We start from the raw sequence: 56344 nt of genomic DNA on the forward strand, positions 1-56344 counted from the left end.
TAATCAGCGCAAGCTGCTCGGTTCTTTACCATTGTACGTCTGAATTAGCTGCTGATGACGCGGTTGAAACACCGTCAGATTTGGCAAAACAATGCGTTAACACGCAAAGAAAAAGGGTGCCCATCATGGGCACCCTTTTTCATTAGCGGCTTGCTAACGACGTTAAGCGCTTTGTTTAACGTCTTTTTTGAGCTCACTTTGTTTGCTGTCATTGGCATCGCTTGGTTGTGGAAGCGAGGGCAGTGATTTAGCGAGCATATCGACACTATGTCGGTAGTAGAGCTGGCTCTTGTTGTGTTCACCAAGGCTTGCATAGAGGCGAGCAAGCTCGGCACATACTTCACCGCTGGGGCGTTGACGTTGACTGGCTTCAAAGTACTCCAGTGCTTTTTCCCACTTACCAGTACGCAGCGATAGGCGGCCACAGGTCAGCAATAGTTCGGGGTCGTTGGGGCGTTCTTGCAGCCATTTTTCCGCTTTTGCTAGCTGGCGCGCAGCGTCTACGTTTAGTAGGCCGTAGCGTTTTACTAAGCGCGCATCCCAGTGGTTGTCCAGTGAGTGATTAAGCAAACGCTCAGCAATAGGCTCTTCGTTGGCCTGTAAAAGCGCCTCGGTATAGAGCACGATTAGCTCGGTATTGCCGCGGAGATAGTCCGGCATATCGGCCCATAGCCCGCGTACACGCTCGATATTCGTGGGGTTTTTGGCCTCAAAAATAATCAATTCACGGTATGCTTTGAATTCCAGTTGCTCACGCTCTTGCTGAGTGATCAGCTTTTGCGCTGCCAAACGGGGTATTAATTGGCGTAAGCCTTCCCAGTCGTTAACGCTTAGGTGCACTTGCTTAAGAAGCTTGAGGACTTGCGGGTGGTTGGGCAGCTTCTTATCTAGGCGATTCAGAATGGCCAGCGCCTCTTCAGGCTGCTGACGATCAATCATCAGTTGAGCTTGCATCAGACCAATCGCCGTATCAGCCCCTTCGGTAGTGAGCTGAGCCTGATTTAAATGCTCCTGAGACATTTCATGGTGACCTTGGTAATGCGCCGCCAGTGCCGCAGAGAGATAGTTCACAAGAGGTGTGCTGGAATCGTCAGCCGCTCGCACCAGCGTTTTCTCGGCTTTTTTCCAACGGCCTTCGGTTAAGGCAACCAAGCCGCGCACGGTGCGTTTCATGGCACGACGATTGCGGGCACGGCTATTCCAGGTGCGAAAACGTCCGACCGGGCGAATAATGCCGCTGAGCAGGCGTAATGCAAAGTGCAAAACGATGAAGGCACCCAGTAGCAGCACCAAGCCGAACCAGAACGACGTTTGTACCGAGGTATCACCAACGCGTATTAACCAGTAGCCTGGCACCGACATCATCAGGTGCCCGAACAGTGCGCCGACAGCTAAGCCGGCAACAATTAAGAGGATTAGCTTTCTCATGCATCACCTCCACCTTGGCGACGCGACTCAAAGCGGTTTTCAATGAAGCCCGCTAGTGCCTGTTGCGAAGCACTGATGTCTGGTAACTCAGGCTGCACCTGGGTTTGCTTCAGTTCTTGCAGGCGAGCAATAACGCTTTGTGTCTCTTCTCGTTCGGTATCGTAGTAGCCGTTGAGCAGCGCCAGTGCCTTATCGATGCTTGCCTCAAAAAGCGCTTGCTCTTCTTTAAGCAGTGCCAACTGAGACTGTTCAAGAATCAGGCGTAGGCTTTGACGCAGATAGGACTCTTGTTCGGGTGTAATCAGTGTTTCTAACGCTTCGTCGTGCTGACGAATCACCACAAGATCTTTTAGCTCTTCCCCAAAGCGAGCCAATTGACGTTGGAAGGTGCCCGTGGGCGGCTGTTCAATGCTAGAGGTAACGGCGCGCTCTTCGATCTCTTGTGATAGACGTAGGCCAGCAATACGCTCTTGCTGAGCGTTCAATGCAAGATAAATACCTGTGCGATCAACCTGTGGTACGGCGTCCAGGGCGGCAAGTTCGTTAGCAATTTCACGACGTACTGGCGTTAATGCAGGGTTGTCGGCATCGACCAAGCGAGCATCGGCGGTGCGCAGCAGGGCGGCAGCACCTTCAACGTCACCTTCCAGTTGTAGGCGCTGGTTGGCTAACCGTAGCAGGTAGGCGGCTTCGGCATGTAGCCAGTCTCGCTCGTCGGTCTCCTGCTCTTGAGAAAGCTGTGCTAGCACGTTGTCTAATGTGTTGTTGACCTCGCCACGATAGTTGTCCAGCTCGCTACGCAGTTCGCTCATCGTGCTGTCTAGCGCTTGGGTGCGCTCGGCTTCGCTGCTTTCAATACGTGATGCTAGGTCGCTAACCTCTTGCTGCGAGGCACTGCTTTGCGTTTGCTGGGCCAGCTCGTCTATACGCTGCTGCTGATTATCCAAGCGCTGCCAGCCTTGCCAAGCAGCAAACGCGACGGCAAGTGCCAGGATAATCACCAGCGCAATGGCGATACCACTGCCTTTGCCACCACCATTGCCACTGTTCGTGGTGCTGTTCTTAGAAGAGGGCGGGACATGTGCAGCATTGCCAGACGCGCTATTGCTAGACGTGCTATTGCCACCGCTCGTTGGCTTGGTGTTTGCCGTCTGCTTGGTACCTGCTGAAGGCTTAGTATCTGCAGAAGATTTAGTATCTACAGAAGATTTAGTTTCAGCTGTCTGTTTGGGCGCGTCGCTTGGTTGGGGCGAGGCTTGGTCATTATTGACGTTCGCTGATACGGTGCTGGCACTGGGCGCGCTAGAGCCCGCTTTATTACGGCGACGCGAGCGGCTGTTTTTAGCGGCATAAGAAGATGCTGCCGTATTGCCTGCTGTTGACGTTTCGCCGCCCGACGCGGCTGACGCGGAGGTGTCGCTCGGTTTAGCGTCGTGTTTAGATGCATCGGCAGACGCGTTGTGTACGCCTTCCTGATCGTTTGGTTGTTTGCTCATCTGTCGCTAGCCCTTATTAAGTTCCTTGATCGACATCGGCACCCTTCGGGTTGCAGGACCGACCCAACGCCGCTGCCAGTGCAGCTGGTGTTGCTCCCGACGCCACCTTGAGGTCACGAAAACCCAGTTTACCGGCCAGTTTAGCTAAACGGTGACTGGAAACGATTAGCGGTTGGTTCAACGCTGCTTGTTCACACCATCTTGCCAGATGTTGAAGCAGTTCGCCGCTGGTAGCGATTAACGCTCGATAATCGCCGGTTAATAGACGTTGTTGCAGGGCAGGCGTTGGCGCTTGATATACGCGTCGATACACTGCGATGCGGGTCACGTTGGCCCCGCGTGCGCTCAATGTATCGGCTAGTAATGAGCGACCACCTTCACCAGCCACTAGCAATATACGCTGATGCGTAAGTGTTTTGAGTGAGGCTAGTGACAGCAGCGCCTCGCTCGTGTCTTCTCCGTAGTCAGGCGAAGGAATATGGACACGCACACCCAGTTGTTCAAAGAGCATGTTTGCCGTCGCACGGCCTACACTATAGTAATCAATGCCCACAGGCAGCTGTGGCCAATAGCGATCGAGCGCCTCGCTTAAACAGTAAGCGGCGAAGGGGCTGACCACCACTATTTTATGGTACTGATCAATATCTAACCACACGCTTCGTTGAACGTGGTCCTCGGGCAGCGGCTCTAAGCGCATAACATTGAGGTGCTCTACAGAAGCTCCCTGAGCACGCAGCGAGTCTGCTAGGGCTTCGCCCCGGTTACCAGGGCGGCAGATCAGTACCGGTTGACTCATACGTTGCGGCCATACACCTCGGCTAATATATCGCCTGCCCCTTGGTCCAATAGGTCCTCGGCGATTCGGATACCCAGGGCTTCGGGCTCATGAATGGAACCGCTGCCCTCTGCACGCAATACCTCCGTGCCTTCTGGGTTGCCAACCAAACCGCGCAGCCAAATAGTGTCGCCTGCCTTATCAAGCACGGCATGGCCTGCGATAGGCACTTGGCAACCGCCTTCCAGGCGGGTGTTCATGGCGCGTTCGGCACGCACACGGGTGGCGGTATCGGGGTCATCCAACGGGGCTAATAATCCAATCAGCTCGGGGTCATGGAGGCGACACTCGATGCCTAGTGCCCCTTGGCCACAGGCGGGAAGGCATATTTCAGGCGGTAAGGCTTGGGCAATGCGCTCATCGAGACCTAAGCGTTTCAAGCCAGAAGTGGCGAGAATAATGGCATCAAATTCGCCAGCATCTAATTTTGCTAGGCGAGTCTGCACGTTTCCGCGTAGATTAAGAATCTGCAGGTCAGGTCGCGCTTCGCGCATTTGCAGGCCACGACGTAGACTGGCAGTACCAATACGAGCACCCTCTGGTAGCTCGTCGATGCTGGTATAGTGGTTAGAAACAAACGCATCGGTCGGATCGGCGCCTTCCAAAATGACAGAAAGACCGAGCCCTTCAGGAAAGTGCATAGGAACATCTTTCATTGAATGAACGGCGATATCTGCACGTCCATCCAGCATGGCATCTTCTAGCTCTTTCACAAAGAGCCCTTTACCGCCAATCTTGGAAAGCGGTGTGTCGAGAATTTTATCGCCCTTAGTGGAGAGCGCAATAAGTTCGACTTCCAGGCCGCTGTGTGCCGCCATCAAGCGGTCGCGGACGTGCTCGGCTTGCCACATAGCAAGCTGGCTTTTACGCGTGGCAATGCGCAGTTTAGTGATGGATGACACGTGATTCTCCCTTTGTCGCTGACAGATCGCGACGAACTATGATAAGTCTCATCATAAAGCACCCAGCCACACAGTAAAAATAACCGGCTGAATTTAAGGCCAGTGCTGTCAGGCAATCCACATGTTTAGGTAATGCCATGCCCCTTGTTAAATCTGAAGAAAAATTAGACCAGTTTTTTTTATTATCGCAAGATTTGTTCTTCAGTATTGATTTCGCAGGCATTTTACTTAACGTCAATCCTGTGTTTGAAACCTTGCTGGGTTATTCCGCTAGCGAATGGATAGGCAAGTCATGCGGCAAGGTAGTGGACCGTCGCGATATTCCGGTTATTGAGGAAGCGTTGGCGCGTCTTCAGTCCCAAAAGAGAGTGCCTTCGTTTGACGTTCGAGCGCTGACGGCCGAGGGACAAATGGTGTGGTTGGAAGTTACCGCCGCGATGGGGAAAGGGGTCATTTACGTGGTTGCCCGTGATATTTCGCGACGAAAAGCCATCGAGAAACAGCTCATCCGTAATCAGAGGCTCTTCCAAATAGTTGGCGAGACAGCGCTGATTGGTGGTTGGTACGTTGATATGTCCGAAAGGCTGCCCATTTGGTCGAACGAGGTATGTCGTCTGCATGGCGTTTCGCCCGGGTTTCGACCCACAGTTGAGGAGGCAATTGACTTTTATGCGCCGAGTTCAAGGCCACGTATCCGTGAGGTTTTTGAAGCCTGTTGCGAGCACGGTATCAGCTTTGATGAAGAGCTAGAGATCATCACTCGACAAGAAGTAAGGCTATGGGTAAGAGTGATTGGAAAAGCCGTACGAGACGAGCAGGGGCAAGTTGTTCAAGTTCAGGGCTCAACCCAAGATATCACTGAGCGAAAAGCGACGGAACGGCAGCTCACACTGCTGGAGAGGAGCGTTGAATCAAGTATCAATGGTGTCATCATCGTTGATGCCCAGGGGCATGATTTGCCAATAGTTTATGTGAACGCGGCATTTGAGCGAATTACCGGCTACTCCCGGGATACGGTGTTAGGGCAAAACTGCCGCTTTTTGCAGGGCGAAGAGACGGATCCCACCACGCTGGATCAACTGCGCAGAGGGATTCGTGCTCAGCAAGAAGTTCATGTCGTGATGCGCAATTACCGTCGTAACGGCGTGCCATTTTGGAATGATCTATATGTTTCCCCTGTGCGCGATACTGCTGGCGCTGTAACGCACTTCATTGGTGTGCAGAATGACATTACTGCCCAGCGCGAATACCAAGCGCAGCTTCGACATAACGCTTGCCACGATGCATTAACAGGCTTGCCTAATCGATTGTTACTCGACCAGCGACTGGCTCAGGGCTGCCTGCTGGCTAAGCGGTATCACCGCTATATAGCCGCGCTATTTGTCGATTTGGATGATTTTAAACCGATTAATGACACGCTTGGCCACGAGGTAGGCGACTATATGTTAATTGAGGTCGCCAAGCGCCTTGAAGAAGAGCTGCGCCCTTGGGATACCGTGGCGCGTTTTGGGGGAGACGAGTTTATCGTTCTATTGCCTGATTTAGCCCATGAAAAAGATGTCATGCAGGTCGTTGAGCGGCTGCTCGCTCGTCTCTCTGCGCCCTACTGGTATCGAGGCAGCGAGCTGCGTATTACTGCCAGCATAGGAATTGCCACTGATGATGGAACGATTAGCGAACCGCGCCAGCTTATACAACAGGCGGATCTGGCGATGTATAAAGCCAAGCGGCAAGGGCGTAATACCTATCAGTGGTATACCGATGAGCTAAATCGTAAAGTTTCCGAACGGGTTAATTTACGCCATGCGTTGCAACAAGCCATAGAACAGTCGCAATTTGAGCTGCATTACCAACCGCAAATACATGGCTCCACTGGTCGAGTTTCTGGCGTAGAGGCGCTGATTCGCTGGTATCACCCTGAGCGTGGCAACATTGCTCCTGGCCAGTTTATTAGTTTGGCTGAAGATACCGGACAGATTATGCCGATCAGTGAGTGGGTGTTGGAGAGGGCGTGTCGTGATGCTGTCAGATTGAACGCGAACGCAAGTAAGCCTATTACCATGGCGGTTAATATTTCGCCCATGCAATTTCAGCGCGCGGGGTTTTTGTTATCTATTGAACGTGTGCTTGAGCAAACAGGCTTGGCACCCGAATTATTAGAGCTAGAGCTTACTGAAGGCGTGCTGATGGACAGTACGGAGCACGTCATACAAACATTGCAGGATCTGCGCTCGCTGGGTGTGCATATTGCGCTGGATGACTTCGGAACCGGCTTTTCCAGCCTTAGCTATCTCAAACACTTGCCGATTAACAAGCTTAAAATTGATCGATCATTTGTTCGAGACGTGGTCAACGATACTCGGGATGCTGCGATTGTAGACGGTGTGGTAACCATGGCGGCCAAGCTGGGTCTTGAGGTATTAATCGAAGGCGTAGAGACGGCAGAGCAGTATGCATATCTCAGCGCACGCCATAGCACGCATTTTCAGGGCTTCTACTTTGCTCGTCCGATGCCATTTTCAGCCATACGTAGCTTATTACACGAATCTCCTTATCCGTTTAGTGACGCTGAGCCCTCGCCGACATGAAAAACGACTATAAAACGGCATGCCGCTGAGTGCGGCGACTCTGGTACACTTTCTGATAACGATTACTTTAGTTTTTAACGACTCCTTCAGTTTTGTCAGCAGGATATGCCTCCGATGAGCCAAGCTACGAACCAGTCTTGGGGCGGTCGCTTTAGCGAGCCCACCGATGCTTTTGTCGCACGCTTCACCGCGTCTGTGACTTTCGACCAACGCCTGGCGCGCCAGGATATTCAGGGCTCGATTGCCCACGCCACCATGCTGGCGCGAGTCGGTGTACTGACCGATGAAGAGCGTGACACCATTATCAATGGTCTCACCGAGGTTCAGGGTGAAATCGAGCGAGGCGAGTTTAACTGGTCGATTCCGCTTGAAGATGTACACATGAATATCGAAGCGCGGTTGACCGACAAAATTGGTATTACCGGCAAAAAATTGCACACCGGCCGCTCACGTAACGACCAAGTAGCGACCGATATTCGCTTGTTCATGCGTGATGAGATCGATGTGATCGAAGCGGAGCTGGTGCGTCTGCGTGAAGGCATGATTGAGCTTGCTGATCGTGAAGCCGATACCATTATGCCCGGCTTCACTCATTTGCAAACGGCGCAGCCGGTGACCTTTGGCCACCATCTATTGGCATGGCAAGAGATGCTAACCCGTGACCACGAGCGCTTACTGGACTGCCGCAAGCGGGTGAACGTGATGCCTCTTGGCGCCGCGGCGCTAGCGGGTACCACGTACCCCATCGATCGCCATGTCACTGCTGAATTACTCGGCTTTGATCGCCCGGCAGAAAACTCGCTGGACGCCGTCTCTGATCGTGACTTCGCTATCGAATTCACCAGCTTTGCCAGCATTCTGCTAATGCATCTATCGCGGATGAGTGAAGAGCTGGTGCTATGGACCAGCGCTCAATTTGATTTTATCGACCTGCCTGACCGCTTCTGCACCGGCTCTTCGATTATGCCGCAGAAGAAAAACCCTGATGTTCCCGAACTGGTTCGCGGTAAAACGGGCCGTGTGTATGGTCATTTAATGGCGCTGTTAACGCTGATGAAATCTCAGCCCCTGGCCTACAACAAAGACAACCAGGAAGACAAAGAGCCGCTGTTTGATGCCGTTGATACCGTGCGCGACTGCTTAAAAGCCTTTGCTGACATGGTGCCTGCTATCGAGCCGAAAAAAGACAGCATGTATGAAGCCGCACGACGTGGATTCTCAACCGCCACGGACCTTGCTGATTACTTGGTTCGCAAGGGCGTCGCCTTCCGCGATGCCCATGAAATTGTCGGTCAATCGGTGGCTTACGGTTTGAAGACTAAGAAAGATCTGTCTGAAATGACCCTTGAAGAGCTGCAGCAGTTCTCTGCCACGATTGAGCAGGATGTGTTCGAGGTGCTTACGTTAGAAGGCTCTGTGGCCGCCCGTAACCATATCGGCGGCACCGCGCCTGACCAGGTGCGCGCCGCTGCCAGCCGTGCCCGCGAGGCGTTAGCTGCGCTTAAAGGTGATGCATGAAACGCTGTGTTACCACCTTGAGTGCGGTGCTGCTGATCGCGCTGCTATTAGCGGGTTGCGGTCAGAAAGGACCGCTCTATTTACCTGATGAAGACACCCATGGTTCGGCTGCCGAGCAGGAGGGGTAATGGATCACTTTAACTACCGCGATGGCGTGCTTTATGCCGAAGACGTCCCGCTTACCCAGGTCGCCGCTGAACTGGGCACGCCCTGTTATGTTTATTCGAAAGCGACGTTAGAACGCCATTTTCGTGCTTATACCGAAGCCCTGGGTGGTCATCCCCATTTAATTTGTTATGCGGTGAAGGCTAACTCTAATTTGGCAGTATTGGGTTTGCTTGCTCGATTGGGCGCTGGGTTTGATATTGTTTCGATTGGTGAGCTTGAGCGCGTGCTGAAAGCGGGTGGTGATCCGAAAAAAGTCGTGTTTTCAGGCGTTGCCAAGCAACCTCATGAAATGGCCCGTGCGCTAGACGTTGGCATTAAGTGCTTCAATGTTGAATCTCGCCCCGAGCTTGAGCGATTAAACGCTGTTGCGGCGGAACTGGGCAAGGTGGCACCGGTATCGCTGCGGGTAAACCCGGATGTGGATGCTGGCACTCATCCCTATATTTCTACTGGGCTGAAAGACAACAAGTTCGGTATTCCAGTCGACGAAGCGCTGGATGTTTACACGCTGGCTGACAGCTTACCCAACTTGCGCGTCACCGGACTAGACTGCCATATTGGCTCTCAGCTCACTGAAACGGCACCATTTTTAGATGCTCTTGAGCGGCTCTTAATGTTGATGGAGCGGTTGCGTGAGCGTGGCATCGAGATTGACCATTTAGATTTAGGTGGCGGGCTAGGTGTCCCTTATCGTGATGAAAAGCCACCTCAGCCGTTTGATTATGCGAGCCAATTGCTGGCACGCCTTTCTCGCTGGGAAGGCGGTGAAGCGCTTACCTTGCTATTTGAGCCGGGCCGCTCTATTGCCGCTAACGCAGGTTTAATGCTGACCCGCGTAGAGTTCTTAAAGCCCGGCGAAACCAAAAATTTCGCGATTGTTGATGCCGCCATGAATGACCTGATCCGCCCTGCGTTGTACCAGGCATGGCAGGCGATTGTGCCGGTGGATACCCGCCAGCAGCGTGAGCGTGCAGTCTATGATGTGGTCGGTCCTGTCTGTGAAACCGGCGATTTCCTCGGTAAAGAGCGCGATCTGGCAATTGCTGAGGGCGATTTACTGGCCGTTCGATCAGCCGGTGCTTACGGCTTTGTGATGGCGTCAAATTACAATAGCCGTCCACGCCCTCCGGAAGTGATGGTCGATGGTAGCCGCTATCATGTGGTCCGCGCTCGGGAAAGCCTGGAAAGCCTGTGGGCTGGTGAAGCTCTGCTGCCGGAAGGGGAGCGCTGATGCTGTTGCATTTCACCAAAATGCATGGTCTGGGTAATGATTTTATGGTGGTGGATCTGGTGACTCAGCGAGCGCGTCTGCGTGATGAGCAGATTCGCCAGCTAGCAGACCGGCGCTTTGGCATTGGCTTCGACCAATTATTGGTGGTTGAGCCGCCCCGTGACCCAGAGATGGACTTTCGCTACCGTATTTTTAATGCGGATGGCAGCGAAGTTGAAAATTGCGGTAATGGCGCGCGCTGCTTTGCACGTTTTGTTCGCGATCAGCGCCTGACACATAAGCATGAAATTCATGTGGAAACTGCCGGTGGGCCACTAGTACTTAATGTTCAGCACGATGGTATGGTGCGCGTTGACATGGGTAGACCGCGTTTTAATCCAGCCACGTTGCCGTTTGAGGCACCGGGGGATCAACCCTTACACGCCGTTGAGGTCGACGGTGATACGCTGGAGCTGGGAGTTGTCTCTATGGGTAACCCCCATGCCGTGCTGCAGGTGGAAAGTGTTGATAGTGCACCGGTTGAGCATCTTGGTCTATTGCTTGAGTCTCACCCTCGCTTTCCTAAGCGGGTGAATGTGGGGTTTATGCAGGTTGTGTCGCCCAGCGAAATTCGCCTGCGGGTGTATGAGCGTGGCAGCGGCGAGACGCTTGCTTGTGGCACCGGCGCCTGCGCTGCTGTGGCTAGTGGTATTCGCCAGGGGTTATTGAAAAGCCCGGTCACCGTTCACTTGCCGGGTGGTCAGTTAAGCATTGAGTGGCCCGATCCCGAAGCGCCGTTGGTGATGGTGGGCCCTGCTACACGCGTCTTTGACGGTCGTGTCACACTCAACTAATTCGAGGAGAACGGCGATGTCTCAAGCCCCCGAGCCGCGCAAAACGCTCGACCCTGATCAAGTGGCGTTTTGGCTGGCCCGTCATCCCGATTTTTTTGTTGGTCGTGAAGGCTTGCTGCAGCAACTTAAGGTACCGCACCCCCACATTGATGGGGCGGTATCGCTGCTAGAGCGCTTGGTAATCGATTTACGTCAGCGTGCTGAAACAGCAGAGGGGCGGCTTGAGCATCTTCTAGAAACAGCGCGGCATAATGAAGCCCAATACCGTCGACTGCGTGAGACGCTACTCAGTCTGGTGGGAGCAGAAGATCGTGATGCCTTGGCCCAAGCGCTCGCTGTTCAGTTAAGCGAGCACTTTCAAACGCCGGCAATGGCGCTATGGTGCCCATCCTCATTGAGTGACAATGAGCCGACGCCGCCTCAACCGCCACGCCACGTGTTGGACCAGCATGCCAGCGCTCGTTTGGCTGCGCTGCTAGATGGGCGCACCAGCCGTTGTGCCAAGCTCAGCGTTAGCGACTGGAAATGTCTGTTGCCGCATACTAAAGCACCCCGGCGCGCGGGTTCCTGCGCCATTTCGCGTCTTTCGGCGGGCGAGCAACTGGGGTATTTGCTGCTCGCAAGTCCTGACCCCGACTGTTACCGCGCCAGTATGGATACGCTGTTTACAGAGTATCTGAGCGATATCGTGGCACGGCTACTGCTTCGCCTAGAACACCATGGATAGCCCAAGCTCATTAACAACGCAGGTCGAGGCGTATTTACGTAAGCTTGCGACCCACGCAAGCCCTGCCACCGTGGCTGCGTATCGTCAGGATTTAACCGCCCTGCAGCGTTTTTCTGAGCAACGTGGCGTCACCGAGGCAGCGACGTTAGACACTATATTTCTACGCGCCTTTTTGGGGGCGGAGCGCAGTCGCGGCCTCGCGCCGAGAAGTTTAGCCCGCCGCCGCGCTGCGCTATCACGTTTTGCTGACTATCTTGTGCAGCATCACGTGCTTGCCGACAATCCAGTGGGGTTACTACGCACGCCAAAGCAGCCAAGCCACTTGCCCAGACCGCTTGATGTGGATGCACTCTCACGCTTTTTAGACACGCCGCACGACGGCACACCGCTGGCAATACGTGACCAAGCCATGCTCGAGTTGTTTTACTCCAGCGGCCTACGCTTAGCGGAACTTGCTGCGCTGGATTTGAGGCACTTAAATGCTCATCATGTGCGGGTGATGGGGAAGGGCAGTAAGCCACGGCAAGTGCCCGTTGGTCAGCGTGCAGATCAGGCGATTAAGGCGTGGTTGTCGTGTCGGCCTGAACTGGCAGCAACGGGCGAAATGGCGTTATTTGTTGGTCAACGTGGGCAACGTCTGGGACACCGTGGTATTCAAAAGCGCTTGGCGCAACTTTCTATTGTGCGTGGTTTGCCTGAACACCTTCATCCCCATCGCCTGCGTCACTCGTTTGCAAGTCATTTATTGGAGTCCAGCCAAGATCTGCGGGCGGTGCAGGAACTGCTAGGCCACGCTAATTTATCGACTACCCAAGTCTACACCCGCCTGGATTGGCAGCACTTGGCCGAAAGCTATGATGCTGCTCACCCCCGCGCAAAACACCGCCCGACACGGAGTTAACCATGGCTTCTTTGCAAGCGATTACGTTTGATCTTGACGATACGCTATGGGACAACCAAGGCGTGATGTTAAAAACGGAAGAGGGTCACTATCGTTGGCTAATTGAAGCGCTGGCAACGTGGCGCAAAGCACGCCATGAAGCGCCATTAGCGCTAAGTTACCAGCAGGGGCTGGCTGATTATCTGGAGCGCCGCCAAGAGTGGGCCAAGCGGGTGCCAGAACGGCGTGGTGATTTTACCTGGCTGCGTTTGCGGGCGTTAGAAGCACAGTTGGAAGCCCAAGGCTTAGCACGTAGCAGTGCGTTGCTATGGGCTGCCGCTGCTATGAATGAGTTTCATCGCTTGCGGGTACAAGTAACGCCGCACCCCGAAGCCGCGGGGCTATTAACCGCGTTGAGCGAGCGTTATCAACTAGCCGCTATTACCAATGGCAATATTCACCTTAAGCGTCAGCCGTTAGCAGCGTACTTTCCAGTCGCTATTGCTGCAGGCGAATTACTGGCACCAAAACCAGATCCTAAGCCGTTTCTCACCGCCCTGGAGCGTCTGAATGTTGTGCCACACCAGGCCATGCATGTAGGTGACTCTTGGCAAGAGGACGTACTACCCGCACAGCAGTTGGGCATGCACGCCGTATGGATCGCCGCACAAGGCGACCAAACCTTGCCAGCACGCACCCACCGCATTGCCCACGTGAAAGAATTGCCCGAGCTGATCGAGTGGTTGGAGCGACGCTCGTGAAAAAGTGGCTTATTTAAGAAGACTGAGTTTGTTTGGCAAGATTCCGTTTAATGGTGAAAGCTTGGCTTGTTCGGCGATCCTTGGTTTACTCAGGGGTATGCAGCCACTGGTCGAGCTTTTGAGAAAGCGTATCTACACCGTCGCGCTTGAGCGATGAGAAGAGCTGAACGGAGACTAAGTCTTCCCACTCTTTAAGACGAGAGCGGACTTTTTGCAGCGCGGCACTAGCAGGGCCTTTTTTTAATTTATCGGACTTAGTAAGCAGAATGTGCACAGGCATTTCGCGCTCATCTGCATAGTTGAGCATCATTTGGTCGAACTCGGTTAGCGGGTGGCGCACGTCCATTAGCAGTACAAGGCCACGTAGGCTAAAGCGGCCACGCAGATAGTCAGACAGGTGCTGCTGCCACTCTAGCTTTACCGCTTCAGGCACTTTGGCGTAGCCGTAGCCGGGCAAGTCGACTAAGCGACGCGATTCGTCGTTCATGACGCTGAAAAAGTTGATCAATTGAGTGCGGCCTGGCGTACGCGAGGTGCGGGCAAGGGCATTTTGTTGAGTAAGTGCGTTAATCGCGCTTGATTTACCCGCATTTGAGCGCCCAGCAAACGCGACTTCTGCGCCGGTATCGTCTGGACACAGAGCAAGTGTTGGTGCGCTAATCATAAAACGCGCTGTGGGGTAGTTCAGTCGAGCGACTGGGTGATCATTGGCAGTAGACATGGTGTTAATCCTGAAAAACAGACGTATAAGACGGCCCGTTTCACCACGTTAACGTGAGTAAATGACGGTACCGCGACGAATTACCCCAAAAGCAGACCTGGACTTGCATTCCCGCCGCTAGGGTGATTCGTTATAATGCAAGCGGTTTATAACTGCGACCTGGGGCGCTAGTGTACCATCGCGCTCTAGCCAGCAGCGACCAACACGGCATGTTGTTCGTTTTGGCGGAGCTGACCCTGGTAAAGTGCTGAACCTGGGCAGCGCCCGGGATGCGTACCAGTCAATAATCAAACGGCATAGTGGAATAGCAATGAGAAAGTTACTGGCAAGCCTGGCAATTACCATGGGTGCCGTTGGCACCGTGCACGCTCAAACCGACCACCAAGCTGACGCGGATGCGGCGGCAGGTCGTGAACTGGCTCAAACCTGTGCGGCCTGTCATGGTCAGCAAGGTATCAGCGCAGTGGGTACCTTCCCTAATTTGGCAGGGCAGCAGATGTCCTATCTGGCCAAGCAAATCATGGATATTCGCGACGGCAACCGCTTGGTTCCCACCATGGCTGGTCAAGTCGATGCATTCTCTGATCAAGACGCTTGGGATGTTGCGGCTCACTTTGCAGGCCAAAACGCCAATCTTGGCCAAACTAACGATGAAGACTCAGAGTTTTTAGCACGCGGTGAAGAGCTGTACCGGGCGGGTGATATGTCCAAAGGTATTCCTGCTTGCAGTGCTTGTCATACACCTACGGGGGCTGGTATTGGCAGCGCGGTATATCCAGCGCTTTCAGGTCAGCACGCAGAGTATACGGTGTCCACGTTGCAAGACTTTGCTTCCGGTGAGCGTGCTAACAGCCCGAACAACATCATGGGTGATATCGCTTCCAAAATGAGCGATAACGATATGGAAGCTGTAGCGAATTACCTGTTAGGCTTGAACTAGTCGTAGCTAATCAAGGTTCCCTATCTCGCTGGTAATTAAAGAGATAGGGAACCTCTATGCATGCTCGGCAGTCACAGTCTCGCTCATTCTTGGAGAATTTTCGCTATGTTGAAAACGTTAATGGTCGCGATTGCTGGCTTAGGTTTATCTGCGGCAGTAAGTGCTCAGGAGTTGGTAGAGGGTCAGCACTACACACTGCTTGAGTCGCCAGTGGAGACACAGGTCGACGAAGGGCAGATTGAAGTGACCGAAGCGTTTTGGTTTGGTTGCCCGCATTGCTATCGGCTGCAAACACCAGTAAATGAGTGGTACGAAACACTTGAAGACGACGTTAGCATTGTGCATATGCCGGCTACCATGGGTGGTGCCTGGAATACCCACGCGACGGCATTTTATGCAGCAGAATCTCTAGGTATCGAAGATGAACTGCACGCTGATTTCTTTGAGGCCATTCATGAAGATGGTCGCTCACTGACAGATGAGGATGAAATCGCCGAGTTTTTCTCTAATTACGGTGTAAGTGAAGAAGAAGCTAAGCAGGCGTTGAAGGCGTTTGGCGTTCGTAGCGAAGTCAATAAAGCCAACAGCCGCATGCGTGAAATGCGCCTGATGGGTGTGCCAGCGCTAATTGTTGATGGCCGCTACGTTGTGTCGCCAAGCACGGCGGGTAGCTTGGAAAATATGCCGCAAATTGCGGATGCGCTTGTCGAGCGCGTGCGTAACGAGCGTGCACAATAACGGTGTTAAAGCATGGTCACGCAGGTGGGCAAGTAGGCTCGTCTGCGTTGTCTTTGGTTGAACGTGGCCATATCCGCTTACTGACGTTTAATTTGCAGGTAGGTATTCAAACGTCAGCGTATCACCACTACCTCACGCGGAGTTGGCAGCATGTTTTGCCTCACCCTCAACGTCTGGAACGCTTGGCGCAAATGGGTAATGTGCTAGAGCCATTTGATGTGGTGGGCCTGCAAGAGGTTGATGGCGGTAGTTTTCGTTCCGGTCGCGTAAACCAAGTTGAATACCTTGCCGCTAAAGCACGCTTTCCCCACTACTTTCAGCAGCTAAATCGTAATTTAGGGCAGTTTGCTCAGCACAGTAATGGGCTATTGTCACGTATAGTGCCTAGCCACATCGAAGAGCATCGTCTGCCAGGGATGTTGCCAGGGCGTGGTGCAATTCACGCACGCTATGGTGAGGGGCCAGATGCACTGCATATCTTTGTCGCCCACTTGGCGCTGAGTCAGCGCGGGCGTGTGCGTCAGCTGAATTACTTAAGCAATATTATTGAGCCGCTGCGCCATGTGGTGGTCATGGGTGATTTAAACTGTACGCCTGACCAGCTTCATGCTCATGAACGTTTTAGTACCTCGTTGCCACTTCACCCGGTTAAGCCGCTGCTTAGCTATCCATCCTGGCAGCCCCGGCGCGCCCTGGATCACATCCTGCTTTCCCAGACACTTGAAGTCGCAGATGTCCATGTACTGGACCATCTGTTTTCTGACCATTTACCGATTGCTGTCGATTTACCGTTACCTCCAGCCTGCCTAGCGGCGATTCGCCAAAGCGTTTAATAATAAGCTTGCTAGGCAGTTTATGGGCGCTGCATTGTCTGCGTATATGCGCTATTGTCTGGGGCGCTGACCCCCTTAGTCGTTTTACGCGAGACACTTCCATGTCAGATACAACACAACTACCTGCGTTTATCGCTGCGCTGGACCGCGCTTCGGAGTGGTTCGGACGTAGCCTTGCGTGGCTGATCATCATTATGATGTTGATTCAGTTCGCGATTGTACTGCTTCGTTATATTTTCAGCGTTAACAGTATTTTTATGCAAGAACTGGTGATGTACATGCACGCCAGTGTCTTTATGCTCGCTGCGGCCTACACCTTTCGCCACGATGGCCATGTGCGTGTCGATATCTTCTACCGTGGAATGACGCCACGTCGCCAAGCGATGGTTAACATCGTGGGTATTATCACGCTGTTGATGCCTGTGATGGCTTTTGTCATTGCTTCCAGTTTAGGCTACGTTGCTAACTCCTGGCGTATTATGGAAACCTCCTCCGATTATGGTGGCATTCCAGCCGTCTTTGCACTGAAAACGTTAATACCGCTCTTTGCCGCGCTGATGATCGTACAAGGCATCATTGAAGTGGTGCGCAACGGCTACGTATTTACTGGCCGGATACCCCCATCTGTTGGTGATGATAACCACCTTGAGGAGCGCGTTTAATGTTGGAATTTATGCCGCTTATTTTATTTGCCACCATCTGTATCGTACTGATGTTCGGCTTCCCGGTGGCGCTTTCGTTAGCGGGCACCGCGCTGTTGTTTGCAGGAATGGGCCTAGGCCTTGAGACCATCGGCGTCGATGCCAATTTCGACAGTGGTTATCTCGCCGCGTTGCCCAACCGGCTTTACGGCATTATGACCAATCAAACGTTATTGGCAGTGCCATTATTTGTCTTAATGGGCGTTTTATTGGAGAAGTCCAAAGTAGCTGAAACACTGCTTGATGCGATGGCGCTGCTGTTTGGTGCCATGCGTGGCGGTTTAGGTATTTCAGTGACATTGGTAGGTATGTTGATGGCAGCATCTACCGGCATTGTGGGGGCCACCGTGGTTACCATGGGGCTGATGTCGCTACCTACCATGCTAAAGCGCGGTTATAGCACCTCGCTGGCGACCGGCACCATTTGTGCGACCGGTACGCTTGGCCAGATCATCCCGCCCTCCATTGCATTGGTACTGCTTGGCGATGTGCTGTCGTCCGCTTACCAGCAGGCACAGCTCTCGATGGGTATTTTCAGCCCTAAAACGGTCTCTGTGGGTGATCTGTTTATGGGAGCGCTGGTGCCTGGGTTACTCCTGGTCGTTATGTACATGATTTACGTGGCTCTGGTAGCGTGGTTTCGCCCGCAAATGGCCCCAGCTGCAGACCGTGAAGAGCTAATGGCGGAGCTTGGTCACACTTCAGGCCTGGGGATGCTGCTGTTGAAAGGCTTAGTGCCGCCTGTGGTGCTAATTGTGGCGGTGCTTGGCTCGATTTTAAGCGGTTTTGCAACGCCTACCGAAGCGTCGGCTGTCGGTGCCTTTGGTGCCCTGGTGCTGGCGCTGGCTTATCGTCAACTGGATTGGGCAACGCTGAAAGACGTGCTGCGTTCAACTACCCATGTGACGACCATGGTATTTATGATTTTGATTGGTGCGGCGCTGTTTTCGTTGGTCTTCCGGGCCTACGGCGGCGAGCATATGGTCACCGACTTGTTCGAAGGTATGCCCGGTGGAGTGGTGGGGGCGACCATTATCGTGATGCTGGTCATCTTCCTACTTGGCTTTATTCTCGACTTTATCGAAATCACGTTTGTGGTGGTGCCCATCGTTGGGCCGATTCTGCTGGCCATGGGGCTTGACCCAATTTGGCTGGGCATCATGATCGCTATTAACCTGCAAACGTCATTCTTAACTCCGCCGTTTGGCTTTGCGCTGTTTTATCTGCGCGGCGTAGCGCCACCCTCGGTGCCGACCTCGGCAATTTACCGTGGGGTTATCCCGTTTATCCTGATGCAGCTTGGCATGCTGCTGATGCTAACGTTTTTCCCCCAACTGGCTACATGGCTACCTGCTCAATTTTAGGCTACGTCTTTTTGATTAGTGCCAAGTTGAAAACTATCGTGACTATCAACGCAACTAAGTGGCAACCTTAATCAAAAGCAGCCAAGCTACGTAAACGAACGGCTTGTAACAAACCGCCTAGCCAATTGGGCTAGGCGGACTCCTCCTACCTATAACAGTAATAATAGAAGCAAGAGGGTTAATATATGAAAGCCAACGCTTTACCTGTCGCCATTGCGATGACAGCCGCTCTATCCACTAGTTTGCTGGTAGTTTCAAGTTTTGATAATCAAGCTCAGGCACAAGAAAATTTCCGCTGGAAAATGGTCACTTCCTGGCCGAAAAACTTCCCAGGTGTGGGGCAGGGGCCTGAGCGGCTCGCGCAACTGGTGGAAGAGATGTCCGATGGTCGCCTGACCATTGAAGTATTTGGTGCTGGCCAGTTGGTACCTGGGTTTGAGGTCTTTGATGCTGTGTCTGACGGCACTGCTGAGCTTGGCCACTCTGCTTCTTATTACTGGAAGGGCAAAGCCCCTGAAGCACAGTTCTTCGCTGCCGTGCCGTTTGGCATGAACGCACAGGAAATGAATGCCTGGCTGCATTTTGGCGGTGGCATGGAGTTGTGGAACGAAGTTTACGAGCCTTTTGGTGTGGATGTCATGGTGGCGGGTGCTTCTGGCGTTCAAATGGGGGGCTGGTATAACAAGGAAATCAATTCGATTGAAGACCTTGATGGTCTGAAAATGCGCATGCCAGGCCTAGGTGGTGAAGTGATGAGCCGTATGGGCGTTGCCATTGTGAACATGCCTGGCGGCGAAATCTTCACATCACTTCAGTCAGGTGCCATTGATGCGACCGAATGGATTGGTCCCTATAATGATTTAGCTTTCGGTCTGCATCAGGCTGCCGATTATTACTACTATCCTGGCTGGCACGAGCCGACGGTGATGTTTGAAACCATTGTCAACGAAGAAGCCTTAGCCGAATTGCCCGCTGATTTACAGGCTATTTTGACGACCGCAGTGCGCGATATTAATGCGAATGTGCTTGATGAGTACACCGCGCGTAATAACGATGCGTTGGAGACGTTGGTCAACGAGCATGAGGTTGAACTGCGCCGTATTCCTGACGACGTGTTGGCTCAGGCACGTGAGCATTCAGAAGACGTTATTGCTGAATTGGCTGAATCAAGCGAGCTGGGTACACGGATTTATGACTCCTATCGTACCTTCCAGGATAAGGTCGAAAACTACCATGCGATTTCTGAACAGGCGTACTACAACGCACGGAATCCAGATGGAGACACAACGCAGTAGCGGCTCAATAGCGATGTAACTATGCTATTAGCATTCTGCTCTCGTTGAACACACAATGGCCGCCTAAGGGGCGGCCATTGTTTTAGTTAAGAAGCCCCTATTGAGCGCTGTACTTGGGTATTCTAGAGCGCTACTGAACCGTTAAGTAAGGAGCCCCATGTCCAACGATTCTCGCCTTCGCAATGTACTTACCATCGCAGGATCTGACCCCTCGGGTGGCGCTGGCTTGCAGGGTGATCTGAAAACTTTTTCGGCGCTGGGTGTCTACGGCACCAATGTCATCACTGCTGTCATCGCCCAAAATACCTGTGGTGTGGCTTCCGTTTATCCGGTTTCGCCTCACGCTATTCGCGAGCAGCTAGAAAACCTGATAAATGATGTGGCATTAGATGCCGTTAAAATTGGCATGGTCGCCAGCCGTGAGGTTGCCGAGGTAATCGCTGAAGTCTTGCGGCAAAACCGTCCCAGCTGGATCGTACTGGACCCGGTAATGGTGGCCAAAAGCGGTGATATTCTGGTCGATGACGCAGGCATTCGTGCTGTGCGCGATATATTGGTACCGTTGGCTGACGTAATTACGCCCAATTTGCCTGAAGCGGCTGTGCTCTTAGACGCCGAGTCACCGAATTCGCTGGATGACATGGAAGCGATGCTGCCAGCGCTGGTGGAGTTGGGCGCTCCTTATGTGGTGCTGAAAGGTGGGCACCTACGCGGAGATACCTGTCCTGACTTACTGGCAACCCCGGACGGCCACACATGGCTTCCTGCCTCGCGTATTGACACTGACAACCTGCACGGCACGGGCTGTGCTCTCTCGTCTGCGATCACTGCGTGTCTAGCAAAACTACCCGCCGATGCGGCGCCAAATGCGCCTAAGCAAGCGATTGGTGAAGCCAAGTTGTGGCTACATGCTGCATTAGAGGCGAGCACGCGGCTAAGTGTCGGTCATGGGCGTGGGCCGGTGCACCACTTTCATGCGTGGTGGTGATGTAAATGACCTAGCGCAATAAGCGTACAGAGCAGCAGTCGAAAAGCTAAGACACACCTTGCGGTATGCACAAACGGACACCATGCTGAAAGGTGCCCGCTTGATCGTCCAAAGTGCCTACTGACGGTGCCGACTTGATCGGCCAAGGAGTTGCGCCATGTCTCGCACGCTGCTGTTCGCTACGGACCTTTCTCAGGATAACCGCGCTGCGTTTGCCCGCGCTCTTCGGCTGGCCTATGCCCAAGGGGCGCAGCTCGACATTCTTCACGTCCTTGACCCTTACTTGCCCCACCGTATTCTTCACGACGTTGAAAGCGCGGTTAACGAAGATATCAGTGCCACATTGACCGACCTGCGCGAAGATTACGCGCTGGAAGCGCCTTCGTTGCTTATTCAAACCGTTGTGGGGGCGCCTCATGTTGAAATTGTGCGAGAAGCCCACGAACGCAATGCCTCGTTAATTATTATGGGCATGCACCGTAAGCGCGGACAGAAAGATCTCCTTTTGGGAACCACCGTGATGCGTGTGCTGAGAAGTGCGCCCTGTCCAGTGGTGGTCGCCTCTTATCTACCAACGCAGCCTTGGCAACATATCCTGGTGCCGATCGACTTTTCGCTGACTGCTCGTCAAACGCTCAGGGAGGCGCTCATTCGCTTTCCAGAAGCGAAGTTGACGCTCCTACATGCCTGGAGCTTGCCTGGAGAGCGTGAGTTGGGCTCCCAGGCTAATTTTGCCCAGTGGAGAGACCATGAAGTAGAACGCTTACGTAGGACGCTGGATAACGAGATTGAGAGTTTAATGCGCGATCTTGATGGCGTCCCTGATGTTGAGTTAGTGCTCGAGCCAGGGCAACCTTGTGATGTGCTTCAAGATTACATGAAGCGACACTCTCCAGATTTGGTGATTATTGGAAGCCGTGGCCAGCCCCAGCACACCAGCCAAGTGACTGAAATGCTGTTAGGCGAACCTCACTGCGACCTCATGCTATGTCGCTCCTGGTAGTTGTTGTACGGAACCTTTATTTTTGTTTTGTGTATGTATAGTTAGTGTTCCGAAAAATAGAGGTTTCGCTATGCTATATGTACACAAACACCCTTTAATGCTGGGCACGCTGCTGTCAGTCGGTACACTTTTATTGGCACCCAGTGTGCTGGCAGATAGTGTGACTGAACGAGGAGAGCGCTTTGAGCGCGTCGTGGAAATTAATGGTCAGCACTACGCGTTAATGGGTAGTGGTGTGTTCCGCTATATGATCTGGACCGCCTATGCAGGAGCTTATTATCAGCTTGAGGGAGAAACTGAGCCGCTGCCATTGAGTGATGTCCCTCGTCGCCTTGAGTTAGCTTATTTTCATAACATTGAGGCGGCTGATTTTGCTGAAGCGACTGAGAAAACGCTAAAAGAGTCGCTGACACTCTATGAGTTTAGCCAGATTGAGGAGGACCTAGAGCGGCTGAATCAGCGCTATCGTGCTGTAGTGCCTGGTGATCGCTATCTACTCAGCTGGGATGGAGAGTCGCTGCAGCTCGCCTTGAATGGCGATGTGGTATTTGAAGATGACAGTGCTGAATTCGCCAGCGCTATGTTTGGTATTTGGTTGGGCGAGCGTCCTCTAAGCGATGATTTTCGCGATGCGCTACTGGGCCAGGGTTAATTCAAATAAGGGTTTTGTCTGACGCCTGTGCCAGCGAGTACACTGTATTTTCTTTGGGACACATCGCAAGAGGCAAGTGTGAAGGCACTGATTCAGCGGGTAAAAAACGCCAGCGTGACGGTCGAAGGTAAGATGGTAGGGGCCATTGACCATGGTCTCCTGGCTTTAGTGGGCGTTGAAAAGGGCGACAGTGAGGCTGATGCTGAAAAACTACTGCATAAGCTGCTGCACTATCGCGTTTTCAGTGACCAAGAAGGCAAAATGAATCATAACCTTCAACAGGCTAACGGAGGCTTACTGCTGGTATCTCAGTTTACGTTGGCCGCTGATACTCGCAAAGGTTTGCGCCCCAGCTTCTCTAGCGCTGCACCACCTGCTGAAGGCGAGCGCCTGTTTGACTATTTGGTGGCTAAGACATCCGCTGCCTGGCCCAACGTTGCAACCGGCCAATTTGGCGCTGATATGCAAGTGGCGTTAATTAACGATGGGCCGGTAACGTTCATGCTTGAAAGCTAGTTTACTTAATTTGACTAGATTAAAGCAGCCAGTATTAGTCAGCGCAGGGCTAGGCGTCTTCGCTGGCTAATAGCTCTGCTTCCATTGTTTCCAGCGCTTCCTCGGCGGCGAGCCACTGCTGCTCGGCGGTGTCCAAGCGGCTTTTGATTTTCGCCTGTTGGGCAAGTGCTTCGGTCAGTTCTGCTTTACGAGCGCTGTCGGTATAAAGTGTCGGGTCAGCCAAAATAGCTTCTACTTCTTCAAGCGCCTGCTGAGTTTTCTCCAGAGTTTTTTCAGCTTGATCACGCTCTTTTTTCAGTGGTCGCAGTTTCTCGCGCAGCTCCGCCGCTGCTTTGCGAGCGGCTTTTCGGTCACCGCTAGGCTGCTGACTTTGGCGTTCGCTTTTTTCGCTACGCGCATCGCGTCTGCCCTCTTCCAAACGCGCCTTTAACCATGCTCGATAGTCATCGAGATCGCCATCAAAGGGTTCAACACGATGGTCTGCTACCCGCCAGAATTCATCAACCGTGGCACGCAATAAATGCCGGTCGTGAGACACAAGAATGACCGTGCCCTCAAAACTTGCCAGCGCCTCGGTGAGCGCCTCGCGCATTTCCAAGTCCAAGTGGTTGGTTGGCTCATCGAGCAGCAGCAGGTTGGGTTTCTGCCAGGCGACCAGCGCGAGCGCCAAGCGCGCTTTTTCACCGCCGGAGTAAGTGCCAACTTCGCCAAAGGCGTCATCGCCCTTAAAGCCAAAGCCACCTAGGAAATTGCGAATTTCCTGGTCACTCGCCTTGGGAGAGAGCCGTTGCACATGTACAAACGGCGTCGTCGTCACGTCCAAGCTTTCCAACTGGTGCTGGGCAAAATAGCCAATGGCTAAATGCTCACCTGGCACGCGCTTGCCCTCTAGCAGCGCAAGTTCACCGGTCAGTGATTTAATCAGTGTCGATTTGCCCGCGCCGTTGGGGCCTAACAGGCCGATGCGACTACCGGGTAATAACGTAATGTTGACCTTCTCTAACTGCGCGACATCGCCTGTTTCGCTGCGATAGCCGAGGGTCGCTTGGTCAAGCACGAGCAGCGGATGTGAGGTCTTATCTGCGGCAGGCAGCGTGAAGTGAAAAGGCGAATCCGTATGAGCAACAGCAATATCCCCCATACGCTCCAGCATTTTTACACGACTTTGCGCCTGCTTTGCTTTGGTTGCCTGGGCGCGAAAGCGCGCTATAAAGCGCTCAATTTCTTCGCGGCGAGCCTGCTGTTTGGCTGCTTCTGCTTGCTGTAGAGCGAGTTTTTCAGCCCGCGTGCGCTCAAAGCGAGAGTAGTTGCCGCGGTAAAGCTCGAGCGTTTGATGATGCATATGCACAATGTGATCACACACGGCATCCAGAAAGTCGCGGTCATGAGAAATCAGCAGTAATGTGCCAGGGTAGCGGGTTAGCCACTGTTCTAGCCAAAGTAGGGCATCGAGATCCAGGTGGTTAGTCGGCTCATCAAGCAGTAATAAGTCGGAAGGCATAAACAGCGTGCGGGCTAGGTTCACCCGCATACGCCAGCCACCGGAGAAGTCTGACAAAGGCCGCTTAAGATCCGCTTGCACAAACCCGAGCCCCACTAACAGCTGTGATGCCCGCGATTCTGCCGTGTAGCCATCCAGGGTTTCGATAAGCCCATGTAGCTCGGCTTCCCGATGTGCATCGTCTGCTTTGCGCGCGGCCAGTAGATCAGCCTCCGCTTGTCGCAGCGCATAATCGCCATCCAGCACGTACTCCACAATGGGGCGATCCAGCGCTTCAACTTCCTGGGCCATGTGGGCTATCCGCTGGCCGCCGCTCATCTCGACGTCGCCCTGGTCGGGGCCGAGCTCGCCTAGCAGAAGTTTGAATAAGCTCGACTTACCGGCGCCGTTTGCCCCGATAATGCCTGCCTTTATACCGCTGTGGAGCGTAAGGTCAGCGTTATCGAGTAGCGTTTGTGTACCCCGTTGCAGGGCGACTTGGCGCAGTGCGATCATGCATTCTCCCGAAAAAAGTGGGTAAATCAATGTTCGATTCTAACCGATTCCAGCGCTTACAGCAGGCTCCACTATGGGATTTTGCGCTGACATTTTATGCCCAGCCTGGAGTCGAGCAAGCATGCCTTGTTCTGCAAGATAGTGCAGGGGTGGATGTGTGTGAGCTTCTAGTGCATAGCTGGCTCTACCACTACGGTCTTCAGGTAACGCTTGGCGCGCTGTCAATGGAGCGCAAAGCGCGGGAGTGTTGGCAGCAATCGATCACAGCTGTTTTGCGGCAGTTGCGTCGTGATCTTAAGCCACAAGCAGCAGAAAGTGAGGGCATTGCCCAGTTGCGAAAGACACTTCAGCAGGCCGAACTTCAAGCTGAGCGTGAGAACCTTCAACGCTGGCAACACTGGATATTGCAAACGTCTGAACTTAACCAGCAATTAACAAACTGCGCTATAAGTAAGCAAGATGTCGCACAATGGCTGCAAAGTAAGCTGTTTTCTGATGGCCTTGCGTTTGATCAAGTAGTTGTGTCACCCGAGCGCGAGAACGTCAGAGAGGCGATTGCTATACTTGCGGAACGGCTTGACCGCTACGAGCGACCGCGCTAGCCTGAAATTAAGCTATTTTTGAATAACGCGTGTTTTAAGGTTGTTATTGCTTGTGTAACTGTTTCTAAACGTATTCAAAAAGATAGGCTTTATGAATGATGATTTTATAAATAGTTACTCTAAAGTCACTGGCAACTAACAGAGCGTTTAAGAGCGACACGCATTATACAAAAATTAAATATTAGCGCACTCGCATAGCGCGCTTACCACTGCTAGGGGAACTCTGCATGAAGGCAAGCAAGTTAATTTCGACTCGTTCAGTAACGACTAAGTTAATGACGACGGCGAGCGTTGGTGCACTACTATTTGGTCTCAGCGCAGCTGCTCAAGCAGATAACTGGCGTTACGCCCACGAAGAGTACGAAGGCGATGTCCAAGATGTGTTTGCTTACGCATTCAAAGACTATATTGAAGAGAATTCCGATCACAGCGTTCAGGTTTACCGTTTTGGTGAGTTAGGTGAATCTGATGACATCATGGAGCAGACCCAAAACGGCATTCTTCAGTTTGTAAACCAGTCGCCTGGTTTCACGGGTTCTCTTATCCCAGAAGCGCAAATCTTCTTTATCCCTTACCTGCTACCAACAGATGAAGAAACCGTCCTGACTTTCTTTGATGAGAGTAAGGCCATCAACGAGATGTTCCCTGAGCTCTACGCTGAACAAGGCCTTGAGCTACTGAAGATGTACCCTGAAGGTGAAATGGTCGTTACCACCGACGAGCCGATCAGCTCGCCGGAAGATATGAATAACAAGAAAATTCGTACCATGACGAATCCATTGCTTTCAGAAACGTATGATGCTTTTGGTGCAACACCAACGCCGCTACCGTGGGGCGAAGTATATGGTGGCCTGCAAACCGGCATTATCGATGGTCAAGAAAATCCGATTTTCTGGATCGAGTCTGGCGGTTTATATGAAGTATCACCGCACCTTACCTTCACAGGCCATGGCTGGTTCACTACCGCCATGATGGCTAACCAAGACTTCTATGAAGGCTTGTCCGATGAAGACAAAGAGCTAGTGCAGGAAGCGTCTGCTGCTGCCTATGATCACACAATCGAGCACATTAAAGGGCTAGCCGACGAGGCATTAGCTAAAATCCAGGAAGCTTCGGATGAAGTCACTGTGACACGTTTGGATGAAGAACAAATCCAAGCTTTCCGTGACCGTGCTCCTCAGGTTGAAGAAGCCTTTTTAGAAATGACGGGTGATAAAGGTGCTGAGCTGTTGGAGCAGTTTAAAGCTGATCTCGAAGCCGTAACTAACGAATAATTTACCGTTTAGTGCACTTGTTTTGAACGGTAAATCACCTAGGGGGCAGCCAGCGCTGCCCTTTTTTTATTTTTATACGCTCACCCGGTGCTGATAGCCATCTAACAAAAAAAAGCTCGTTACCTTGCGTAAAACACAGAAAAATTTACGTACATCCAGCGTTGAAGCGGAAAGAGTTATTAACCGTTACGCTACAAAATGAGTAAGGCTGGACACGCTCCGTTCGGTGGTCAGTGAAAGAAGAGGCACTAGGTTTTTAATCGTTAGCTGCCACGCTGCATAAGAGGAGATCGGCCATGACCGAAGAAGAATCCGAAAAGAATTACAGCTCTGGTTTGCCCGGCATACTAGGCGTGATCGACACTGCAATTAGCAAAATCGAGTCAGTCATACTGGCGATGGGGGTTTTGCTAATGGCGCTGAATACGGTCACTAATGTTATTGCCCGCTTTGTATTTGGCAATAGCATTATGTTTTCAGGGGAATTAAACCGTATTTTGATCATTATGATTACCTTTGCGGGTATCGGCTACGCTGCTCGACACGGTCGTCATATTCGTATGTCAGCCATCTACGATGCCTTGCCTGTCGGGGGGCGCAAGGTATTGATGATAGGTATTTCGTTCTTTACCTCCCTCGTCATGTTTTTCCTGCTGTACTACTCCGTGGTGTACATCCTCGATCTCCAAAGCAAAGGTCGCGTGTTGCCGTCACTCGGGCTACCTATTTGGATCATTTATATCTGGGTACCGATGGGTTTTCTCATTACGGGCATTCAGTACCTGTTAACGGCAATTAAAAACCTTACCTCTCGGGATGTATATCTCTCGACAGGGGTAGTTGACGGTTACAAAGACACCGAAACAGAAGTGTAAAGCAGGGCTTGCACTCTAGGGGAACGCTATGACGACGATAATGGTAGTCACCATGATTGCCCTGCTACTGCTGGGCTTTCCTATGATGATCCCGCTGATTACGGCAGCGGTGATCGGTTTTTATATGATGTTTAACGGCTTCGGCCAAATGGATACGCTGATTCAACAGATGATGGCGGGTATTCGGCCTGCTTCGCTGATTGCGGTGCCAATGTTTATATTGGCGGCAGATGTAATGACACGAGGTCAGTCGGCCAATCGCTTAATTGATATGGTGATGTCCTTTATAGGTCATATCAAAGGCGGTCTTGCGGTCAGTACGGCGGCCTCCTGTACGCTGTTTGGCGCGGTTTCTGGTTCTACTCAGGCAACCGTAGTAGCAGTGGGCTCACCGCTGCGACCCAAGATGCTAAAAGCGGGCTATTCTGATCCCTTTACGCTGGCACTGATCATCAACGCGAGTGATATTGCCTTTTTGATACCCCCAAGTATTGGCATGATCATCTATGGGGTTATTTCAGGAACATCCATTGGCGAGCTGTTTATTGCGGGTATTGGGCCAGGGCTTCTGATCCTGTTTATGTTTTCAGTTTATTGCATCGTTTACGCTGTGGTAAAAGGCGTGCCTACCGAACCCCGCGCTAGCTGGAAAGAGCGTGCTGTAGCTGTGCAAAAAGCACTGTGGCCGCTAGGCTTTCCAGTCATTATCGTTGGCGGTATCTACGGAGGCATTTTTAGCCCGACAGAAGCCGCTGCAGCTTGTGTGCTATATGCCGTATTGCTTGAGTTTGTGGTATTCCGTTCGCTCAAAATGAACGATATTTATGCGATTGCTAAATCCACCGGCTTAATTACCGCAGTGGTGTTTATATTGGTCGCTGTTGGTAATGGGTTCTCCTGGATAATTTCGTTCGCGCAGATTCCACAAATGATTTTGGAAGCGGTAGGCGTCAATGAAGCTGGGCCGACAGGCGTACTGATTGCAATCTGTATCTCTTTCTTTGTCGCTTGTATGTTTGTTGACCCGATTGTGGTCATTTTGGTGCTTACGCCAATTTTTGCTCCGGCAATTGCGGCGACCGGTCTGGATCCTGTTCTGGTAGGTATTTTGATTACGCTGCAGGTAGCCATAGGTTCGGCGACCCCACCCTTTGGCTGCGATATATTTACCGCGATTGCGATCTTTAAGCGGCCTTACTGGGAAGTCATCAAAGGCACACCGCCCTTTATCTTTATGCTGATTTTAGCGGCGGCGCTGCTGATCATGTTCCCGCAAATTGCGCTGTTCTTGCGTGATGTTGCCTTCCGCTAAGCAGTCACAAGGAGAACGCGGATGTTTAATCGCATTTTAATTCCCGTAGATGGCTCGAAAGGGGCGATTAAGGCGCTCGATAAAGCGGTTGGCCTGCATATGCTTACCGGTGCAGAGCTTTATTTGCTGTGTGTCTTTAAGCACCACAGCTTATTGGAAGCATCGCTTTCCATGGTGCGGCCGAATAAACTTGATTTGCCCGATGATGCACTGAAAGAGTACGCCACGGAAATTGCAGTCCACGCCAAGTCCTATGCCATAGAGATGGGGGCGGACAGCGCGCGAATAAGGGCGTTTGTGAAAGGCGGCCGCCCCTCACGAACCATTGTGCGCTTTGCCCGAAAGAGGGAGTGCGATTTAATCGTGATTGGCGCTCAAGGAACCAACGGTGAGAAAAACCTGCTGTTGGGTAGTGTCTCCCAGCGTGTGGCGGGTGCGGCACACTGTCCCACATTGGTCGTTTAAGACACCAAACTACTGAACTTAATAGCGGTCTTACTAACACCCGTTTTCTCAGGTAATGCAGCTTGAGGTGGCGGGTGTTAGTCTTTGAGCTACTCAAACATTTGGCGCGTTGCGCCGTTGGATAAGGTTTTTTACATGAAAGCATTGTTTTCTTCCACCGCCTTGGCGAGTTTGTTACTGGTTGCTCCGTTCGCGGCAGCGGCTCCTGAAACCGACGAACAGCGCCTTGCTTATAGCTTAGGTGTCACTCTAGGCGAGAGCATGCAGGCTGATATTGAAGACCTCGATCTAGATACATTTACGGACGGTATGCGCGATGTCTTTGATGGCAAAGAGTTGGCGTTAAGCGAGGAAGAAATGATGGAGGCGCTGGTCGCTTTCCAAGAGCGTTCTATGGCAGAGCGCGAGCAAGAAGCCGCTGAAATTGCCCAGCTTAATCTAGAGGAAGGTCAAGCTTACTTAGCGGAAAACGCTGAGCGTGAAGAAGTTGAAGTGACTGAGTCTGGCTTGCAGTATGAAGTGCTTGAGTCCGGTGACGGCGCAACTCCTGGCGCTGAAGACACCGTTGAAGTGAACTATGAAGGCATGCTGTTGGACGGCACCGTATTCGACAGCTCCTTTGAGCGTGGTCAGCCGGTGAGTTTCCAGGTAAATCAAGTCATTGAAGGTTGGCAGGAAGCGCTTCAACTGATGAGCGTTGGCGACAGCTGGATGCTATATATCCCTGCTGAGCTGGCTTATGGTGAAGGCGGCCAAGGCCCTATTGGTCCAAATGAAATGCTGACGTTCCGTGTTGAACTGTTAGGCGTCGAGTAAATGACACGTCCCGCCGCTTCTACATCTTGTTTTTTGGGTGCGCTGTTACTGCTGGGCAGCACGGTTGTTCACGCTGAAGCAGATGCCGTGCCTGGTGATTTACCTGCACTAAGCGCAGCGAGCGATCACGCGAGCGTGGTAGGTGTCTCTTCTGGCGGTTACATGGCCGCACAGTTGGCGGTTGCTTGGCCTGAGCGCTTTAGTGGTGTAGGTGTATTAGCGGCGGGCCCTTGGAGCTGTGCCCAGGGCGCGCTCAGTTTGGCCCTTAACCAGTGCATGAGCACCCGCCGTGGGTTGCCTTCCTTGGATGAGCTGGACCGTCGGCGCGAGCGTTACGAGTCGCTTGAGCAGGTGGGGGAGCGCGACGCATTAAGCCAGCTGCGTGCCTATGTATGGCACGGTGATGAAGATGACACGGTTTCTCCAGAGCTGGGGAGTTTGTTAGCAGAACAGTGGCAGCGCTGGCTGGCATCTTCAGAACAGCTGCGTTTCGTGCGCAGTGAGAACACAGGCCATGGCTGGCCCATCAAACTGCCGAAGCAGGCCAGCGCTAGCCCCCAGGCACTTGGCGACTGTCGCCAGGGCGGTGGTAGCCATGTGCTTGCCTGTGATGAGAACGTGGCTGGCGATATGCTCTCATGGATTTACCCTGAGCGTGAGGCTAATGCTAGCGAGGGCGAAGTGATGGCCTTTGATCAGTCGGAGTTCGCGGTTAAAGGCTTGGCTGATGTGGGGTATCTGTTTATTCCTGGGGCGTGTGAGGCGGGAGGGTGTCCTGTCACAATAGCCTTGCATGGTTGTCAAATGAGCGTTGATGCCATTGGCGATACGTTTGTACGCCACAGTGGTTTGAACCGTTGGGCAGCAGACCATGGTCAAGTGGTGCTATACCCGCAGGCGGAAAGCAGTATGGCTAATCCTCAGGGGTGCTGGGATTGGTGGGGCTTTGCCGAAAGTACTTGGCAGCTCAACCCGCTGCACGACACGCGTGATGGCACTCAAGCCAGAGCGCTAATGGCGATGCTTGAACACCTACAAAGCACGCCTTAATTCCAAGTACATCCTAAATCCAGATACTTCGTCGTGTATTTTGGCTAGCTACCTAACTCATTCTCCAGCGCTGACACTAAGCCGTGCGGTGCTGGGGAGTAGAGCACTCTCTGTAAAATTTCACCGTTGCGGTTAACCAAGAAAAGCGAGGCGCTATGGTCAATGGTGTAGGCCATGGCTGAATCGGGTGCCTCTACTCGCCGCCAAATAACGCCATAGCGTGCTGCTACATCTTCAAGCTGCTCTTGACTGCCCACCAAGCCGATAAACGCATCACCAAAGAACTGCATATACTCTTCCATGCGTGGCAGCGTATCGCGTTCAGGGTCAACCGTTATCATTATCGGCACCACGCGTTCGCGCTGTGCGTCGCTTAGCTGGGCCAATGCCTGGCGTTTAACGGCCTGATTCATTGGGCAAACATCTGGGCAGTAGGTGTAGCCAAATGAAACAATCGCAATGTCGTCTTTATCTAGCTGGGAGAGAGAGAAATCACCTTGAGTAGACGGCATTTCTATTGGTCCCCCCGTCACGTCATCGCTGTCTGACTGGAAAGCAAACTGGTAAAGGCCGATAGCCGAAATGGTCAGCAAGACAAGTATTAGCACTAAGCCCAGCCAGAGTGCTTTACGATTGTTTGGTTTAGCGGCCATACGTACTAACTCCTAATCACGTCAAAGTCGAACCAACTGCCCAACTTGCCTTCCGGTGTTTCCAGGATAACCCGCGCCCGCCAGGGCATCACGTCTTGCGTGCAGATACCGACTTGCCCTTGGCCATGAAAGTGCCCGGGTGCAGTAGCGGTTAATCCAAAACGGTGTAAGCCCATATCCATATCACGCCCAATAAAGTCGACCGTCACATGGCTTGGGTTGAGGCCCTCTACTTCTACATCCAGTGGCAGAATATCCAGCGCGTCGATACGGCCATCGGCATCAACGGTCAGTGTTAGGCGGCCTTTATCGCCCAGTACTGCCGAGCACGTACTGGTGTGTAGGTTGCAGTTGGCATCTGGTGTAAACCATGCAATATCACCATCATCGCGCAGCCAATTGGCAAACACGTACCACGTGCAGGCGGCCAGTGAGATGCCCGTGATGAGGATAAGCACTTTCAGTGCTGGAAAACCCGTAAAGTAGACAGGTTTAGGCAAGTTCTTCATGGCAGAATGGTCACTACGCAGGCCGTAAGATGGAAGTTAGTTTCATGGTAACAGTAATCGCACGGATGTCGCTGTGCTGGGATGTCGCAGTTAACAAGGAATAACAATGGAGAGCATTACTGGCGCACTTGGGCCACTGTTTTTATTGATTTTACTGGGCGCTGCCATTGGCTATGGTCGTTGGCCAAGTGCTACGTTCTGGCCGCAAATGGAGCGTCTGATCTACTTTGTGCTATTTCCAGCAATGCTGATAGGCACGCTGGCCACTGCAGATGTCAGCCAAGTACCGGTTGGGCGCATAGCGTTGGTATTGCTCGGCACGATGGGGGGTTTGGGTCTGTTGCTATGGCGCTGTCGTGGTTACCTTGGCTTAACGCCTGCGGCGTTCACGTCGGTGTTCCAAGGCGCCGTGCGTTTTAATACCTACGTGGGTGTCGCAGGAGCCGCGGCACTGCATGGCAGCATGGGGGCGACTACCGCTGCTGTGGCGGTGGCACTCATGGTACCGGTGGTGAACGTAATGTGCGTCGCAAGCTTTGTCGCGGCAGGGACGCTGGGCAGTGGAAGCCTTGGCCAAAGTGCCCTCGCACTGGCTAAAAATCCGCTGATTTTGTCCTGCCTGGCAGGTATCGGACTCAATCTTTCGGGGGTTGGTTTGCCCGGTTGGAGCGAGGATACCGTAGGATTATTGGGAGGCGCGGCGCTGCCGTTAGGGCTCATTGCTGTGGGCGTGGCGCTGCGCCCTGCAGCACTGCTACGGCTTGATCGTGGCGTGATAGCGACGAATAGCATCAAGCTGCTGTTAATGCCTGCGGTGGTGCTGCTATTAGCGTGGCTGGTGGGGCTGGACCCTATCAGTCGTGATGTGGCGCTGCTGTTTGCAGCGCTGCCTACCGCCACATCTGCTTACATTCTTGCTCGGCAGTTGGGAGGTGATGCAGAGCTTATGGCGGCAATTATTACCGGCCAGACGCTATTGGCGATGCTGACGCTGCCCGTCTGGTTGCAGTTAGTGGGGTAGTGTAAAAAAACTGTCTTAAAAATAAATAAAAAGTATTCGCATTTAGGTTGACGCGGTAAATGAGAATGATTATATTGTGATTGTCAGCGTTTAATGAGACGTTGGCAACCACGACAGAAACCGCCAGTTTCCTGTCATGGTTTCTCCCTCTCATTGCTAGTCACGGTCTTTTGCCGCTCCCGCTTGGAGCGGCTTTCTTTTTTTGATGCTCTACGTTTTTGTGATTTTCCTTGAGATGCCATGCGTAGGCTATGGTCAGCGTTTGATGAGGCGTTGGCAACCACGACGCTATTTCAAAGACCAGCGCCAGTTTCCTGTCATGGTTTCTCCCTCTCATTACTAGTCACGGTCTTTTGCCGCTCCCGCTTGGAGCGGCTTTCTTTTTTAATGCTCTACGTTTTTGTGATTTTCCTTGAGATGCCATGCGTAGGCTATGGTCAGCGTTTGATGAGGCGTTGGCAACCACGACGCTATTTCAAAGACCAGCGCCAGTTTCCTGTCATGGTTTCTCCCTCTCATTGCTAGTCACGGTCTTTTGCCGCTCCCGCTTGGAGCGGCTTTCTTTTTTTATAGCGGCATCTTTCTTTGATCTCGGTGAATACCTCCTCTGACGTTTGGGCAGACAATAGGCCAATCGCCTATGCTGATCATCTATCCAAAGCCAGGAGACATGCCATGCGCGTTGCCGTTTTTAGCGCTAAGCCTTATGACGAAACCTTCCTTACTCGTGCTAATGCCTCGAATCGACACGAATTAAGCTTTTTTGATGCGCGCTTGACCGTCGATACGGCGCCTCTCGCGAAAGGGTTTGAAGTTGTATGCGCTTTTGTAAATGACCATCTGTATGCGGACGTTTTAGAGCAGCTACACACGAGCGGCATACGATTGGTAGCATTGCGCTCGGCTGGGTTTAACCATGTTGACTTGGCGGCGGCCGAACGGTTGGGAATTACCGTGGTGCGGGTGCCCGCTTATTCGCCTCATGCTGTAGCAGAGCACGCGGCGGCCTTAGTGTTAAGCCTGAACCGCATGACCTATCGCGCTTACAACCGAGTGCGCGAGGGCAACTTTGCCCTAGACGGACTGCTGGGGTTCGATCTGCATGGCAAAACCGTGGGCGTGATTGGCACTGGGCAGATTGGCTTGATCTTTGCCAATATCATGCATGGCTTTGGCTGCCGAGTAGTTGCCAGCGATCCTTTTCCAAACCCGAATGCCGAGCCGTTTGTGGAGTACGTGCCGCTGGCGTCGCTCTATTCTCAGGCAGATATTATCTCGCTGCACTGCCCGTTAACACCCGATACTGATCACCTGATTAATGCCGATGCCATCGCGCAAATGAAGCAGGGTGTGATGCTGATTAATACCGGGCGTGGGCGAGTGGTTGACACCCAAGCGGTGATCGCTGGTCTGAAAAGCGGCAAAATTGGCCGCTTAGGGCTAGATGTTTACGAAGAGGAGGAGCAGCTATTTTTCGAGGATCTATCGCACAAAGTGATCGATGATGATCAGTTCATGCGCCTGACGACCTTTCACAATGTGCTGATTACCGGTCATCAGGCTTTCTTCACTACCGAGGCGCTGACCAATATTGCCGAAACCACGCTGGCGAATATTGATGCCTTTGAAAGTGGTAGCGGTACGCTGCATCGCGTCGTCTACGATAAGCGAACGTAAACGACGCTGAGCTATCTTTAGTCGCTGTGTTTAAACGTCACGGCGGTAAATCAAATCCCATACGCCGTGGCCAAGTTTCTCGCCGCGAGCTTCAAACTTAGTTAGCGGGCGAAAGTCTGGGCGTGGAACGTAGGGCGCTGTGTCGGCGCTGGCGGTATTCGCGTAGCCGGGGGCGGCGTCCATGACCTCGGCCATCCACTCGGCATAGGCTTCCCAGTCGGTCGCCAGGTGGAAGGTGCCACCAGGTTTTAAGCGCGTACGAATCAGCTCAACAAACGCAGGTTGCACAATACGTCGCTTGTGGTGCTTCTTTTTCGGCCATGGATCGGGGAAAAAGAGCTGTAGCGTGGTTAATGAGTCTTCAGGCAGACACTGCTCCAGCACCGCTAAGGCATCTTCGCGGTAAACGCGCAGGTTAGTTAGGCCGCGTTTATCTACCTCATCCAGCAGCTTGCCCACACCCGGCGCGTGAACCTCGATACCGATAAAGTCAGTATCTGGGTGGCGTTCGGCTTGCTCGATGAGTGAGTTGCCCATACCAAAGCCAATTTCCACCACGCGCGGTGCTTGGCGGCCAAACAGGGTGTCCAGATCCTGACGCCCATCGGCAATCGTCAGTCCTAAGCGTGGCCAAACGTCTTCTAAACCGCGGCTTTGCGCTGGGGTCATGCGCCCTGCGCGAATCACGTAGCTCTTAATCCCCCGCCGGTGTAGCGGGGCATCAGCATTTTCAGGGCCTGTGGTGTTGCTCTCAGCGCCAGCAGTGTTGTTGCTTTCAGGCGTGGTGTCGTTCGTATCGGTCATGGTGTCTCTGTATCAGCCGTTAATTCGGCCTGCAAAAGGCGAAGAGGGATCGGCGCTCTGGCGGCGTGGCATACGGCCAGCTAAGAAGGCATCGCGGCCAGCTTCTACGGCAAGCTTCATGGCGTTAGCCATACGCAGCGGGTCGCGGGCGTGAGCGATCGCGGTGTTGAGTAGCACGCCGTCACACCCTAGCTCCATTGCCATGGCGGCGTCAGAAGCGGTGCCGATGCCCGCATCGACCAGCACGGGTACACTGCTTTGCTCAACAATCAGGCGTACATTATGCGGGTTTTGAATGCCATGCCCCGAGCCAATCAGCGAACCTAGCGGCATGATGGCGCAGCAGCCCATGGCTTCTAGTTCACGTGCCACAATGGGGTCATCACTGGTGTACACCATGACGTCAAAGCCATCAGCCAACAGTGTCTCAGCAGCTTTTAGCGTCTCAACCACATTGGGATAGAGGGTGTGATCGTCGCCGAGCACTTCCAGCTTGACCAAGTTGTGGCCGTCTAGCAGCTCACGCGCCAAGCGGCAGGTGCGCACAGCGTCTTTGGCGTTGTAGCAGCCCGCGGTGTTGGGCAGCAAGGTGTAGCGTTGGGGGGAAACGACATCGAGAAGGTTGGGCGCGTCGGCATCCTGACCCAAGTTGGTGCGGCGCACAGCAAAGGTGACAATTTCCGCGCCGCTTTGGGCAATGGCCGCGCCGGTCTCGGTAAAGTCTTTGTATTTGCCAGTACCCACCAGCAGGCGGGAGCTGAACTCGCGTCCAGCAACGGTAAACGGTGTATCAGTCAGTGGCGTCATAGCGGTTCCTTTTGAAAGCAAAAACGGTGATGGGCTACGCTAGCCGCCGCCGATGGCGTGAACGACTTCTATCTGGTCGCCATTGGCTAAATGCGTTTGAGCAAGCTGGCTTTTGGGCACGATCTGTTCGTTAATTTCCACAGCGATACGGCGCCCGGTCAGGCCTAATTGCTCAATTAGATCAGCGGCGCTAAGGCCAGCTGCCAGCGTATGCGATTCGCCATTGAGCGTCAGTTGTATCGACTCATTAGGAGTAGGCATAACGGTAAGTGTCCCATTCGGTGAGGCAAAACATTGTCTATTGTAGCGGTTTCGCACCGCTCAAGGTATGTGACAACGTTAATCATCTCAGTGAAATATCGAGGGCGTATGTCGAGTACTTATCTCAAGTATTTATAACGAGTATTTATAAACAGGAGTAACGCATGCAGCGAGCAGACAAACCCTGGTGGTGCCTAGTCGCACTCTCAGGAGCATTAATGGTGATACTAGGCGCCTATGCGGCTCACGGGTTGGCATCGCGTACCACTACTGCCATGGTCGACATCGTTGAAACTGGCGTGCGTTACCAAGCGTGGCATACGTTGGCCATGTTAGCGGTACTGGCTTGGCGCAGCCAGTGCCCTCAGCCAGGGCAGCGCATCGTGCTAGCGCTATGGGCGTTGGGTATCACCACATTTTCGGGCTCGCTTTACCTAATGGCCCTAGTAGGGCTTAGCGTTGGTATTGTAACGCCCATCGGTGGTTTGCTGCTGATGGCAGGCTGGTTAGGCTTAGCCGTCACTGCGCTGCTCAGCCGTTAGCGCGGTGGTTAGCCAGTTGGGCTGTTTGGCAGCGCATAGCTAGCGGTAATATGCGCAACCGGTTTAGTGTCATCGCTGGCAGAGAAAATCTGCACTTCGCCTACCGCTAAACGGCGGCCTAACTTGATGAGTTTGGCGTGAGCAACAATATCGTGCTCGCCGGAAGCGGCGCGTAAGAAATGGCAGTTCAAGTCACTGGTGACCGCCATGGCTTCGGGGCCTATTTGCGCCAAAATGGCCACATACAACGCCACATCAGCAAAGCCCATCATGGTCGGACCAGATACCCTGGGGCCAGGGCGAAGGTGTTGCTCACCGATGGTTAGTCGCAGGGTGGCGCTCATCGCACCAACGCTTTCAATTCTGCCCATCCGCTGGGGAAACACCTCATCTAAAAAGTGTTCAATCTGCTCGGCAGTCATTACGGTCATTATTATTGTCCTTTATAAAAAAGCCCCGAGGCATGCGCCTCGAGGCTGATGATACCGCAAAGCGCGTTTACTTCGCCTTATGCACCTGACGCCACGCGTGAAGTAGCGGTTCGGTGTAGCCAGAAGGCTGTACGCGGCCTTTGAACACCAAGTCAGAGGCTGCTTTAAAGGCGGTTGAGCCTTCGAAGTCGGCGCTCATGGCCGTGTAGGTGGGGTCGCTAGCGTTCTGCTTATCAACCACTTTAGCCATACGCTTAAGCGTTTCTTCCACTCGCGGCGCATCGACAATGCCGTGGTGCAGCCAGTTGGCGATATGTTGGCTGGAAATACGCAGCGTAGCGCGGTCTTCCATTAGGCCAACGTTATGAATGTCCGGCACTTTCGAGCAGCCCACGCCATGCTCAACCCAGCGCACCACATAGCCCAGAATGCCCTGGCAGTTGTTATCCAACTCTTGCTGAATCTCTTCATCCGACCAGTTAGCGTTTTCGGCTACTGGCACGGTGAGCAGGTCATCTAAAAAGTCGGGTTCGCCTTGGGCTTCCAGTTCGCGCTGTACGTCCGCTACGTTGACTTGGTGGTAGTGAAGCGCATGTAGCGTAGCCGCCGTTGGAGAAGGCACCCATGCCGTGTTAGCACCCGCTTTCGGGTGGCCAATTTTTTGCTCCAGCATGCTATGCATCAGATCCGGCATCGCCCACATACCTTTACCGATTTGAGCACGACCACGCAGGCCACACGCTAAGCCTACCTGCACGTTGTTCTTCTCGTAGGCGGTGATCCACGCAGCGCTTTTCATATCGCCTTTGCGAACCATCGGGCCTGCTTCCATGGCGGTGTGCATTTCGTCACCGGTGCGGTCAAGGAAACCGGTGTTGATGAACACAACACGAGAAGCCGCTTCAGCAATACACGCCTTCAAGTTGACGGTGGTGCGGCGCTCTTCATCCATGATGCCCATTTTCAGGGTGTCACGGCTCATGCCTAAGATGTCTTCAACGCGACCAAACAGCTCGTTGGCGAACGCTACTTCTTTCGGCCCGTGCATTTTCGGTTTCACGATATACACTGAGCCAGCGCGGGAGTTGCGTGGCTGATCGGCGTCTTTCTTCAGATCGTGCAGTGACAGCAGCGAGGTCACTACCGCGTCCAGAATACCTTCCGGCAGTTCGTTGCCATTTTCGTCCAGGACGGCAGGCGTGGTCATCAGGTGGCCAACGTTGCGCACGAACATCAGCGAACGACCCGGCAGTGTAACGGTGCTGCCATCAGTGGTTTGCCAAGTACGATCGGCGTGCAGCGTCCGCTTGAAGGTTTTGCCGCCTTTGTCGATGCTCTCTTCCAGGTCGCCCTTCATCAGGCCAAGCCAGTTGCTGTAAACACCGACTTTATCTTCAGAGTCGACAGCAGCAACGGAGTCTTCACAATCCATAATCGCGGTCAGTGCCGCTTCCACCACCACGTCTTTCACGTGAGCGGGGTCGGTTTTACCGATCGGGTGGCTGTCGTCGATCTGGATTTCCAGATGCAGGCCGTTGTTAGTAAGCAGGATAGCTTCAGGCGCGGATGCATCGCCGTTAAAGCCGATCAGCTTGCCGGAATCTTTTAGGCCGGTTTCACGACCGCCTTCCAGACTAACGACCAAGTGGCCATCACGAATAGCGTATTTCACCGCATCGCGGTGAGAGCCAGTGGCCAGTGGGGCAGCACGATCAAGCACACCACGGGCATAAGCGATAACTTTTTGGCCACGTTTCGGGTTGAAACTGGTGCCTTTTTCAGCGCCATCTTCTTCTGAAATCGCATCGGTGCCGTATAGGGCATCGTACAAACTACCCCAGCGAGCATTAGCGGCGTTTAATGCATAGCGGGCATTGCTCACAGGCACCACCAACTGCGGGCCTGCTTGAACAGCCACTTCACGATCTACATTGGCCGTGGTGGTTTTAACGCTATTCGGCGCATCCACTAGGTAACCAGCGTCTTTTAAGAAGCTGCGGTAAGCCTGCATATCGCTAACCGGGCCCGGATTTTCACGGTGCCAGGCATCCAGTTTTTCTTGGAGCGTGTCGCGCTCTTCAAGCAGTTGGCGATTTTTCGGTGTCAAATCATGGAACAGGGCGTCAACGCCAGCCCAAAAGGTGTTTTCGTCAACACCAGTGCCCGGTAAAGCCTGCTCATTGATGAAACGGTCCAGGTCTGCTGACACCTGTAAACGGTGACGCGTGATACGCTCGCTCATGGGGTTCTCCTGTAAAGGTGCCCGTGGGATATTATCGTGCCACGGTCAGGGTAAATATATATTTATGGAAAATACTTCCACAACTGCGCGGGCATGTAAACAGCCGATGCCGTAAAGCAGCAAAATGCTCGACCAAATGATGAGAGCGACAGTGGTCTCCGCTGTCATTCAGCCAATGGATAGGTGGCGTTCACGGAGAGACGTTAATGCATAATTTCCAACACCTGGAAGGCTTGTTTAGGCAAGCAGCAGGCGAGTCATCGCTCTCCCAGCTTCGGCCGGGCGACACGCTAACGGACGCTGTGCATGACTATTTTCGCCACTACGGTTTAGAAACGCTATTAAACGACACCAGCGAAGTGCACGCGGGATTTATTGATACTGGACGCTTTGCTCTGTGGTGCCAAGTATGGAGCCCGCCTGTTCCCACTGGCACCGCGTTTGTGATTCATGGTTACTTTGACCATTTAGGCCTTTACCGCCATTTGCTCGGCTGCCTGCTGGCCAAAGGGTGGCGAGTGGTGTTGTGGGACCTTCCTGGTCACGGTCTTTCCAGCGGCCCACGCGCTGATATTGACGATTTTGACGACTATCAGCACTGCCTTGCGCATTTACAGACGACATTGCAAACCCAGGGCATGGCCCCTACGCCGTGGCTAGGTGTTGGGCAGAGTACGGGGGCGGCCATCTTGGCGACCGATGCGCTCACCCGTCGTGAAACGGCAGGCTGGGCCGGTATTGTGCTGCTAGCGCCATTGGTACGCCCCTGGCGCTGGAGTCAGTCTAGCTGGCTGCACTTGATTGCCAGCCCTTTTCTAAAGGAGCTACCACGTAAGTATCGCCCCAATTCCACTGATGAGCAGTTTACGGCGTTCCTACGTGACCAAGACCCGCTGCAACCTGAACGGTTAAGCGTCGCCTGGATAACCGCGATGCGACGTTGGATGCCCCGTTTACTAGCGTTGGAACCTAACCCGCTGCCGACGCTTATTTTACAGGGTGAGCAAGACCTTACCGTCGATTGGGAGTGGAATTTAGCGGTATTGGAGGAGAAATTTCCTAATGCCGAGGTCCACCGCCATCCAGAAGCCCGGCATCACTTAGTTAACGAGGCCGATCCCATTCGTGAAGTGTTGTTTGAAGCTCTTGATAGTTTCGTAGATAACGTTGTTGAGAGTGTTCAATAACGTAAATGTTTAAAGCTCAGGGGGGCAGCTTGAGGCTAGGGCGCCAGAGCGCGCCCTGCCTCGTGCTTAATTTCGCTACTGAGTTTCGCTACTGAGCGTTCAGGAAGTCCTCCACATTGAGCAGTATCAGCTCATTATCATCAGCGCGTCCTTGCTGGCGGCCAATCGAGAAAGGATAGTTGTTGTCATTGGCGACCACGATAGTGCTCTCATCGACGCGATCGACGTTCTCAATGGTCACAAAGGGAAAGTTAAAGGTGCCGTTGATCGTGCCGCGGGGTGCGATGCCATCTGGATCCTGGATGTTCATCAGGTCTATATAGGCGATTTTCTCAAGCACTCCCTGCTCGTCTGTACGGTCGAGGTCGATAAGATAGATACGTTTGAACTCAGCGGGGTTGTCTGCCCACTCTTCTCGCGGGTCACCCTGACGGCTATCACGCTCGATAATCAGGCCGCGTGTTCCGCCAATGAGGTTGAAATCGCCAATAGCATGATCCGCTGATTCCAAGGGATAGTAGCGGGTTGTGTCGCCCCACTCTCCGGTTTCAGTGTCGAGCTCGAACATTCTTAATACGGGAGTGCCATCAATGGTTTCCGGGGCGTTGGCGTTGCTGTCCCAGATCGGTTTTTCCAGCAAGGGATAGAGCGTTGTTTGATCTTCGGAAAGCGCCATGCCTTCATAGCCGCCGGAGCGAAACACCACCACCTCATCAGCGAGAGACGCGCCAGGGTTCGGGGTAAGGGCAAAGGCATTGTCAGGTGAGCGCATCAGAGTGCCGTCGGGGTCTGTGGCCAACACTTGCAGCACTTCACCCTGATTATCGACCTGGATAATCCAGGGGCCAAACTCATCGCCAATCCAGTAGCTATCGCCCACCGGCTGTATCGACTCAATATCGAAATCAGCGCCGGTTAAAAAGCGACCAGGAGTGGCTTCATTCATAATCGGGAAGGGCACTTTACGGTTTGGGTCCGATAGTTGAACAGTCTCCTCGACGATGACACGCCCGGTGTCCCAGTCAGTCTTTATGATGTTAAACATCAGAATGACGTCAGAGGAGTTGGCTTTAGAGCCAAAGCCATTATCGGTTAATACCAAGAAACGGTCATCGCCTAGCGAGCGAATACCTGAAAACCCCTGCAATGGCTGGCTGGGGAAAGGTAGCGCTAAGCCGGTGGCTTGAATGTTGGTATACAACTGCTCAGCACGGCCCTCTGGGCCAGTAAAACGGCCTGAAACGTTGTAGTGCTCAGCAGCGCCGGAAGGAGCCGCCACAAAGGTGCTGCCGGGTAGCTGGGCATGGCCGGACAATGTGGCGCTAAAATCCTGCTGGGCGTGTGCCGCACTGGTAAATACAAAGGCGAATAGGGCGGTCGCTAGTAACGGCTTGGTCATCACGGTTTCACCATTTAGGAAGAGAAAGTAGAGCAGCTTCAGCTTTTGCTAATTTTCACCCGTAATAGTGATAGTTGAATGACAAGGTGCAGACGTTTTAATGGCAGCAGGGTTTCACGTCGCGTTTGGCCCTGAGTCGTAAAATACGCCTTGCTCAAAAGACACAAATATTAAATGGTGGGACTTTAAGATACGTTCTTATAAAAAAGAGGAAATGGTAATGGCGTCATCAGTAGCAAAAGTTCTCGTATTAGCGGGCAGTGCCCGTGAAGGTTCGCTTAATAAACAGCTCGCGAAGCTTGCTGCCAAGCGCATTGAGGTTTTGGGTGGAAAGGCAACCTTTATCGATTTAAAAGACTACCCTTTCCCGCTGTTCGATGAGGACATTGAAGTCCAAGGCATGCCTGATAATGTACTGAAGCTGCGCGAAATACTGGCCGATCACCAAGCGCTATTGATCGCCTCGCCGGAGTACAACGGTTTTATTACGCCGTTGCTGAAAAACACGTTAGATTGGCTCTCCAGGCCTTACAACGATACGCCAGGGCTTGGATTATTCGCCGGTAAGTGGGCAGCGCTGGTGGCGGCTTCCCCTGGTGGGCTGGGCGGTATTCGAGCACTGCCCCTTGGACAGCAGTTGTTGGCTAATCTGGGGTTGGTCGTACTGCCGCAGCCACTATCATTGCCGAAGGCAGGCAGTGCGTTTAACGAGTCAGGCGCGCTAAAGGATGAGGCAACGGGTGGAAAGCTCGACGCCTTATGCCAACGGCTTGTCGATGTAATGGCCAATGACCATCGCTAGGCACCTTTCAACAGCCTATCCAACTGCCGGTAGCCGATAGCCTCGATAAAGTGAGGCTGGGTGGGCTTGGGTTCGCCTTGTAAGTCGGCCAGGGTAAGCGCGACCCGCAGGACGCGGTGGTAAGCGCGGGCAGAGAGTTTGAGTTTTTCCAGCACGCCTGCCAACCAGGCGCGCTCTTCATCGTTAAGCGCGCAGGCGGCTTCTAAGGCTTTGCCGCTTAGCTGGCTATTGAGTGCGCCTCGCGCCATTTGGCGCTCTCGGGCGGCCATCACTCGCTCGCGCACGGCGCTGGAAGGTTCGCCTTGGGTTTGGGCGGTGAGTTGCTCGGGCGGCAGGGCGGGCACTTCCACTTGCAGGTCAATGCGGTCTAGCAGCGGGCCAGAAAGGCGTGCCTGATAGCGCTGAATCTGGCTGGCGCTGCACTGGCAGCGCTGACGCGGATCGCCCAGGTGGCCGCAGGGGCAGGGGTTCATAGCGGCAACGAGCTGAAACTGTGCCGGATAACGGCGTTCATGACTGGCGCGTGAGAGGTGAATTTCCCCCGTTTCCAGTGGCTGCCTTAACACTTCTAAGACGTTGCGGGAAAACTCCGGCAGCTCGTCTAAAAACAGCACGCCGTGGTGAGCAAGCGAGATTTCCCCAGGTTTGGGCTTTGAGCCCCCACTGTCATTTTCAGCAATTGATGCGACCCTCAGGGCGTAATATCGGGCTATTATGGTAGTCTGTACAGGATTGAGTGCGACAGAATTAATAGCAATTGATGCGACAGGCCTTGTTTTATTCAACATTTGGTGCGACTACCCATGCCACTGCCTACATCCGTTCGTAAAATCGGCCCTACCCGACGAAGTGTGTCTGGCTACTATGCCTTTCGCGGGGAGGAGTCTATTGCGTTCGAGTCGACGCTCGAACGTGATTTCCTCATCAAGGCTGACTTTGATGTGAGCGTCCTTGGTGTGATTTCCCAGCCGTGCGAGATCCCGTTTCATCATCCCGTGACCGGTAGGCGCTACACCTACACACCTGACTATTTGGTTTATTACCGTCTCGGTAACCGTCATTACAGGGATTACCCAAAACCTCTCCTGGTGGAGGTCAAACCACGGGAAAAGTGGCAAGCACATTGGCGTGAATGGTCGCCTAAATGGAAGGCGGCGATGCGGCATGCCAACAACGAGGGCTGGGCGTTTCGCATTCATGATGAAAGCCGCATTCGTGATAAGACCTTGGACAACATTACCTTCCTAGCGCGCTATAAGCGGATGGTGTTTCCCTCTGTCGAAAGCCAGGCAGTCCTCAACACGGTGAGGGAAATGGGGGTGGCGACCTTGGATTACCTGCTTTCTCGGTACTTTATGGGCGATATTTACCGGGCAGAGGGGATTGCGCATTTATGGCATCTACTGGCGACTCGGCAGTTAGATTGCGATATGGCCCAATCCTTCAGTCCTCTATCAGAGGTATGGGTACCCGATTATGAATAACCATCGTGGCAGCGCAACTGAACCCAATAACGGCGTCGCCCAAACACGCCAACACTTGCAGATTATGGTGGGTGAGCAGGTTCAGAAAGATGGCACCGTTTACCGAATTTCCCAGGTGCTCGATTTTGAGACAGTCATTGGCATTGCCGTTGAGTCCGGGCGTAGTTGCCCGCTTCGCATCAAAGAACTAGCGCCTCTCAATAGCGGGTCCGTATCCCCTGAGCAGGATATGTCCGAGATTGGGGATGCCGATTGGCGGGAGGCCGAGCATCGCTTTTCCATCATTAAGCCCTTGGTGGATCGCCATACGGTGGGGCGGGATGCAGCGGAGGAGCGTGCTAAACAAACGGGGGTTGATACGGCTACGATCTACCGTTGGTTGAAGCGGTATAAAGCGACGGGCTCGGTGCTTGCATTAATTCCTCAAAAGCCAGGGTGGAAGAAAGGAAAGTCGCGTATCCCCGCGCATGCCGAGGCGGTGATTCAGGAAGTCATCAAAGAGGTGTATTTGACGCTGCAGCGTCCGTCCGCACAAAAAGCGGTACAGGAAGTCATGCGGCGCTGCCATGAGCGGCGCATCGACCCGCCGAGCCCTGGTACCGTTCGTGCTCGTCTGCGCGACATCCCAGAGCGCGACCGATTGCGTGGGCATGGCTTTAGAGAAAAAGCGATTAATAAGTTTCAGCCGGCGGCCGGAAAATTTCCCAATGCGGACTATCCGTTAGCCGTCATGCAGATTGACCACACGCCTGCCGATATTATTTTGGTCGATGACGTATATCGCAAACCGATTGGCCGTCCATGGATTACGCTGGCCATGGACGTGTGTACTCGCATGGTCACGGGGTATTACTTATCGTTTGACCCGCCCTCTGAAACATCTGTCGGCATGTGTGTGGCGCACTCCATGCTTCCTAAAGATGAGTGGTTGCTACTGCATAATGTGGAGGCTGAGTGGCCGGTATGGGGCACACCCGCCACGATTCATGTCGATAACGGCCCAGATTTTCGCTCTGAGACGTTTAGGCGCTCATGCCTAGCCTATGGGATCAACCTTGAGTTTCGGCCTGTTAAGCAGCCTCGTTACGGTGGCCACATTGAGCGGGTGCTGGGGTCTCTTCTCAAAGAAATTCATAACCTGCCTGGGACGACTTTCTCCTCCATTAAAGAGAAAGAGGGGTACGATCCAGAGAAGCACGCGGCCATGACGAAAAGCGAGTTTGAAGAGTGGCTGGTGACGTTGATTTGCAAGGTTTACCACCAGCGCCTTCATTCTGGGATTGGTATGTCGCCGATGAAGAAGTGGGAAATTGGTGTGTTTGGCAATGCGGATGTGCAGGGAGTGGGATTAGCGCCGAGGCCTGCTGACAGGCTCTCTGTATTGCTCGATTTTTTGCCCAGCTTTCAGCGTACGATCCAGACCTTTGGTGTGACCATCGATGGCATAAACTATTACGATGAAGCGCTAAGACCTTGGATCAATGCCAAAGATCCAGACATGCCAGACAAGAAACGCACCTTTGTTTTCCGGCGCGACCCTCGCGACATTAGTGTCATTTGGTTCAAAGACCCGGAGCTCGGGCACTATTTTCGCGTGCCCTTTGCCAATCTTGCCCTCCCCTCGATGAGTGTTTGGGAGTATGCCCAAGCTAAAGCGCGCCTTCGGCAGGAAGGAAGAAACTCGGTCAATGAGACTGAAATTCTACGCGCTATTAGTGAGCTGCGAACCCATGTGGAGGAGTCGCAAGCACGTACTAAGCGAAGTCGCCGTCAGGCACAACGACGTAAAGAGCATGAGAAGAAGGTGACGCCTGCAGATCCCCTTTTACATGCGCCCTCAACTGCGGCCCCTAAAGAGACACCCGCTCAAGGGGACGGTCTTTTAACGGGTGATATCGATGTGAACTGGGACATAGCATGAGCACACACCTTCATCCTGATCTTCGTCACGTCTTGGGGCTGTCCGCTAAAGAGCGAATGGAGTTTATGGATCAACCGCGCTGGTTGGGCTATCCATTGGCCAATCGTGTCATTGAGGTCATGCGTGGGTTGATGGAGAAGCCCAGTCGTCCTCGTATGCCTAACCTCTTGCTCGTGGGTGACTCCAACAACGGAAAGACAACCATCGTTCAACGGTTTCGTAAGCAGTACGGTGAAGGCTACGTGAATGAAGACGTAGAGCCCGTGAAGCCTGTTGTTGTCACTCAGGCTCCCCCGAGTGCCGATGAGAAAAGTCTGTATATCGCAGTGCTAGAGAGTTTCTGGGCTCCCTACCGGCCTACAGATCCTGTTCCCAAGCTGCGCTACCAGGTGATTCATCAACTGCGTGCTTGCCATACCCGCTTGTTGATCATCGATGAGTTTCACTCTCTGTTAACCGGTGGTGCTGTTAAGCAGCGCGAAACGATGAATGCCATTAAGCTTTTATGCAATGAGCTAATGATTCCCATCGTTGGTGTGGGGACGCAAGACGCTGTGCGTGTGCTGCATTCAGACCCACAGCATGCGAGTCGCTTTGATGTGGTCGCGTTACCAAAGTGGGAGCTCAATCAGGAGTTTCAGAAGCTGCTCGCTGGCTTTGAGAAGATATTACCGCTCAAACATCCTTCCCAACTGCATGAGCCCCAATTGGCGACCCAGCTCCACGCGATCTCTGGCGGCAATTTTGGCGACCTGCACCGGCTGCTGATTGAGTGTGCCAATGCCGCTATTTTGTCCGGGGCTGAGCGCATCGATGAGAAAATTATTCAGAGTAAATCATGGGTGCGACCTACCCGTGGCATTAGGGAAGTGATGCTGTAATGCCCTGGGCGCTGAGTGTGCCTCTGTTGCCTGAAGAGTCGCTTTCTTCATGGCTGGTACGGGCGGCGTTGAGACAGGGGTGTGATCCCTTGTCGCTCACTGGGGCTATCTGGCCAACATGGCGTATATGGACAAGGGATATTGATAGGGAAATTCCCCTCGTAAGAATGCGCCCATTAGTCAATGCATCGGGGATATCGTCCGCTGAGTTTCAGAAAGCTGGGATGCGGGACGATTGTGAGAAAGTGGCCGGTTACTCATTACTGGAAACGCGGACTTGGCCCTGGTTGTTGGCACTCGGCAGCCGAAATCGAACTCGCCATGGAGGACAACAGATTTGTGCATTGTGTTTGGCAGAGGACTCAGCCCCCTACTTGCGCCGACACTGGCGATTCGCTTGGCACACTGGGTGCCGCTTTCATGGGGTGCAACTGATAGATGAGTGCCCGGTATGCAAGGCCCCTATAGAGCCTCATCGCCTGTCAGCAGAAGATCAACATTTAGCTCAGTGCAGCCGGTGTTATAACGATTTTAGAAAGGCGGTATGCACGTCGCCTTTACCAGAAGCGTTCAGTTTCCAAGTGATGGCTGATCGTGCTTTAACAAGAAGCAACGTGACGTTTAGGGAGGCCCCTATCGCACCCGCCGATTGGTTTTCTATGGTGACCTTCTTTGTTGGCGTTGTTCGGCGTGCAAGTCGGCGGCCTGCGTCACCCCTCGCAGATGCGCTTCTAACATTGGGCATTTCGATGACGGATAGCCAAATGCCTGTGTCTGGGTTGGCGTTTGAGCTGCTGCCTGTCAACGAGCGTTGTGCTTTATTAGCGGCGGTGGAGCGTTTGCTCAGCATAGGCGTTGAAGAAACGTTTAGCGCTCTGGTCGCTTGTAATGTCAAAACGAGCGCGCTTCATGATCCCCGAAAGTCACCCCCCGTTATGTTGTTGCCGTTGTTATCGCGGTTATCTCATCACCCCCATGGGCCGCATCGCCGCCGTGCTCTACCGGCTCATCGCCCCATGTCGGAACGCGCAGTGAGAGCCTCATGGGCGCGCTTAAAACGGAGAATGAAAGCGGAGCCAACCTCTTGAAGCAACACAAAACGGTCGACTGCGATGAGTGTGGTCGAGAAGTCTCCAAATTGTGGCGACGCCATAAAGGGCATGGTTACTGTTCAACTTGCTATGCTCGTGTGTTTAAGCGGCGAATGTGCCCACGATGTGGTGAGTTAGCCCGTCTGCCTAAGAATGACCCAGACGCCGTCTGTCGTCAGTGCAACGTCGACAAACCGTGTGCACGATGTGGAAAAGCCCGTTCAGACTACAACATCGGCAAGGTCACTCCCTACGGCCCTGTCTGTATCGCCTGCGCTCCCTATTTCAAAGAACCAGAGCCCTGCGAGGCGTGTGGGAAAGCATCTCAACGTCTTACCCGAGTGGCGCGTATGGGGCATGATCATCGCTTATGTCCACGCTGTTCGACAGCAGACCACGGTACCTGTTCTGCATGTCGTCGACATCGCTTATTGGTCATGACATCCAGCGGTGACGCATTGTGCAAAGCCTGTAATGAGCAAGGGGAAATTGCCTGTCCATTGTGTGGTAATCCCATGCCAGCGGGTCGAGGCGATGCCTGTGAGCCCTGCTATTGGACGCGCACATGTCGTAAGCGGATCATCATTGGCCAAGCCGGTATCACCACCAAAGCGTTACGTGAGGCCTTTGGGGAATTTGGTGAATGGCTGATTCGTACCACAGGGCCGCATAAGGCTGCCCTCAAGATCAATCATTTCTTCTCGTTCTTCCTTGAGATCGACCAGGCATGGTCACGGATACCGAGCTATTCGGAGCTGCTTCATCACTTCGGTGCGGAGGGGTTGCGGCGTGTAAGACTTCCTATGCGATGGCTGCATGAAGAGCAAGGGGTAGAGCCGGATCACCAAGCAAAGAAGATCGACTCAGAGAAACGACGTATCAAAGCGTGTCTCAGGTCTATGCCGTCCGCTTCTTTATCAGAAAAAGCGCTGCATGCTTATTGGCAGCAATTGGAAACCCGTATAGAGGCGGGCAAAACGTCCCACACCTCCGCACGACTTGCACTAAGAGCGGCAGCCGCATTGCTACTCGCTACTGACCGGGAGGGGCAGCGCCTGCCTCAACAGGGCGATGTGGACAACTATTTGCAGGCGGTGCCCGGACAAGCAGCCTCGGTCACGGGGTTTACTAATTTCTTAAATCGCCAACATGCCACCACGTTGGCTCCTCGGGTGGATGTAAAACGGGCAAGAAAGCGGCGAAAAGAAACACTAGCCCGCACCCTGATGACGATGGCCCGGTGTGCTGATCAAGGAGAGGCCTGGAGGGAGGCATGGATCGTTGCTGCCATGGAGTATTTCCATGACACAAAATTAACGCAGAAAATGCTTCGACAACAGACCGTAGAGCGGACGACAGACGGGATACAGGTGGTAGTGGGTGGCGTTACCTACTGGCTGCCTCTGGATATTGAGTGCTAAGACACTGATAGCGCGCAGTCACTTGGAGGGCCCCGCGACTCTGTAGGCGAATGTCGCCCCGCCGTTTGGACGGGGCTATGGCTCTCTACCTATATGCCAGGGCTCAACGGGGTGCCAAAAGGCGTGTCATGACCGTTGAGATGACGTCAAAACCAGGTCTTCATAAATGCCCTTGATAGCCTTCTCTTCTGGGCTGTGGCGCTGTGGCTCCTGTTCCTGCTTTGGATGTAGTGGGGTTATAAGCCCGTTAGAGAGTGACAGGACATCGCTGAGCTGCTCGTAATCGAGGTTTACGTTATCGACATTGTATTGGTTAAGGCGTGTCATGGTCTCTGTGAGTGCGGTCATACTGTGCTCTTCTTCTCCAAGCGGCGGAAAGGCTTGAATCAGCGGCTGACCGCCTTCCCAACCTATCTTGATCGGCTGATTGATGATGTTGACTTGGGTGCCGGGTGGAATGCGGTCAAATATAGATTCGATGTCTTTGGGTAACATGCGGATACAACCTCGGCTTGCGCGCATGCCAATGCCATCGGGCTGGTTGGTGCCGTGAATCAAATAGCCATCGAAGCCTAGGATGATGGCATGGTCTCCTAGCGGGTTATCGGGGCCGGGTGGCACAACGCTGGGCGCGGTTTCACCGCGTGCTTCCGCTTCGCGTTTTACCGACTCAGGCGGGTACCACGCGGGGTTTTTAATGTTCATGGTGGTCTCGGTCACGCCTAGAGGAGTATCAAACCCTTCGCGACCAATGCCAATAGGATAGGTCTCAACACGCGGTGTCTCACCGTTTTTGACATCTGGGTAGTAGTAAAGCCGCAGCTCGGCGATATTGATGACGATCCCAGTACGCTCCACATTCGGCAGAATAAAACGTCCCGGAATAGTCACTTCCGTGCCCACCCCTGGAACCCAGATGCTAACCTCTGGGTTTGCACGGATCATCTCCAAATAGCCAAGGTTGTGACGCCTGGCAATATCTATCAAGGTATCGTCGTAATCCTTTACGATAAAGGTGTCAGCCTCTCCGATAATATTACCTTCCTCTGGTAGCGGGTAATGCCCTTTGGGCCATTCCGTCTCCTGGGCAGTGGAAGGTTGTGCCGCCATGGCGACAGGGAGCCATGCCAGAAACGAAACCATCACACTCACGATGAAGCCGATCTGCATTGGCCATGGGAGGAATCTCTTAAGTATTGCTGCGTTCTTTGCCAAGAGCATCGCTAGGTTCCTTTTTCATCTAATGCGTCGTTTTTTGATCGAGATAAGTTCAGTTGTAACCCGAGCAGTGTCAGCACCGCAGCGAGTATCCAAGCGGGGCCACTACCGGTGCGTGTGAAAGGAGTTAGGCCCTGCATCGGGGTCACCTCGCCAGTTAAACTGGCCGGTTCAAACTGTGGGGCACGGGCTGTGACGTGGCCTTGTGAATCGATGATGGCCGTCACGCCATTACTGGTAGCTCGAAGTAGGTGACGACCATTTTCTAAGGCACGTAGACGCGCCATTTGAAGATGTTGGTGTGGGCCAATGGAGCGCCCAAACCACGTATCGTTGGAAACCGTTAATAGCAGCTCGGCATTACGCGCCTGTTGGGCGACATGGTCGGCAAAAATGATTTCGTAACAAATGGCATTGCCAATGGTGGCTCCAGCCACGTGTAACGGAGCCTGTTCGCCTGTCCCTGGGGTCAGGCGAGGTACTGGCAAGTCGAAAAAAGCAAGGGTGCCAGCGAGGAGACTTTGGAATGGCAAATACTCGCCAAAGGGCACCAAGTGCGCCTTCTGGTATTCGCCCTGCACATCATTTAGCCCTATGACGCTGTTATAAGAGCGCCCTTCACTGTCGCGTTGCAAAATGCCGGTCAACAAGGCGGTGTCAGGCCCCAGGTCGGACGCTACTTGCTCAAGTATTTGCTGTGCTTCCTGCTCAAGCATGGGAAGGGCTGCCTCGGGCCAAACGATGAGATCGATATCCCTTGCTTGCTCCCGTGTCATCGCCGTGTAGATACTGATCGCCTCGCGCTGCCCTTGGGCAGTCCACTTAATGCGCTGGTCAAGATTCCCTTGCAGCAATGCCACCCGGATGGGCTTGCCAGCCGGGGTTGTCCATTGGGCGGGCAATAGGAATGGAACGATCCACAAGGCGGCCATTGGGACAAGGAAACCCCAGCGGCGACGCAGTACCTCTACCCCTAACGTACCTGTCAGCGCGGTCATGAGTGACAGCAAGTACACACCACCAACGGGCGCCCATGGGGCTAGTGGAGAATCTACCTGAGAGGTGCCCAGCAATAACCAGGGAAAGCCGGTGAGCAACCAGGTGCGTAGCCATTCGCTCACCACCCACATACCGGCAAAGCTAAGACAGGCTAACCGTGGCCCCGTGATGCGCCGATAGAGCCCAAAGGGGATTGCAAAGAAGAGCGCCAGGGCGCTGACAAAAAGAGTGGTGAGGAGCATCGCCACCAAGGCCCCGGTGCCACTGAAATCGTGAATAGCAACGAAGACCCATGATGTGCCAGAACCGAACAGGCCTACCCCATAGCACCACCCACGCAGGGTGGCCATGGCGGGCGTTAGCGACTGTATCTTCCAATAGACCAGTGCCACGGCCACTGGGCCAAGCCACCATAGGGAAAAGGGGGCGGCACTCAAGGTGGTCATTACCCCAGCGGCGAGCGCTACAACGCAATCGACTATTGGTGAGGAGCGCCCAGCAAAAAGCGTATATTCTTTATCTTTATCGACCACATCCATAGCGTTACTCAGAGCGCTTAAAAGCAGGACTTTCACGCCATAACGCCACTGCGAACATCAATACACCTGCAAACAGAGCGATATCGGCCATGTTAAAGGCGGGCCAATGCCATTCGCCCCAGTAAATGTCCAGATAGTCGACGACGTACCCTCGCGCTAAGCGATCAACAGTATTACCGAGCGCGCCGCCAAGAATCAGGCTGTACGCACAGGCCTCCAAGCGCGACAGGGGTTTGCATAGCTGCACAACCAATACGACGACCACCACCAACGCTAAACCAAGAAAGAGGTAGCGCTGCCAACCCCCTGCTTCTGCGAGAAAGCTGAAAGCGGCTCCTGTGTTCCCGGTATAAACCCAGTTAAAAAACGGCGTTAGCGGAATGACTTGGCCAAACGACATCTGGGCGTGCACGATTTCTTTGACCAGTTGATCGGCTAGAGCCAATACGCAAGCAAATGTGAACCATGGCCAACGTCGTGAAGGGCTATCGTTTGGCGCTGTTCTCATGACGTTGTTTTTCCTTGTGACAGGCCTGTCATTGCGGTACTGGGCGAAAAGCGGTAACCCAGCAGTCGCATGGCGTTCAACGTCACCAGGACGGTAGCACCGGTATCGGCCATCACCGCAATCCACATGCCGGTAATACCCAGCGCCGTTGTAACTAGGAAAATGGCTTTTAAGCCAAGGGCGAGAACAACGTTGGTTTTCACATTGCGCAGTGTGGCACGAGAGAGGTCTATCAGCTCAGCGATGCCGGTAACGCGGTTCTTGAGCAAGGCTGCATCGGCGGTTTCCAACGCCACATCCGTGCCGCCCCCCATCGCGATACCCACATCGGCTGCCGCGAGTGCCGGTGCATCGTTGATGCCATCGCCTACTTTACCGATGGGGCCACGGCCAGCCGCTTGCCAGTCTCGAACATACGCTGCCTTGTCTTCAGGCATTAGTTCGCCGTACGCTTCAATGCCTAAGCGACCCCCCGTGGCAGCGACGGTGCGGGCATTATCACCGCTGAGCATGACCGCCTGTACGCCCAAACGGGATAGCGCCGCTAGGCCTTCAATGGCATCTTCGCGTGGCTCATCGCGAACCGCGATCAAGCCCAGTAAACGCTCGCCTTCGACGAGGAGAGCGAGGCTCTTACCGGCTTCTTCTAACGCGACAATCCGAGCACTGAGACTTTCCTCAAGGATGACTTTCTCGTGAAGGTGACGAGGCGTCATTAAGCTCAGCTCGCGACCCTCCACCTGGCCGGAAACACCGCGCCCCGCCAGAGCGCGGCCGCCGGTGACGGTGGGGAGGTTGATGCCCGACTGTCGGGCATGCTCAACGATAGCCGTGGCGATAGGGTGACTGGAATCCCGCTCTATTGCGGCGGCGAGCCGCAATACGCTGTTATCGTCTTCCTCAGCAATCCAAGACTCCACATCTGTGACTCTTGGGGTACCCGCAGTGAGGGTGCCCGTTTTATCTAATGCCACCAAGCGAAGCTTACCTAACTGTTCAAGAACGGCTCCCCCTTTGATCAGTAGTCCGCGCCGAGCTCCCGCCGAGAGACCGGCGGCGATGGCGGCTGGGGTGGAAATGACTAACGCGCAGGGGCATGCGATTAACAGCAATGCTAACGCACGGTAAATCGACTCCGACCATGCCATGGTCGATACCAGCGGTGGCACTATCGCCATCAGTAGGGCGAGTAAGACGACGGCGGGCATATAGTAATACGCAAAACGATCAATAAAGCGTGCTATCGGTGCCTTGGCGGCCTGTGCTTCTTCAACCAGACGAATAACGCGTGCGATCGTATTGTCATCAGCGCCTCGTGTTACCTCCACCTCCAGGGCGGCATCAAGATTCACTGTGCCAGCAAAAATGTCATCACCAGGCGCTCGCGAACGGGGTATGGACTCGCCGTTTACCGGCGACTCGTCAATGTCGGAGGTGCCCACCAGGATGCGTCCATCGCAGGGTACGCGATCACCGGGCCGCACCAGCACACGCTGCCCGGGTTTAAGTGACTCCGCCGAGACGTCACGCAGATGGCCATTGTCCATCAGCCTCGCCGTTGAGGGTGTTAAATTTGCCAAGGCTGAGATACTGCGGCGCGCTCGTGAAGCAGCTACCCCTTCGAGTAGCTCACCTACGGCGAACAAGAACACGACCATCGCAGCTTCAGCGGCAGCATTGATGGCCAATGCGCCAAGCGCAGCGATGCACATCAGCATCTCTATGGTAAAGGGATTGCGCATTTTGAGGGCGCCCCAGGCACTCTGCGCAATGGGTATTAAGCCGACTAGCGTGGCCAAAATGAAAGGCATATTACCCAGCGCAGGCCATGCTAAACGAAGCGCGAAGGCTACGATCAGCAAATTGCCTGTGATAATGACCAAGCGCCCTTTAGCGGTTTGCCACCAAGAGGATGAAGCACCAGGTGCGCGTGTTTGGCCATCATGGGAAGCCACTTGATAGCCTAGTTCGTTCAGGATGCCCTCAATGGTCTTTCGCGAGGGGGCCCCGTGATCGTGGTGGTGAATCTTCACTGATCCCGTGACCGAGCTTGCCGTGACTTCCTCAATGCCTTCCAGTCGCTCTAGCGCCGATACAACCTTGCGCTCACAACCGCCGCAGTCCATGCCTTCAACACGCAGCGTCAAGGTGGTAGGCGCTGTTGTCGGCGTTGATGTTTTCATGGTGCCTCTCCTGCCAATGGGCTATGGTTTTTAAGTGTAAACCTTGTAGCAACTACAGCTTCAAGCCCTGCCTAAGGAGTTTTACCATGTCGATGATCGGCCAAAGTATCAGCATTGGTGAGTTAGCACGACGAGCCGATTGCAAACCTGAAACGGTTCGCTATTACGAGCGTATTGGGCTGTTGCGCGATGCGACACGAACCGGTGGGGGGCAGCGCCGCTATGGAGACGACGCTGTGCGGCGCTTGACCTTTAT

54 protein-coding genes and 1 pseudogene (1 of these 55 running past the window's edge) are annotated in these 56344 nt (G+C 53.5%); 36 read left to right on the forward strand and 19 right to left on the reverse strand.

Features of this window, described 5'->3' with window-relative positions; genetic code table 11:
* Positions 1-162: 162 nt before the first annotated feature.
* From K7H08_RS09190 to hemC, 4 genes are read right to left on the reverse strand one after another with little or no spacing between them, the layout of a single operon-like run.
* Positions 163-1428 (reverse strand): heme biosynthesis HemY N-terminal domain-containing protein, encoded by a 1266-nt coding sequence (locus K7H08_RS09190; protein WP_038479618.1) that lies wholly within the window; start codon positions 1426-1428, stop codon positions 163-165.
* Positions 1425-2924, reverse strand: a complete 1500-nt coding sequence (locus K7H08_RS09195; RefSeq protein WP_231657743.1) for a uroporphyrinogen-III C-methyltransferase — start codon at positions 2922-2924, stop codon at positions 1425-1427. The genes K7H08_RS09190 and K7H08_RS09195 overlap by 4 nt, the downstream gene beginning before the upstream one ends.
* 16 nt (positions 2925-2940) lie before the next feature.
* Entirely contained in the window at positions 2941-3720 is a 780-nt protein-coding gene (locus tag K7H08_RS09200; RefSeq protein ID WP_038479613.1) for a uroporphyrinogen-III synthase, read from the reverse strand.
* Positions 3717-4661, reverse strand: a complete 945-nt coding sequence (gene hemC / locus K7H08_RS09205) for a hydroxymethylbilane synthase (protein WP_038479611.1) — start codon at positions 4659-4661, stop codon at positions 3717-3719. The genes K7H08_RS09200 and hemC overlap by 4 nt, the downstream gene beginning before the upstream one ends.
* A 137-nt stretch (positions 4662-4798) precedes the next feature.
* On the opposite strand from hemC, the gene K7H08_RS09210 reads away from it, so the two are divergent.
* The 8 genes from K7H08_RS09210 (at position 4799) to K7H08_RS09245 (ending at position 13367) form a co-directional block, all read left to right on the forward strand.
* A complete protein-coding gene (locus tag K7H08_RS09210; RefSeq protein ID WP_095603411.1) occupies positions 4799-7249 on the forward strand; it encodes a sensor domain-containing protein in 2451 nt (816 codons plus the stop codon).
* Between the two features lie 114 nt (positions 7250-7363).
* Positions 7364-8767 carry an argininosuccinate lyase gene (argH, locus tag K7H08_RS09215; protein WP_231657744.1) on the forward strand — a complete coding sequence of 468 codons (1404 nt, stop codon included), beginning with the start codon at positions 7364-7366 and terminating at the stop codon, positions 8765-8767.
* Entirely contained in the window at positions 8764-8895 is a 132-nt protein-coding gene (lptM, locus tag K7H08_RS09220; RefSeq protein WP_231657745.1) for an LPS translocon maturation chaperone LptM, read from the forward strand. Before argH ends, lptM begins: the two co-directional genes overlap by 4 nt.
* Complete coding sequence (lysA, locus tag K7H08_RS09225) at positions 8895-10166, forward strand: diaminopimelate decarboxylase (protein ID WP_038479602.1); 1272 nt, start codon at positions 8895-8897, stop codon at positions 10164-10166. The genes lptM and lysA overlap by 1 nt, the downstream gene beginning before the upstream one ends.
* Entirely contained in the window at positions 10166-10999 is an 834-nt protein-coding gene (dapF, locus tag K7H08_RS09230) for a diaminopimelate epimerase (RefSeq protein WP_231657746.1), read from the forward strand. Before lysA ends, dapF begins: the two co-directional genes overlap by 1 nt.
* A 16-nt stretch (positions 11000-11015) precedes the next feature.
* On the forward strand, positions 11016-11726 hold the full coding sequence (locus K7H08_RS09235) for a DUF484 family protein (RefSeq protein ID WP_038479597.1): 711 nt from the start codon (positions 11016-11018) through the stop codon (positions 11724-11726).
* Positions 11719-12627: a tyrosine recombinase XerC gene (locus K7H08_RS09240; protein ID WP_231657747.1), complete on the forward strand. Its 909-nt coding sequence runs from the start codon at positions 11719-11721 to the stop codon at positions 12625-12627. Before K7H08_RS09235 ends, K7H08_RS09240 begins: the two co-directional genes overlap by 8 nt.
* A 2-nt stretch (positions 12628-12629) precedes the next feature.
* On the forward strand, positions 12630-13367 hold the full coding sequence (locus K7H08_RS09245) for an HAD family hydrolase (RefSeq protein ID WP_038479591.1): 738 nt from the start codon (positions 12630-12632) through the stop codon (positions 13365-13367).
* 85 nt (positions 13368-13452) lie between these two features.
* On the opposite strand, the gene yihA is transcribed toward K7H08_RS09245, so the two are convergent.
* Positions 13453-14088 (reverse strand): ribosome biogenesis GTP-binding protein YihA/YsxC, encoded by a 636-nt coding sequence (yihA, locus tag K7H08_RS09250; RefSeq protein ID WP_038479588.1) that lies wholly within the window; start codon positions 14086-14088, stop codon positions 13453-13455.
* Positions 14089-14398: 310 nt separating this feature from the next.
* Between yihA and K7H08_RS09255 the strand changes: the two genes are divergently transcribed.
* The 10 genes from K7H08_RS09255 (at position 14399) to dtd (ending at position 23118) form a co-directional block, all read left to right on the forward strand.
* Entirely contained in the window at positions 14399-15028 is a 630-nt protein-coding gene (locus K7H08_RS09255) for a c-type cytochrome (RefSeq protein WP_038479585.1), read from the forward strand.
* 105 nt (positions 15029-15133) lie between these two features.
* On the forward strand, positions 15134-15766 hold the full coding sequence (locus K7H08_RS09260) for a thiol:disulfide interchange protein DsbA/DsbL (RefSeq protein ID WP_038479582.1): 633 nt from the start codon (positions 15134-15136) through the stop codon (positions 15764-15766).
* A 2-nt stretch (positions 15767-15768) separates the two neighbouring features.
* Positions 15769-16599 (forward strand): endonuclease/exonuclease/phosphatase family protein, encoded by an 831-nt coding sequence (locus tag K7H08_RS09265; RefSeq protein ID WP_038479579.1) that lies wholly within the window; start codon positions 15769-15771, stop codon positions 16597-16599.
* A gap of 101 nt (positions 16600-16700) precedes the next feature.
* Positions 16701-17261 carry a TRAP transporter small permease subunit gene (locus tag K7H08_RS09270; RefSeq protein WP_038479576.1) on the forward strand — a complete coding sequence of 187 codons (561 nt, stop codon included), beginning with the start codon at positions 16701-16703 and terminating at the stop codon, positions 17259-17261.
* Positions 17261-18664, forward strand: a complete 1404-nt coding sequence (locus tag K7H08_RS09275) for a TRAP transporter large permease (protein WP_231657748.1) — start codon at positions 17261-17263, stop codon at positions 18662-18664. The genes K7H08_RS09270 and K7H08_RS09275 overlap by 1 nt, the downstream gene beginning before the upstream one ends.
* Positions 18665-18849: 185 nt before the next feature.
* Positions 18850-19959, forward strand: a complete 1110-nt coding sequence (locus tag K7H08_RS09280; protein WP_051626398.1) for a TRAP transporter substrate-binding protein — start codon at positions 18850-18852, stop codon at positions 19957-19959.
* 157 nt (positions 19960-20116) lie between these two features.
* Complete coding sequence (thiD, locus tag K7H08_RS09285) at positions 20117-20947, forward strand: bifunctional hydroxymethylpyrimidine kinase/phosphomethylpyrimidine kinase (protein WP_231657749.1); 831 nt, start codon at positions 20117-20119, stop codon at positions 20945-20947.
* Between the two features lie 157 nt (positions 20948-21104).
* Positions 21105-21950: a universal stress protein gene (locus K7H08_RS09290; RefSeq protein ID WP_231657750.1), complete on the forward strand. Its 846-nt coding sequence runs from the start codon at positions 21105-21107 to the stop codon at positions 21948-21950.
* 70 nt (positions 21951-22020) lie between these two features.
* Positions 22021-22602 carry a chalcone isomerase family protein gene (locus K7H08_RS09295; RefSeq protein ID WP_231657751.1) on the forward strand — a complete coding sequence of 194 codons (582 nt, stop codon included), beginning with the start codon at positions 22021-22023 and terminating at the stop codon, positions 22600-22602.
* 78 nt (positions 22603-22680) lie between these two features.
* Positions 22681-23118, forward strand: coding sequence for a D-aminoacyl-tRNA deacylase (gene dtd, locus K7H08_RS09300; protein ID WP_038479561.1), 438 nt, complete (start codon positions 22681-22683; stop codon positions 23116-23118).
* Between the two features lie 49 nt (positions 23119-23167).
* On the opposite strand, the gene K7H08_RS09305 is transcribed toward dtd, so the two are convergent.
* The gene (locus tag K7H08_RS09305) at positions 23168-25114 is read right to left on the reverse strand and encodes an ATP-binding cassette domain-containing protein (RefSeq protein WP_038479559.1); all 1947 of its coding nucleotides are present in this window, start codon (positions 25112-25114) and stop codon (positions 23168-23170) included.
* Positions 25115-25143: 29 nt separating this feature from the next.
* On the opposite strand from K7H08_RS09305, the gene K7H08_RS09310 reads away from it, so the two are divergent.
* From K7H08_RS09310 to K7H08_RS09340, 7 genes are all read left to right on the forward strand, one after another.
* Positions 25144-25716 carry a TIGR02444 family protein gene (locus tag K7H08_RS09310; RefSeq protein ID WP_231657752.1) on the forward strand — a complete coding sequence of 191 codons (573 nt, stop codon included), beginning with the start codon at positions 25144-25146 and terminating at the stop codon, positions 25714-25716.
* Positions 25717-25943: 227 nt separating this feature from the next.
* A complete protein-coding gene (locus tag K7H08_RS09315; RefSeq protein WP_038479553.1) occupies positions 25944-26990 on the forward strand; it encodes a TRAP transporter substrate-binding protein in 1047 nt (348 codons plus the stop codon).
* A 296-nt stretch (positions 26991-27286) separates the two neighbouring features.
* Positions 27287-27865 (forward strand): TRAP transporter small permease, encoded by a 579-nt coding sequence (locus K7H08_RS09320; RefSeq protein WP_038479550.1) that lies wholly within the window; start codon positions 27287-27289, stop codon positions 27863-27865.
* A gap of 28 nt (positions 27866-27893) precedes the next feature.
* The gene (locus tag K7H08_RS09325; RefSeq protein WP_038479547.1) at positions 27894-29177 is read left to right on the forward strand and encodes a TRAP transporter large permease; all 1284 of its coding nucleotides are present in this window, start codon (positions 27894-27896) and stop codon (positions 29175-29177) included.
* A gap of 21 nt (positions 29178-29198) precedes the next feature.
* The gene (locus K7H08_RS09330) at positions 29199-29642 is read left to right on the forward strand and encodes a universal stress protein (protein WP_009723217.1); all 444 of its coding nucleotides are present in this window, start codon (positions 29199-29201) and stop codon (positions 29640-29642) included.
* A 135-nt stretch (positions 29643-29777) separates the two neighbouring features.
* Entirely contained in the window at positions 29778-30458 is a 681-nt protein-coding gene (locus tag K7H08_RS09335; protein ID WP_038479544.1) for an FKBP-type peptidyl-prolyl cis-trans isomerase, read from the forward strand.
* On the forward strand, positions 30459-31508 hold the full coding sequence (locus tag K7H08_RS09340; protein ID WP_231657753.1) for a prolyl oligopeptidase family serine peptidase: 1050 nt from the start codon (positions 30459-30461) through the stop codon (positions 31506-31508).
* Between the two features lie 44 nt (positions 31509-31552).
* On the opposite strand, the gene K7H08_RS09345 is transcribed toward K7H08_RS09340, so the two are convergent.
* Both K7H08_RS09345 and K7H08_RS09350 read right to left on the reverse strand, forming a co-directional pair.
* On the reverse strand, positions 31553-32161 hold the full coding sequence (locus K7H08_RS09345; RefSeq protein ID WP_231657754.1) for an SCO family protein: 609 nt from the start codon (positions 32159-32161) through the stop codon (positions 31553-31555).
* A gap of 5 nt (positions 32162-32166) precedes the next feature.
* Positions 32167-32670 carry a hypothetical protein gene (locus K7H08_RS09350; RefSeq protein ID WP_038479535.1) on the reverse strand — a complete coding sequence of 168 codons (504 nt, stop codon included), beginning with the start codon at positions 32668-32670 and terminating at the stop codon, positions 32167-32169.
* Between the two features lie 106 nt (positions 32671-32776).
* Between K7H08_RS09350 and K7H08_RS09355 the strand changes: the two genes are divergently transcribed.
* Positions 32777-33691, forward strand: coding sequence for an AEC family transporter (locus K7H08_RS09355; protein WP_231657755.1), 915 nt, complete (start codon positions 32777-32779; stop codon positions 33689-33691).
* A 675-nt stretch (positions 33692-34366) separates the two neighbouring features.
* Positions 34367-35368 (forward strand): 2-hydroxyacid dehydrogenase, encoded by a 1002-nt coding sequence (locus K7H08_RS09360; protein ID WP_231657756.1) that lies wholly within the window; start codon positions 34367-34369, stop codon positions 35366-35368.
* Between the two features lie 30 nt (positions 35369-35398).
* Here the strand turns inward: K7H08_RS09360 and trmB are convergent, their stop codons facing one another.
* From trmB to thiS, 3 genes are read right to left on the reverse strand one after another with little or no spacing between them, the layout of a single operon-like run.
* On the reverse strand, positions 35399-36172 hold the full coding sequence (gene trmB / locus K7H08_RS09365) for a tRNA (guanosine(46)-N7)-methyltransferase TrmB (RefSeq protein ID WP_231657757.1): 774 nt from the start codon (positions 36170-36172) through the stop codon (positions 35399-35401).
* 12 nt (positions 36173-36184) lie between these two features.
* On the reverse strand, positions 36185-36979 hold the full coding sequence (locus K7H08_RS09370) for a thiazole synthase (protein WP_231657758.1): 795 nt from the start codon (positions 36977-36979) through the stop codon (positions 36185-36187).
* 39 nt (positions 36980-37018) lie between these two features.
* Positions 37019-37240, reverse strand: coding sequence for a sulfur carrier protein ThiS (gene thiS, locus K7H08_RS09375; protein ID WP_009723207.1), 222 nt, complete (start codon positions 37238-37240; stop codon positions 37019-37021).
* Between the two features lie 164 nt (positions 37241-37404).
* Here thiS and K7H08_RS09380 point away from each other — a divergent pair, with 164 nt between their 5' ends.
* The gene (locus K7H08_RS09380; RefSeq protein ID WP_231657759.1) at positions 37405-37782 is read left to right on the forward strand and encodes a DUF423 domain-containing protein; all 378 of its coding nucleotides are present in this window, start codon (positions 37405-37407) and stop codon (positions 37780-37782) included.
* An 8-nt stretch (positions 37783-37790) separates the two neighbouring features.
* Here K7H08_RS09380 and K7H08_RS09385 read toward each other — a convergent pair whose 3' ends face one another.
* Positions 37791-38213 carry a PaaI family thioesterase gene (locus tag K7H08_RS09385; RefSeq protein ID WP_231657760.1) on the reverse strand — a complete coding sequence of 141 codons (423 nt, stop codon included), beginning with the start codon at positions 38211-38213 and terminating at the stop codon, positions 37791-37793.
* A gap of 67 nt (positions 38214-38280) precedes the next feature.
* On the reverse strand, positions 38281-40455 hold the full coding sequence (locus K7H08_RS09390; protein WP_231657761.1) for a malate synthase G: 2175 nt from the start codon (positions 40453-40455) through the stop codon (positions 38281-38283).
* A gap of 206 nt (positions 40456-40661) precedes the next feature.
* Here K7H08_RS09390 and K7H08_RS09395 point away from each other — a divergent pair, with 206 nt between their 5' ends.
* Positions 40662-41642, forward strand: a complete 981-nt coding sequence (locus tag K7H08_RS09395; RefSeq protein ID WP_038479511.1) for an alpha/beta hydrolase — start codon at positions 40662-40664, stop codon at positions 41640-41642.
* A gap of 88 nt (positions 41643-41730) precedes the next feature.
* Here K7H08_RS09395 and K7H08_RS09400 read toward each other — a convergent pair whose 3' ends face one another.
* Positions 41731-43041 (reverse strand): esterase-like activity of phytase family protein, encoded by a 1311-nt coding sequence (locus K7H08_RS09400; RefSeq protein WP_231657762.1) that lies wholly within the window; start codon positions 43039-43041, stop codon positions 41731-41733.
* 220 nt (positions 43042-43261) lie between these two features.
* Between K7H08_RS09400 and K7H08_RS09405 the strand changes: the two genes are divergently transcribed.
* Complete coding sequence (locus K7H08_RS09405; protein WP_198348776.1) at positions 43262-43843, forward strand: NADPH-dependent FMN reductase; 582 nt, start codon at positions 43262-43264, stop codon at positions 43841-43843.
* Here K7H08_RS09405 and K7H08_RS09410 read toward each other — a convergent pair.
* Positions 43840-44511: pseudogene (locus K7H08_RS09410) on the reverse strand (ATP-binding protein); the annotation flags it as partial. The gene K7H08_RS09405 and the pseudogene K7H08_RS09410 overlap by 4 nt on opposite strands.
* Positions 44512-44634: 123 nt before the next feature.
* Here K7H08_RS09410 and K7H08_RS09415 point away from each other — a divergent pair.
* From K7H08_RS09415 to K7H08_RS09435, 5 genes are read left to right on the forward strand one after another with little or no spacing between them, the layout of a single operon-like run.
* Positions 44635-45327, forward strand: coding sequence for a TnsA endonuclease N-terminal domain-containing protein (locus tag K7H08_RS09415; RefSeq protein WP_231657763.1), 693 nt, complete (start codon positions 44635-44637; stop codon positions 45325-45327).
* Complete coding sequence (locus K7H08_RS09420; RefSeq protein ID WP_231657764.1) at positions 45320-47248, forward strand: Mu transposase C-terminal domain-containing protein; 1929 nt, start codon at positions 45320-45322, stop codon at positions 47246-47248. Before K7H08_RS09415 ends, K7H08_RS09420 begins: the two co-directional genes overlap by 8 nt.
* The gene (locus tag K7H08_RS09425; protein ID WP_027957960.1) at positions 47245-48129 is read left to right on the forward strand and encodes a TniB family NTP-binding protein; all 885 of its coding nucleotides are present in this window, start codon (positions 47245-47247) and stop codon (positions 48127-48129) included. The genes K7H08_RS09420 and K7H08_RS09425 overlap by 4 nt, the downstream gene beginning before the upstream one ends.
* The gene (locus K7H08_RS09430; RefSeq protein ID WP_120386063.1) at positions 48129-49217 is read left to right on the forward strand and encodes a TniQ family protein; all 1089 of its coding nucleotides are present in this window, start codon (positions 48129-48131) and stop codon (positions 49215-49217) included. The genes K7H08_RS09425 and K7H08_RS09430 overlap by 1 nt, the downstream gene beginning before the upstream one ends.
* The gene (locus tag K7H08_RS09435; protein WP_231657765.1) at positions 49214-50641 is read left to right on the forward strand and encodes a hypothetical protein; all 1428 of its coding nucleotides are present in this window, start codon (positions 49214-49216) and stop codon (positions 50639-50641) included. Before K7H08_RS09430 ends, K7H08_RS09435 begins: the two co-directional genes overlap by 4 nt.
* Positions 50642-50767: 126 nt before the next feature.
* Here the strand turns inward: K7H08_RS09435 and K7H08_RS09440 are convergent, their stop codons facing one another.
* The 4 genes from K7H08_RS09440 to K7H08_RS09455 are packed head-to-tail and all read right to left on the reverse strand — an operon-like array spanning position 50768 to position 56088.
* A complete protein-coding gene (locus K7H08_RS09440) occupies positions 50768-51811 on the reverse strand; it encodes a L,D-transpeptidase family protein (RefSeq protein WP_035539261.1) in 1044 nt (347 codons plus the stop codon).
* Positions 51812-51864: 53 nt separating this feature from the next.
* Positions 51865-53397 carry an apolipoprotein N-acyltransferase gene (gene lnt / locus K7H08_RS09445; protein WP_027957957.1) on the reverse strand — a complete coding sequence of 511 codons (1533 nt, stop codon included), beginning with the start codon at positions 53395-53397 and terminating at the stop codon, positions 51865-51867.
* Positions 53398-53401: 4 nt separating this feature from the next.
* A complete protein-coding gene (gene lspA / locus K7H08_RS09450) occupies positions 53402-53905 on the reverse strand; it encodes a signal peptidase II (protein ID WP_027957956.1) in 504 nt (167 codons plus the stop codon).
* Positions 53902-56088 carry a heavy metal translocating P-type ATPase gene (locus K7H08_RS09455; protein WP_027957955.1) on the reverse strand — a complete coding sequence of 729 codons (2187 nt, stop codon included), beginning with the start codon at positions 56086-56088 and terminating at the stop codon, positions 53902-53904. Before K7H08_RS09455 ends, lspA begins: the two co-directional genes overlap by 4 nt.
* A gap of 86 nt (positions 56089-56174) precedes the next feature.
* Between K7H08_RS09455 and K7H08_RS09460 the strand changes: the two genes are divergently transcribed.
* On the forward strand, positions 56175-56344 hold the beginning of the coding sequence (locus tag K7H08_RS09460) for a MerR family transcriptional regulator (RefSeq protein ID WP_144979945.1). 289 nt of this gene lie beyond the right edge of the window; only the first 170 of its 459 coding nucleotides appear in the window; the start codon lies at positions 56175-56177; the stop codon falls past the right edge of the window.

It is taken from the genome of Halomonas sp. IOP_6, from assembly GCF_021151565.1.
Taxonomy (GTDB): domain Bacteria; phylum Pseudomonadota; class Gammaproteobacteria; order Pseudomonadales; family Halomonadaceae; genus Vreelandella; species Vreelandella alkaliphila.

Bases quoted from the DNA above. Each gene is read 5' to 3' on its own strand.
- K7H08_RS09275 (WP_231657748.1), top strand. From the start codon at position 17,261: ATGTTGGAATTTATGCCGCTTATTTTATTTGCCACCATCTGTATCGTA.
- K7H08_RS09295 (WP_231657751.1), top strand. From the start codon at position 22,021: ATGCTATATGTACACAAACACCCTTTAATGCTGGGCACGCTGCTGTCA.
- lptM (WP_231657745.1), top strand. From the start codon at position 8,764: ATGAAACGCTGTGTTACCACCTTGAGTGCGGTGCTGCTGATCGCGCTG.
- K7H08_RS09325 (WP_038479547.1), top strand. From the start codon at position 27,894: ATGACGACGATAATGGTAGTCACCATGATTGCCCTGCTACTGCTGGGC.
- K7H08_RS09260 (WP_038479582.1), top strand. From the start codon at position 15,134: ATGTTGAAAACGTTAATGGTCGCGATTGCTGGCTTAGGTTTATCTGCG.
- K7H08_RS09455 (WP_027957955.1), bottom strand. From the start codon at position 56,088: ATGAAAACATCAACGCCGACAACAGCGCCTACCACCTTGACGCTGCGT.
- K7H08_RS09270 (WP_038479576.1), top strand. From the start codon at position 16,701: ATGTCAGATACAACACAACTACCTGCGTTTATCGCTGCGCTGGACCGC.
- K7H08_RS09340 (WP_231657753.1), top strand. From the start codon at position 30,459: ATGACACGTCCCGCCGCTTCTACATCTTGTTTTTTGGGTGCGCTGTTA.
- K7H08_RS09360 (WP_231657756.1), top strand. From the start codon at position 34,367: ATGCGCGTTGCCGTTTTTAGCGCTAAGCCTTATGACGAAACCTTCCTT.
- K7H08_RS09280 (WP_051626398.1), top strand. From the start codon at position 18,850: ATGAAAGCCAACGCTTTACCTGTCGCCATTGCGATGACAGCCGCTCTA.
- lnt (WP_027957957.1), bottom strand. From the start codon at position 53,397: ATGGATGTGGTCGATAAAGATAAAGAATATACGCTTTTTGCTGGGCGC.
- lysA (WP_038479602.1), top strand. From the start codon at position 8,895: ATGGATCACTTTAACTACCGCGATGGCGTGCTTTATGCCGAAGACGTC.
- K7H08_RS09400 (WP_231657762.1), bottom strand. From the start codon at position 43,041: ATGACCAAGCCGTTACTAGCGACCGCCCTATTCGCCTTTGTATTTACC.
- K7H08_RS09425 (WP_027957960.1), top strand. From the start codon at position 47,245: ATGAGCACACACCTTCATCCTGATCTTCGTCACGTCTTGGGGCTGTCC.
- K7H08_RS09390 (WP_231657761.1), bottom strand. From the start codon at position 40,455: ATGAGCGAGCGTATCACGCGTCACCGTTTACAGGTGTCAGCAGACCTG.
- lspA (WP_027957956.1), bottom strand. From the start codon at position 53,905: ATGAGAACAGCGCCAAACGATAGCCCTTCACGACGTTGGCCATGGTTC.
- K7H08_RS09370 (WP_231657758.1), bottom strand. From the start codon at position 36,979: ATGACGCCACTGACTGATACACCGTTTACCGTTGCTGGACGCGAGTTC.
- K7H08_RS09420 (WP_231657764.1), top strand. From the start codon at position 45,320: ATGAATAACCATCGTGGCAGCGCAACTGAACCCAATAACGGCGTCGCC.
- K7H08_RS09210 (WP_095603411.1), top strand. From the start codon at position 4,799: ATGCCCCTTGTTAAATCTGAAGAAAAATTAGACCAGTTTTTTTTATTA.
- argH (WP_231657744.1), top strand. From the start codon at position 7,364: ATGAGCCAAGCTACGAACCAGTCTTGGGGCGGTCGCTTTAGCGAGCCC.
- K7H08_RS09345 (WP_231657754.1), bottom strand. From the start codon at position 32,161: ATGGCCGCTAAACCAAACAATCGTAAAGCACTCTGGCTGGGCTTAGTG.
- K7H08_RS09355 (WP_231657755.1), top strand. From the start codon at position 32,777: ATGGAGAGCATTACTGGCGCACTTGGGCCACTGTTTTTATTGATTTTA.
- dapF (WP_231657746.1), top strand. From the start codon at position 10,166: ATGCTGTTGCATTTCACCAAAATGCATGGTCTGGGTAATGATTTTATG.
- K7H08_RS09380 (WP_231657759.1), top strand. From the start codon at position 37,405: ATGCAGCGAGCAGACAAACCCTGGTGGTGCCTAGTCGCACTCTCAGGA.
- K7H08_RS09395 (WP_038479511.1), top strand. From the start codon at position 40,662: ATGCATAATTTCCAACACCTGGAAGGCTTGTTTAGGCAAGCAGCAGGC.
- K7H08_RS09255 (WP_038479585.1), top strand. From the start codon at position 14,399: ATGAGAAAGTTACTGGCAAGCCTGGCAATTACCATGGGTGCCGTTGGC.
- trmB (WP_231657757.1), bottom strand. From the start codon at position 36,172: ATGACCGATACGAACGACACCACGCCTGAAAGCAACAACACTGCTGGC.
- K7H08_RS09405 (WP_198348776.1), top strand. From the start codon at position 43,262: ATGGCGTCATCAGTAGCAAAAGTTCTCGTATTAGCGGGCAGTGCCCGT.
- K7H08_RS09350 (WP_038479535.1), bottom strand. From the start codon at position 32,670: ATGAAGAACTTGCCTAAACCTGTCTACTTTACGGGTTTTCCAGCACTG.
- K7H08_RS09315 (WP_038479553.1), top strand. From the start codon at position 25,944: ATGAAGGCAAGCAAGTTAATTTCGACTCGTTCAGTAACGACTAAGTTA.
- thiD (WP_231657749.1), top strand. From the start codon at position 20,117: ATGTCCAACGATTCTCGCCTTCGCAATGTACTTACCATCGCAGGATCT.
- K7H08_RS09430 (WP_120386063.1), top strand. From the start codon at position 48,129: ATGCCCTGGGCGCTGAGTGTGCCTCTGTTGCCTGAAGAGTCGCTTTCT.
- K7H08_RS09440 (WP_035539261.1), bottom strand. From the start codon at position 51,811: ATGCAGATCGGCTTCATCGTGAGTGTGATGGTTTCGTTTCTGGCATGG.
- K7H08_RS09240 (WP_231657747.1), top strand. From the start codon at position 11,719: ATGGATAGCCCAAGCTCATTAACAACGCAGGTCGAGGCGTATTTACGT.
- K7H08_RS09235 (WP_038479597.1), top strand. From the start codon at position 11,016: ATGTCTCAAGCCCCCGAGCCGCGCAAAACGCTCGACCCTGATCAAGTG.
- K7H08_RS09310 (WP_231657752.1), top strand. From the start codon at position 25,144: ATGTTCGATTCTAACCGATTCCAGCGCTTACAGCAGGCTCCACTATGG.
- K7H08_RS09385 (WP_231657760.1), bottom strand. From the start codon at position 38,213: ATGACCGTAATGACTGCCGAGCAGATTGAACACTTTTTAGATGAGGTG.
- K7H08_RS09195 (WP_231657743.1), bottom strand. From the start codon at position 2,924: ATGAGCAAACAACCAAACGATCAGGAAGGCGTACACAACGCGTCTGCC.
- K7H08_RS09320 (WP_038479550.1), top strand. From the start codon at position 27,287: ATGACCGAAGAAGAATCCGAAAAGAATTACAGCTCTGGTTTGCCCGGC.
- K7H08_RS09335 (WP_038479544.1), top strand. From the start codon at position 29,778: ATGAAAGCATTGTTTTCTTCCACCGCCTTGGCGAGTTTGTTACTGGTT.
- K7H08_RS09290 (WP_231657750.1), top strand. From the start codon at position 21,105: ATGTCTCGCACGCTGCTGTTCGCTACGGACCTTTCTCAGGATAACCGC.
- K7H08_RS09305 (WP_038479559.1), bottom strand. From the start codon at position 25,114: ATGATCGCACTGCGCCAAGTCGCCCTGCAACGGGGTACACAAACGCTA.
- K7H08_RS09200 (WP_038479613.1), bottom strand. From the start codon at position 3,720: ATGAGTCAACCGGTACTGATCTGCCGCCCTGGTAACCGGGGCGAAGCC.
- K7H08_RS09190 (WP_038479618.1), bottom strand. From the start codon at position 1,428: ATGAGAAAGCTAATCCTCTTAATTGTTGCCGGCTTAGCTGTCGGCGCA.
- thiS (WP_009723207.1), bottom strand. From the start codon at position 37,240: ATGCCTACTCCTAATGAGTCGATACAACTGACGCTCAATGGCGAATCG.
- K7H08_RS09330 (WP_009723217.1), top strand. From the start codon at position 29,199: ATGTTTAATCGCATTTTAATTCCCGTAGATGGCTCGAAAGGGGCGATT.
- yihA (WP_038479588.1), bottom strand. From the start codon at position 14,088: ATGTCTACTGCCAATGATCACCCAGTCGCTCGACTGAACTACCCCACA.
- K7H08_RS09245 (WP_038479591.1), top strand. From the start codon at position 12,630: ATGGCTTCTTTGCAAGCGATTACGTTTGATCTTGACGATACGCTATGG.